At 68.4% G+C, this 56,352-nt stretch carries 53 protein-coding genes, 4 pseudogenes and 1 riboswitch (1 of these 58 only partly in view); of the genes and pseudogenes, 38 read left to right on the top strand and 19 right to left on the bottom strand.

The features are described 5' to 3' along the window. Window positions 1-309: 309 nt before the first annotated feature. From FPZ47_RS30385 to FPZ47_RS01910, 3 genes and pseudogenes are all read right to left on the bottom strand, one after another. A pseudogene (locus FPZ47_RS30385) lies at window positions 310-504 on the bottom strand (short chain dehydrogenase); the annotation flags it as partial. Next, window positions 456-1,608, bottom strand: a pseudogene (locus FPZ47_RS01905) (cytochrome P450); the annotation flags it as partial. The pseudogenes FPZ47_RS01905 and FPZ47_RS30385, both read right to left, overlap by 49 nt. Before the next feature lie 39 nt (window positions 1,609-1,647). Further along, a complete protein-coding gene (locus FPZ47_RS01910; RefSeq protein WP_144947252.1) occupies window positions 1,648-2,325 on the bottom strand; it encodes a TetR/AcrR family transcriptional regulator in 678 nt (225 codons plus the stop codon). Between the two features lie 157 nt (window positions 2,326-2,482). Here FPZ47_RS01910 and FPZ47_RS01915 point away from each other — a divergent pair, with 157 nt between their 5' ends. Next, window positions 2,483-2,959 (top strand): nitroreductase family deazaflavin-dependent oxidoreductase, encoded by a 477-nt coding sequence (locus FPZ47_RS01915; protein WP_144947255.1) that lies wholly within the window; start codon window positions 2,483-2,485, stop codon window positions 2,957-2,959. Window positions 2,960-2,978: 19 nt separating this feature from the next. Here FPZ47_RS01915 and FPZ47_RS01920 read toward each other — a convergent pair whose 3' ends face one another. The 4 genes and pseudogenes from FPZ47_RS01920 to FPZ47_RS01935 form a co-directional block, all read right to left on the bottom strand. Next, window positions 2,979-3,836 carry a DUF4344 domain-containing metallopeptidase gene (locus tag FPZ47_RS01920; protein WP_144947258.1) on the bottom strand — a complete coding sequence of 286 codons (858 nt, stop codon included), beginning with the start codon at window positions 3,834-3,836 and terminating at the stop codon, window positions 2,979-2,981. Further along, window positions 3,833-4,354 (bottom strand): annotated as a pseudogene (locus tag FPZ47_RS30545) (hypothetical protein). The gene FPZ47_RS01920 and the pseudogene FPZ47_RS30545 overlap by 4 nt, the downstream one beginning before the upstream one ends. A 132-nt stretch (window positions 4,355-4,486) precedes the next feature. Continuing rightward, on the bottom strand, window positions 4,487-5,107 hold the full coding sequence (locus FPZ47_RS01930) for a hypothetical protein (RefSeq protein ID WP_144947261.1): 621 nt from the start codon (window positions 5,105-5,107) through the stop codon (window positions 4,487-4,489). Window positions 5,108-5,229: 122 nt separating this feature from the next. Further along, window positions 5,230-6,039: a SigB/SigF/SigG family RNA polymerase sigma factor gene (locus tag FPZ47_RS01935; RefSeq protein ID WP_144947264.1), complete on the bottom strand. Its 810-nt coding sequence runs from the start codon at window positions 6,037-6,039 to the stop codon at window positions 5,230-5,232. A gap of 675 nt (window positions 6,040-6,714) precedes the next feature. Here FPZ47_RS01935 and FPZ47_RS01940 point away from each other — a divergent pair. Beyond that, window positions 6,715-7,596 carry an SDR family NAD(P)-dependent oxidoreductase gene (locus tag FPZ47_RS01940; protein WP_246133240.1) on the top strand — a complete coding sequence of 294 codons (882 nt, stop codon included), beginning with the start codon at window positions 6,715-6,717 and terminating at the stop codon, window positions 7,594-7,596. Window positions 7,597-7,736: 140 nt separating this feature from the next. On the opposite strand, the gene FPZ47_RS01945 is transcribed toward FPZ47_RS01940, so the two are convergent. Continuing rightward, a complete protein-coding gene (locus FPZ47_RS01945) occupies window positions 7,737-8,408 on the bottom strand; it encodes a TetR/AcrR family transcriptional regulator (protein ID WP_144947267.1) in 672 nt (223 codons plus the stop codon). A gap of 198 nt (window positions 8,409-8,606) precedes the next feature. On the opposite strand from FPZ47_RS01945, the gene FPZ47_RS01950 reads away from it, so the two are divergent. After that, window positions 8,607-10,370 (top strand): N-acyl-D-amino-acid deacylase family protein, encoded by a 1,764-nt coding sequence (locus tag FPZ47_RS01950; protein WP_144947269.1) that lies wholly within the window; start codon window positions 8,607-8,609, stop codon window positions 10,368-10,370. A 4-nt stretch (window positions 10,371-10,374) separates the two neighbouring features. Here FPZ47_RS01950 and FPZ47_RS01955 read toward each other — a convergent pair whose 3' ends face one another. Further along, entirely contained in the window at window positions 10,375-10,962 is a 588-nt protein-coding gene (locus FPZ47_RS01955) for a TetR/AcrR family transcriptional regulator (protein ID WP_144947272.1), read from the bottom strand. 73 nt (window positions 10,963-11,035) lie between these two features. On the opposite strand from FPZ47_RS01955, the gene FPZ47_RS01960 reads away from it, so the two are divergent. Then, a complete protein-coding gene (locus FPZ47_RS01960; RefSeq protein WP_144947274.1) occupies window positions 11,036-11,581 on the top strand; it encodes a class I SAM-dependent methyltransferase in 546 nt (181 codons plus the stop codon). Window positions 11,582-11,620: 39 nt separating this feature from the next. Here FPZ47_RS01960 and FPZ47_RS01965 read toward each other — a convergent pair whose 3' ends face one another. Next, entirely contained in the window at window positions 11,621-12,007 is a 387-nt protein-coding gene (locus tag FPZ47_RS01965) for a thioredoxin family protein (RefSeq protein WP_144947277.1), read from the bottom strand. 143 nt (window positions 12,008-12,150) lie between these two features. Between FPZ47_RS01965 and FPZ47_RS01970 the strand changes: the two genes are divergently transcribed. The 5 genes from FPZ47_RS01970 (at window position 12,151) to FPZ47_RS01990 (ending at window position 15,291) form a co-directional block, all read left to right on the top strand. Beyond that, entirely contained in the window at window positions 12,151-12,420 is a 270-nt protein-coding gene (locus tag FPZ47_RS01970) for a metal-sensitive transcriptional regulator (RefSeq protein WP_144947479.1), read from the top strand. 41 nt (window positions 12,421-12,461) lie between these two features. Then, window positions 12,462-12,884, top strand: a complete 423-nt coding sequence (locus FPZ47_RS01975; protein ID WP_144947279.1) for a DUF302 domain-containing protein — start codon at window positions 12,462-12,464, stop codon at window positions 12,882-12,884. Window positions 12,885-12,918: 34 nt separating this feature from the next. Then, complete coding sequence (locus FPZ47_RS01980; RefSeq protein ID WP_144947282.1) at window positions 12,919-13,278, top strand: carboxymuconolactone decarboxylase family protein; 360 nt, start codon at window positions 12,919-12,921, stop codon at window positions 13,276-13,278. Between the two features lie 134 nt (window positions 13,279-13,412). Next, on the top strand, window positions 13,413-14,777 hold the full coding sequence (locus FPZ47_RS01985) for a wax ester/triacylglycerol synthase domain-containing protein (RefSeq protein ID WP_144947283.1): 1,365 nt from the start codon (window positions 13,413-13,415) through the stop codon (window positions 14,775-14,777). Between the two features lie 226 nt (window positions 14,778-15,003). Next, the gene (locus FPZ47_RS01990; RefSeq protein ID WP_144947286.1) at window positions 15,004-15,291 is read left to right on the top strand and encodes an ANTAR domain-containing protein; all 288 of its coding nucleotides are present in this window, start codon (window positions 15,004-15,006) and stop codon (window positions 15,289-15,291) included. Between the two features lie 171 nt (window positions 15,292-15,462). Here FPZ47_RS01990 and FPZ47_RS01995 read toward each other — a convergent pair whose 3' ends face one another. After that, window positions 15,463-15,918, bottom strand: coding sequence for a DUF6941 family protein (locus FPZ47_RS01995; RefSeq protein ID WP_144947289.1), 456 nt, complete (start codon window positions 15,916-15,918; stop codon window positions 15,463-15,465). 305 nt (window positions 15,919-16,223) lie between these two features. On the opposite strand from FPZ47_RS01995, the gene FPZ47_RS02000 reads away from it, so the two are divergent. Both FPZ47_RS02000 and FPZ47_RS02005 read left to right on the top strand, forming a co-directional pair. Beyond that, window positions 16,224-16,781 (top strand): hypothetical protein, encoded by a 558-nt coding sequence (locus FPZ47_RS02000; RefSeq protein ID WP_144947292.1) that lies wholly within the window; start codon window positions 16,224-16,226, stop codon window positions 16,779-16,781. Between the two features lie 91 nt (window positions 16,782-16,872). Next, a pseudogene (locus FPZ47_RS02005) lies at window positions 16,873-17,165 on the top strand (hypothetical protein). Window positions 17,166-17,181: 16 nt separating this feature from the next. On the opposite strand, the gene FPZ47_RS02010 reads toward FPZ47_RS02005, so the two are convergent. From FPZ47_RS02010 to malQ, 4 genes are all read right to left on the bottom strand, one after another. Then, complete coding sequence (locus FPZ47_RS02010; protein WP_246133241.1) at window positions 17,182-17,466, bottom strand: LapA family protein; 285 nt, start codon at window positions 17,464-17,466, stop codon at window positions 17,182-17,184. 105 nt (window positions 17,467-17,571) lie between these two features. Next, window positions 17,572-18,042: a nuclear transport factor 2 family protein gene (locus FPZ47_RS02015; protein WP_144947294.1), complete on the bottom strand. Its 471-nt coding sequence runs from the start codon at window positions 18,040-18,042 to the stop codon at window positions 17,572-17,574. Window positions 18,043-18,058: 16 nt separating this feature from the next. Beyond that, a complete protein-coding gene (locus tag FPZ47_RS02020) occupies window positions 18,059-18,940 on the bottom strand; it encodes an LLM class F420-dependent oxidoreductase (RefSeq protein WP_144947297.1) in 882 nt (293 codons plus the stop codon). Window positions 18,941-18,974: 34 nt separating this feature from the next. Beyond that, entirely contained in the window at window positions 18,975-21,131 is a 2,157-nt protein-coding gene (gene malQ, locus FPZ47_RS02025) for a 4-alpha-glucanotransferase (protein WP_144947300.1), read from the bottom strand. 443 nt (window positions 21,132-21,574) lie between these two features. Between malQ and eccB the strand changes: the two genes are divergently transcribed. Both eccB and eccCa read left to right on the top strand, forming a co-directional pair. Then, window positions 21,575-23,104: a type VII secretion protein EccB gene (gene eccB / locus FPZ47_RS02030; protein WP_144947303.1), complete on the top strand. Its 1,530-nt coding sequence runs from the start codon at window positions 21,575-21,577 to the stop codon at window positions 23,102-23,104. Then, window positions 23,101-27,261, top strand: a complete 4,161-nt coding sequence (gene eccCa, locus FPZ47_RS02035; protein ID WP_144947307.1) for a type VII secretion protein EccCa — start codon at window positions 23,101-23,103, stop codon at window positions 27,259-27,261. Before eccB ends, eccCa begins: the two co-directional genes overlap by 4 nt. Window positions 27,262-27,300: 39 nt before the next feature. On the opposite strand, the gene FPZ47_RS02040 is transcribed toward eccCa, so the two are convergent. The 3 genes from FPZ47_RS02040 to FPZ47_RS02050 form a co-directional block, all read right to left on the bottom strand. Then, complete coding sequence (locus tag FPZ47_RS02040) at window positions 27,301-28,476, bottom strand: cytochrome P450 (protein ID WP_144947310.1); 1,176 nt, start codon at window positions 28,474-28,476, stop codon at window positions 27,301-27,303. Window positions 28,477-28,577: 101 nt separating this feature from the next. Then, entirely contained in the window at window positions 28,578-29,738 is a 1,161-nt protein-coding gene (locus FPZ47_RS02045; RefSeq protein ID WP_144947312.1) for a cytochrome P450, read from the bottom strand. Between the two features lie 2 nt (window positions 29,739-29,740). Beyond that, complete coding sequence (locus FPZ47_RS02050) at window positions 29,741-30,892, bottom strand: cytochrome P450 (protein WP_144947315.1); 1,152 nt, start codon at window positions 30,890-30,892, stop codon at window positions 29,741-29,743. A 138-nt stretch (window positions 30,893-31,030) separates the two neighbouring features. On the opposite strand from FPZ47_RS02050, the gene FPZ47_RS02055 reads away from it, so the two are divergent. The 25 genes from FPZ47_RS02055 to FPZ47_RS02180 all read left to right on the top strand — a co-directional run bounded on the left by FPZ47_RS02055 (window position 31,031) and on the right by FPZ47_RS02180 (window position 56,242). Then, complete coding sequence (locus FPZ47_RS02055) at window positions 31,031-31,225, top strand: ferredoxin (RefSeq protein WP_144947317.1); 195 nt, start codon at window positions 31,031-31,033, stop codon at window positions 31,223-31,225. Between the two features lie 457 nt (window positions 31,226-31,682). After that, window positions 31,683-32,921: a PPE family protein gene (locus tag FPZ47_RS02060; protein WP_144947320.1), complete on the top strand. Its 1,239-nt coding sequence runs from the start codon at window positions 31,683-31,685 to the stop codon at window positions 32,919-32,921. A gap of 76 nt (window positions 32,922-32,997) precedes the next feature. Beyond that, on the top strand, window positions 32,998-33,297 hold the full coding sequence (locus FPZ47_RS02065; RefSeq protein WP_144947324.1) for a PE family protein: 300 nt from the start codon (window positions 32,998-33,000) through the stop codon (window positions 33,295-33,297). A gap of 12 nt (window positions 33,298-33,309) precedes the next feature. Further along, window positions 33,310-34,563 carry a PPE family protein gene (locus FPZ47_RS02070; RefSeq protein WP_281291729.1) on the top strand — a complete coding sequence of 418 codons (1,254 nt, stop codon included), beginning with the start codon at window positions 33,310-33,312 and terminating at the stop codon, window positions 34,561-34,563. A gap of 336 nt (window positions 34,564-34,899) precedes the next feature. Further along, complete coding sequence (locus tag FPZ47_RS02075) at window positions 34,900-35,199, top strand: PE family protein (protein ID WP_144947327.1); 300 nt, start codon at window positions 34,900-34,902, stop codon at window positions 35,197-35,199. Window positions 35,200-35,550: 351 nt separating this feature from the next. After that, the gene (locus tag FPZ47_RS02080; protein WP_144947330.1) at window positions 35,551-35,847 is read left to right on the top strand and encodes a WXG100 family type VII secretion target; all 297 of its coding nucleotides are present in this window, start codon (window positions 35,551-35,553) and stop codon (window positions 35,845-35,847) included. A gap of 48 nt (window positions 35,848-35,895) precedes the next feature. Further along, window positions 35,896-36,180, top strand: coding sequence for a WXG100 family type VII secretion target (locus FPZ47_RS02085; protein WP_144947333.1), 285 nt, complete (start codon window positions 35,896-35,898; stop codon window positions 36,178-36,180). An 87-nt stretch (window positions 36,181-36,267) separates the two neighbouring features. Beyond that, complete coding sequence (locus FPZ47_RS02090) at window positions 36,268-37,170, top strand: ESX secretion-associated protein EspG (protein WP_144947337.1); 903 nt, start codon at window positions 36,268-36,270, stop codon at window positions 37,168-37,170. A 266-nt stretch (window positions 37,171-37,436) separates the two neighbouring features. Continuing rightward, window positions 37,437-38,948 carry a type VII secretion integral membrane protein EccD gene (eccD, locus tag FPZ47_RS02095; RefSeq protein WP_144947340.1) on the top strand — a complete coding sequence of 504 codons (1,512 nt, stop codon included), beginning with the start codon at window positions 37,437-37,439 and terminating at the stop codon, window positions 38,946-38,948. Beyond that, the gene (gene mycP / locus FPZ47_RS02100; RefSeq protein ID WP_145039319.1) at window positions 38,926-40,374 is read left to right on the top strand and encodes a type VII secretion-associated serine protease mycosin; all 1,449 of its coding nucleotides are present in this window, start codon (window positions 38,926-38,928) and stop codon (window positions 40,372-40,374) included. The genes eccD and mycP overlap by 23 nt, the downstream gene beginning before the upstream one ends. A 13-nt stretch (window positions 40,375-40,387) precedes the next feature. Continuing rightward, window positions 40,388-41,593: a type VII secretion protein EccE gene (gene eccE / locus FPZ47_RS02105; RefSeq protein WP_144947344.1), complete on the top strand. Its 1,206-nt coding sequence runs from the start codon at window positions 40,388-40,390 to the stop codon at window positions 41,591-41,593. Further along, window positions 41,590-43,422 carry a type VII secretion AAA-ATPase EccA gene (gene eccA / locus FPZ47_RS02110; RefSeq protein WP_144947347.1) on the top strand — a complete coding sequence of 611 codons (1,833 nt, stop codon included), beginning with the start codon at window positions 41,590-41,592 and terminating at the stop codon, window positions 43,420-43,422. Before eccE ends, eccA begins: the two co-directional genes overlap by 4 nt. Window positions 43,423-43,637: 215 nt before the next feature. Then, window positions 43,638-43,859 carry an AbrB/MazE/SpoVT family DNA-binding domain-containing protein gene (locus FPZ47_RS02115; protein ID WP_144947349.1) on the top strand — a complete coding sequence of 74 codons (222 nt, stop codon included), beginning with the start codon at window positions 43,638-43,640 and terminating at the stop codon, window positions 43,857-43,859. A 3-nt stretch (window positions 43,860-43,862) separates the two neighbouring features. Continuing rightward, a complete protein-coding gene (locus FPZ47_RS02120; RefSeq protein ID WP_144947351.1) occupies window positions 43,863-44,270 on the top strand; it encodes a type II toxin-antitoxin system VapC family toxin in 408 nt (135 codons plus the stop codon). 551 nt (window positions 44,271-44,821) lie between these two features. Next, a riboswitch (M-box (ykoK) riboswitch) is annotated at window positions 44,822-44,993 on the top strand. A 412-nt stretch (window positions 44,994-45,405) separates the two neighbouring features. Then, entirely contained in the window at window positions 45,406-45,705 is a 300-nt protein-coding gene (locus tag FPZ47_RS02130; protein WP_144947354.1) for a PE family protein, read from the top strand. 61 nt (window positions 45,706-45,766) lie between these two features. Then, entirely contained in the window at window positions 45,767-46,897 is a 1,131-nt protein-coding gene (locus FPZ47_RS02135; RefSeq protein WP_428321240.1) for a PPE family protein, read from the top strand. A 35-nt stretch (window positions 46,898-46,932) separates the two neighbouring features. Beyond that, window positions 46,933-48,144 (top strand): PPE family protein, encoded by a 1,212-nt coding sequence (locus FPZ47_RS02140; protein ID WP_144947357.1) that lies wholly within the window; start codon window positions 46,933-46,935, stop codon window positions 48,142-48,144. A gap of 135 nt (window positions 48,145-48,279) precedes the next feature. Then, window positions 48,280-48,621 (top strand): DUF732 domain-containing protein, encoded by a 342-nt coding sequence (locus tag FPZ47_RS02145; protein WP_144947360.1) that lies wholly within the window; start codon window positions 48,280-48,282, stop codon window positions 48,619-48,621. Between the two features lie 1,219 nt (window positions 48,622-49,840). After that, window positions 49,841-51,106: a PPE family protein gene (locus FPZ47_RS02150; RefSeq protein ID WP_144947362.1), complete on the top strand. Its 1,266-nt coding sequence runs from the start codon at window positions 49,841-49,843 to the stop codon at window positions 51,104-51,106. 58 nt (window positions 51,107-51,164) lie between these two features. Continuing rightward, on the top strand, window positions 51,165-52,568 hold the full coding sequence (locus tag FPZ47_RS02155) for a PPE family protein (protein ID WP_144947365.1): 1,404 nt from the start codon (window positions 51,165-51,167) through the stop codon (window positions 52,566-52,568). A gap of 251 nt (window positions 52,569-52,819) precedes the next feature. Then, on the top strand, window positions 52,820-53,140 hold the full coding sequence (locus FPZ47_RS02160; RefSeq protein WP_144947366.1) for a DUF732 domain-containing protein: 321 nt from the start codon (window positions 52,820-52,822) through the stop codon (window positions 53,138-53,140). A gap of 20 nt (window positions 53,141-53,160) precedes the next feature. After that, entirely contained in the window at window positions 53,161-53,481 is a 321-nt protein-coding gene (locus FPZ47_RS02165) for a DUF732 domain-containing protein (protein WP_144947369.1), read from the top strand. Between the two features lie 211 nt (window positions 53,482-53,692). Continuing rightward, window positions 53,693-54,394 carry an MgtC/SapB family protein gene (locus tag FPZ47_RS02170; RefSeq protein WP_144947371.1) on the top strand — a complete coding sequence of 234 codons (702 nt, stop codon included), beginning with the start codon at window positions 53,693-53,695 and terminating at the stop codon, window positions 54,392-54,394. A 176-nt stretch (window positions 54,395-54,570) separates the two neighbouring features. Further along, on the top strand, window positions 54,571-55,470 hold the full coding sequence (locus FPZ47_RS02175; RefSeq protein WP_144947489.1) for a sterol desaturase family protein: 900 nt from the start codon (window positions 54,571-54,573) through the stop codon (window positions 55,468-55,470). Window positions 55,471-55,606: 136 nt separating this feature from the next. After that, window positions 55,607-56,242, top strand: a complete 636-nt coding sequence (locus tag FPZ47_RS02180; protein ID WP_144947492.1) for an Rv1815 family serine proteinase — start codon at window positions 55,607-55,609, stop codon at window positions 56,240-56,242. Here the strand turns inward: FPZ47_RS02180 and FPZ47_RS02185 are convergent, their stop codons facing one another. Continuing rightward, window positions 56,243-56,352 carry the end of a nitroreductase family deazaflavin-dependent oxidoreductase gene (locus tag FPZ47_RS02185; RefSeq protein ID WP_144947374.1) on the bottom strand. 352 nt of this gene lie beyond the right edge of the window, so 110 of the gene's 462 nt are visible here — the last part of the coding sequence; its start codon lies off the right edge, out of view; its stop codon occupies window positions 56,243-56,245.

A 56,352-nucleotide genomic window follows, 5' to 3' on the forward strand; every position in this document is an offset into this window, starting at 1 on the left:
GCATTCACCTCGCGGGTGCCCTTCTGCTCGGGACATCATGACTTCTACCATCACGATTTTCCCTTGCACGAAGGGCATTTCCGTGTCACGACACAGCCATCACCCACATCAGGCTGAAAAATCAGGGTCAGATACCCGGGAACTTTCTGATGTTGTCGCCGTCGTCGTTGTCGCTGTCGTCGTTGTCGCCGTCGTCGTTGCCGGGGTGCATCGGCAGCAGGACCGCCTTGAGCCCCAACGCCTTCAGCTGGTCCGGGGTCCGCCGGACACCCCGGGGGTTGCACCGTGCATGTGCACCACTTCCTGCCGTCAGTCCGGATACGTGACGCCGGTGCCTTCCTCGGAGATCCGCCACAACCTCGACGTTTCCGGCTCGTCGCGCGCCAAGCGCGGGACTGCGGCGAATGTGACTCCGCGGCACGCGGTTTCGTAGAATCCCCGCGGACCGTAGTACTTGCCAGCCGCAGCGTGGGGATGCGGCGCAGCAGGGTGGGCGGCACGATCTGCAGTTCCATCCGGGCCAGCTGCTGACCGACGCACTGGTGGCGCCCGTAACCGAAGCCGACGTGCGGGCCGTCGTCTCGGGCGAGGTCCAGCCGGTCGGGGTCGGGGAACTGGCGCGCATCCCAGTTCGCCGGTGCCACATCGAGAATGATGCCCTCGCCGGCCCGGATCGTCTCGCCGCCGATCTCGATGTCCTCGACGGCGATGCGGCGCTGGCCGGTCTGGATGATGCTGAGGTAGCGCATCAGCTCTTCGACGGTGCCGGCGATCACCTTGGGGTCGTCGGTGTCACGCATCAGCGCCAGCTGGTCGGGATGATCGCGCAGGGCCGCGATGCTCAGGCTGAGCATGTTCGCGGTCGTCTCATGGCCGGCGATCAGCACCCCGGTGGCCAGTTGCGCGGCCTCGCGCACGCTGAGCTCTTCGGCGTTGACCCGCTCGGCGAGGTCGGACACCAGGTCCTCGGACAGATCGTGCATCTTGGTCCGCACCAGATTGGCGATGTACTTCGCCAACGAGGCCGCGCCTTCGGTGGTGTCCTGCGCGGTGGCGTAGCGGCCCATGCCCCGCGCAGCCTGCGCCTGGAAGAATTCCGCGTCCCCGTACGGCACGCCCAGCAGCCGGCTGATGACCAGCGACGGGACGGGCAGCGCCACCGTGCCGACGATGTCGCCCGGCTTCGAGCCGCCCAGCAGGGCGTCGATGTGCTCGTCGGTGATCTTCTGCACCGCGGGGCGCAGCGCCTCGACCCGCTTGAACGTGAACGGTTTCGAGAGCATCCGCCGGAAGCGGGTGTGCTCCTCGGCGTCGGAGGTGAAGACCGACCGCGGCCGGGTGTGCACCGTGGCCAGCATGCCCGCGTTCCAGTGCGGGTAGCCGGGCAGCCGGTCGTCGACGCTGGCGCGGGAGTCGGTGAAAGGCGCGGATCGCGTCGTAGCCGTGGATCAGCCAGGGCGTGCTGCCGTCCCAGATCCGGACCCGGCTGAGTTGTCCGGTCGCATTGAGCGCCAACGACTCCCGAGGCGGGGCGAAGGGGCAACCGGGCTCGCCTGTCATCGGGAACCCGGGAATGTCGGTGGCGGTGCCGGTCGAGATGTCTGTCATGGTGCCTTTCGGTTGTGGCCGCGTTCGTTCCGGCGACTCCTAGCCGCCCGCCGCGCTCACGTGCACCGGCGCACGCCACAGGCCCACGATGGCGTCGATCAGGCCTTCGCCGGCGACCGGCCACGCCGAACGCGATCCGGGCCCGTGTTCGGCCAGCGCCGCCTCATGCTCGGCGCAGGTGTGCATCAGCAGGTTGCGCACCATCACGGTTCGTTCCGAACGCACCCGTCCGGGCAGGTCCGGAAGGCAGCGGTTGATGCCGTCGACGGTCCGCACCAGCCCCGGCGAGGTGAGTGCGTCTTTGGTCACGACGTGGCGGTACGCCGGGTCGGCCATCGCCTGAGCCGCGAAACGCGCGTACCAGCTCGGCACGCCCAGCGTCGCCAGGTGATCGGTGAGCGGGCGCACCAGTGCGCCGACCCAGTCCCGCAGCTCGGCCGAATCGCCGACATCGGCCAGCATCCGGGTGCGCAGCTGCTCGATCGGCTCGTGGTGCTTGCGCTCGATCGCACGCAGCAGGTCGGTTCGGGTGCCGAAGTGGTAGCACGCGGCGGCGTTGTTGCCCTGACCCGCGGCCTCGCTGATCTGCCGGTTGGACACGGCGTACATCCCACGCTCGGCGAACAAGACCTCGGCGGCCGACAAGATCGCCTCCCGGGTGCCCGTCGACCTCTCGGCACGAACCATCCGCACGGCGGTCATCGCCTCAGTGAACACCTGCCGAGGTATTAAATCAAACAATTTATTCAGCGCTGGACCGGTCCTTCCGCGCCCGCGCCCGCCACGCGGCGCCGGCACGGTGAAACCCCTCCCGGCCAGGGGATTTCACCCGCCGGACACCTGCCTCACATCGCCGGGCGAATACAGTGGCGGTATGAACCCGCTGCAGCGGCTGGCGCGGAACCCGACGGCCTACCGACTGCTGATGCCGGCGGGGGGACCCCTCATCGAGGGTGCCGAGGCGCTGCTTCGCTTCCTCAGCGTCGGGCGCGTCGGCGTGCTCGACGCCGCAGGGCTGCCCGGCGTGCGCATCACGGCCTCGGGCCGCAAGACCGGACTGGCCCGGACGGCCACGGTCCTGTGTACCCCGGTGGACGACGGACTGGTGGTGATCGGCTCCAACTGGGGCCGCCGGCGCCACCCGGCATGGTCGGCCAATCTCAAATCCGCACAACAGGTCAGCGTGCGCAGGCGCGGCCGGGTGTGCACCGCCAGGGTGCGGTTGCTCACTGGCGACGAGCGCGAGCGGGCATGGGTCGCCGCGCTGGAACGTTGGCCCAACTATCGGATCGCCGAAGACCGCTCCGGCGGAAGGGAATTCCGCGTTTTCCTGCTCACGCCGGCCGCGTAGGTTTCGGCGAGTCGCGACACTAGCCTGGCTTGCGAAGATGGGCGCCCAGCAGCTGCTGCCAGCCCCTGGACATGTTCTGAAACTCTTCCTCGCAGTTGCCCGCCCGGTCTTCGGGGAGGTCGCCCGACGTGACGATGCCGGCGTTGGCCACCGGATCGGAGCCGTAGATCCAGCATTCCCAGTTGTACATCCGCGTGATGTCCATCGAGTGGCCGTCCCAGAACGGAAGGTCGTTCGCGTCGCCGGACTCTTTTGCGCTCAACTTCCACTCCTGGGCGGTGTTGGTCGCGATGCGGACACCGTTGGGATAGGGCTGTCCGTCGGCGCCCGGCGTGAGCAACATGAACGCCGACAGCTGGTCGGCCACGTCCTCCTCGCGCCCTGTGAAAGCCAGTTCGTAGATGGCGACCGTGGCGTGACCCAGCTCGTGGTAGGCCGCGGAAACCGTCTCGTCGACGGCGGGGGTCACCGGGTTCGGGCTTCCGTTGCCGGCGAAGAGCTGTTCGGCGTGGTCCCGGGCCTCGTAGCAGAGCTGAATCTCGTTGGTGGGGGGATCGTAGAAGTCGTTGTCCGTGTTGCACTGCTTGCCCACCAGCCCGAGATCGGACGGCAGCACCAGGCTGTCCTCGATGTGCTGAGCGAGGTCTTCGAGCACCTTCGCGTCCTGCATGATCTGGCGACCGTGCCGCGCCTCGAGCGTTTCCGCATCTTCGTAGCGGACCTTTACTTTTCCGGACGGGGGCGCCGGCTTGGCCGCCCGCGCTGCCTGGGCCGACGGACTTCCGGCCGGTCCGGACCCGGCCTGGTGGCCGGCGCCCCCACAGCCGGCTCCCGTGAGCACCGCGGCACACACCGCGGCGGCGACCGCTGCCCTCATCGTGCCAACTCCTGTCCCGGTTGTCCCTGGTGCCGCCGCGCGCGGGGAGCCTGCGGGGCCCGGCGAAATCGGCCGTCGGCGCCCACCCGGTAGCTCTGGACCATCGACGAGATGCCCACGGCGAGCACCACTATTCCCGTGCTGACGTGCAGAACCATCGACGGCTTCGGCGACCTGCGTTCGGTCACGCGCAGCACGGCAAGCCCGACGGCGACCGCCAGCAAAGCGGCGGCGAAGTAGGTCGGCGAAATAGGTCATCGTGCTGCCGCGCTCGGCGTGTTCGCGCAGGACGGGGGTCGGGCCGGCGGCCGGCTGTAGAGCCACCGGCCGGCGTTCGTGGTGATCGGCGGCAACACCATCGTGACCGCCGCCGAGATCAGCGTCACCCACAGCAGTTGGCCGCGCCGGGTGGCCGGCCACAGTCCGCACACGATCTCCAGCAGGGCGGTCAGCGGCACCAGCACCACGACGAAATGCAGCAGCAGGACATGAGCCGGCAGGCCGTTCACGACGTCCATCGAACTCCTCGGCTGGTCGGAGCTGCCCGCCGCCGGTTCGGGTCGCCGGCCGCGCCCGAAACAATAGCGCCGGCGCGCGCAAAGGTGCGGGCGGACATGGCTTGCGGGAGCGATCGGACACCCGCCGGGGGATCAGCCGCCGAGCCCCTTCTTGACGGCCGCGTCTTGCTTCTGGCCGACGTCGGTCATGAAGTCCTGGGGCACCAGCGAACCCGGCGGGCCGTCGAATTGCAGCGTGACGAGGGCCCTGCCCTCGGTGAACAGCAGCACCGTCACACCCCTGAGCCCATCGGGGGAGTCTCCGGACAGCGTCGTGCCGCCGGTGCCGATGTTGGCCGGGCGTGACGTCGGCTTCTTGACGACGTCGCCCTGGGCGCCTTTTGCCGCGTTGAGCGCATCCGTTGCCGCGGCGGGGTCGGCGAACACCTGGATGGTGTCCTTGATCAGATGACTGCCGTCTTCGTCGCGGAATGTCATCGCGACGCCCGGCCGGCCGTTCGGGTTGTCCGTCGGCGGACCTGCGGTGAACGTCACCGGGGCATTGAGGTCGGTCGCCGTGATCAGCAACCCCGCATATTCGCCCGGCCGTGCGGGCGCGCCCGACGTCGGTGCCGGGCCGCGGCTGCCCGGGGCCGAGGTGGCGGAACCGGGTTTCGGGGTCGATGACGTCGAATGGCTGCCGCAACCGCTCGTGGCGACCGCCAGCGCCGTCGCCACGGCCGCACCCGCCGCCACCGCCGCAGAGATCCTCACCGCACGCGCTCCTTCCCGGGCTGCCTCGGGCGAAGCAATCCGTCTCGAATGCCGAATCGGACAGTACATCGCCGGGAAACCGGGCGGGCCGGAAAGGGCGCGCCGCCCCGCCCAGAGCGGCGCTACTCCAACTGGTCGCGCAGGCAGCACAGGGTGTTGGCGAGGATGCGCGAGACCTGCATCTGCGAGACGCCGATCCGCTCGGCGATCTGGCTTTGCGTCATCGATTCGAAGAACCGCATGTGCAGAACCTCACGTTCGCGCCGGGGCAGCGCGCTCACGAGGGCGCGGACCGCTTCCCGGTTGGTGATGTGGTCGATCCGGGGATCGATGCCACCGACAGCGTCGGCCACCAGGCGGGGCTTGCCCGAACTGTCGGTGCCGATGGGCGCGTCCAGGGATTCCAGCCGATAGGCGTCACCCGCGACCAGGCATTCGACGATCTCCTCGTGGGGGACCTCTAATGCCCGAGAGAGTTCGGCGGCCGTCGGTGCCCGCCCCAGCTTCTGCGCCAAATCGGCTGTGGTCCTGCCGATTTGGACGTGCAGCTCGCGCAACCGGCGCGGCACCCGCATGCCCCAGCTGTAGTCACGAAAGTAGCGGCGGACCTCACCCATCATGGTGGGTACCGCAAATCCGATGAAACTGGGGCCTTTTGCGGGGTCGAATCGGTTGATGGCGTTCATCAGGCCCAGGCGTGCGACCTGGGTCAAGTCGTCGAGTCCTTCGCCGCGGCGCCCGAAATGGCTGGCCACGTGGTCGGCCAGCGGCAGGCAGCGGGCCACGATGCGTTCGCGTTGTCGTTTGTACTCGTGCGACTCGGCCGGCAGCTGCCGCAGCGCGACGAACATCTCGACGACGTCGTCATAGGAGTCGTCCCCTCGTTGGGTGGTGCCGCGGGCCGGGCGGGGCGGCGCCAATACGTCGGTCATCGGATGGAGGACCCCCGCCTCCGGATTTTGCTCGTGCACCAAAAAGTTGGCATGGACTGGCTCTTCCTCTGCGCCGTATGCAGCGGGACGGCTCGGCAGGTGAATGCGCAGGCGCTCCCACGGCACCCGTATCCGTGTGGATGTGGCCGAAGCGCGCACGGTACTAACGGGACGTGGCAGAAGACCTGGAGTCGTTTGCCACGGAAACCCAGCAGCCGAGCGGATGACTGGCCGCTTTGGGCTAAACGACCCGTCCAGAACGGATTCAGAAACCAGTATACGCGACATCGCACCGACGCGCGATGGGTCGACGGAAGCTGGTCTGCGGGAACGCTTCTAACCCGGTTCCCGGACGAGCTAAATCGTAGCCAGGCACATCCGCACGCCCGACGAGGGGCATCTCGGAATCCAGGAAAGCCTTTGTCAGGCGGCCGAATCGCGCCGCGGAGAGCCCGAAGACTCCGGCCTTGACCGCTTTGCCCGCTGCCGACCGTCGGTTGGCGTGCAGTTCAGCCCGCACGACCGGCCCGGTTGGCGCAGCCGGACGCGGCGGCCGGGTACTGTTCGACCGATGCCTAACACTCGTGCCGCGTCACCGGCTCACCATCGCGCTCGGAAATTCTTTTCGCGCAACGGCTTCCGGTACGCGTCGCGTCGCCCGGAAAGCCCGCTGCGATGAGTGGCACGAGTCTGCTGGCCGGGCGCGGCGCGGTGGTGTCCGGCGGCAGCCGGGGGATCGGACGCGCGGTTGCCGGACTGCTGTGCGACCTCGGGGCCGGCGTGGTGGTCAACGGGCGGGACGAAGCCGCGGTGGACGCGACCCTCGGGGCGTTGACGGCCTCGGGCGGGCGGGCGACCGCGGTCGTCGGTGCCGCCGACGACGAGCGCATTGCCGGCGCGCTCGTCGAGGAATGCATCGGTGCGTTCGGCACCCTTGACGTCCTGGTCAATTGCGCCGGGGTCGCCGAGCCGCCGGGATCGTCGATCCTGAACATCTCGGCGGCCGAGTTCGACCAGCTGATCGGTGCGCACCTGGGCACGGCGTTCCACACCTGCCGGGTCGCCGCCCGCGTCATGGCCGCGCAGGGACACGGGTCGATCGTCAACACCAGTTCGGTGGCGTTTCTCGGCGACTACGGCGGCACCGGGTACCCCGCGGGCAAGGGCGCCGTCAACGCACTGACGATGGCCATCGCCGCCGAGCTGAAGGTCTACGGGGTGCGGGCCAACGGGGTGTGTCCCGGAAGCGCGCACGCGGCTGTCCACCGGGGCCGAGTACGAGGAACACATCGCGGACCTGCATCGTCGCGGGCTGCTCGACGAGGTGACCGTGCGGGCGTCGCTGGACAGCGCCCCGCCGAGTTCGTGGCCCCGCTCTACGCGTACCTCGCGAGCGACCTGGCGCGCGGCGTGACGGGTCAGATCTTCATGGCTGCAGGGGGATTCGTCGGCAGGTTCGACCGTCCGGCGCCGCGGGTGCTGGGCTACCGCGATCACCGCGACGCCGGTCCGTGGTCGACAGCGGACCTGCACGAGATGCTCGGTACCGGGTCATGAACCCGTTTGGCGCCGCTCGATCAGCAGGATGAACGTCGGGAGCCAGGACTCCTGTCGGAGTTGTCGATCAGGCCCTCGATGCGTGCGCCGATCGCGCGCTGCAGCTCGGCTCGCCTGGCGACCGCGGTGTCGACGGTGTGTCAGGATGCCGCCGCGGGGCGCCGGCGCGCGCGTGGCGGCTCCGGCGAACGAAGCGTCTCCATCGTGCGCACCAGTTGCGGGTAGGCGATCGCGGGCCCTATCCAGCGGGTGAGGTAGCGCCGCAACTCGGGGCCGCTGCGCGGTGGCCGTCCCGGATCCGCGAGAAACGAATGCAGCACCCGAAGGCAGAACTCGTTCAGCTCGTCCAACGCCACTTCGTCGAAACCGCAGCGCTCCCAATCGATGTCGAAGCGATGCAGCATAGAACGGCCGAAGGCCAGGGCGGTGTCCGACATGATCGACACCTTCTGCCCGCCGCGGTGGCGCTGGTTCAGCACGAATGCGACCTGCTTGTCGGAGGCCAGCTGTTCGACCGCGAAGGCGACCCCCTCCGTCACGGCCACGACCGGGTCGGTGATCCCCTCGAGGTGGGCCGCCGAACGGTCGAGGAACCCGTCGGCCGACCGCATCGCGGATGCCACCAGCAACGCCTGCGTACCGGGGAAGTACCGATAGACGGTCTGCCGGGTCACCCCGAGGACCCGGGCCACGTCGGCGATGCGCATCGCCGAGCCGCGCTCGTCGATGATCGCGTCGGCGGCGTTCAGGATGCGCTCGATCGCCTCCTCGTCGGAGGCGGGCGCGTTACCCGCCCAACCGTGGCTGCGCATGCTCAGCGAACGGCGGTCTGGCGTCCGGTCGTCCCCACAGGCGGATCATAGCGTTTGCGGGACCGGGCTCGGCCCCGCACGGCGCGGCGCGTGTGCGTCCCGTCGCACCACGAGCCATCGCGGTAGACACCGTCGTCGGTATGTATGATCACCGAAACCTGGAGGCGCAAGCGCGGGGCCCGGCAGGGAGGCCGAACTATGCGGTACGACACGGTGATCCTCAACGGCCGCTGGTTCGACGGAACGGGCGCACCGTCGGCTTTGCGGAACATCGGTGTGCGCGACGGCCGCGTCGCGACGGTCACGGCCGGACCGCTGGAGGCGGCGGGCGCCGACATCGTCGACGCGACGGGTCAGTGGGTGATTCCCGGCATCATCGACATCCACACGCATTACGACATCGAAACACTCTGCGAGCCGGCACTTTCCGAGTCGCTGAGGCACGGTGTGACGACCGTGCTGCTGGGCTCGTGCTCGCTGTCCACGGTCTACCTGAACAACGTCGACGCCGGCGACATCTTCGGCCGCGTGGAGGCGATACCCCGGCGCTACGTCATCGAGTGGCTGGACCGGGCGCGCTCCTGGAGTGATCCCGGCGAATACGTCGCCGCACTCGAGCGGCTGAACCTGGGCCCCAACGTCGCCGCCTTCATCGGCCACTCCGACATGCGGGCCGCGACGATGGGCCTGGACCGGGCGACCCGTAAAGACGTGCGGCCCTCCCCGGCGGAACTGGCGCGGATGGAATCGATGCTCAACGATGCGCTGGACGAGGGATTCGTCGGGATGTCCTCGCAGCAAATGCTGTTCGACAAACTCGACGGCGAGGTCTGCCGGTCGCGCACGCTGCCGTCCACCTACGCCGGCCCGCGCGAGCTGCGCCGCCTGAACGCCATTCTCCGGCGGCGCGACAAGATCTTGCAGTCCGGGCCCGACATCAATAATCCCCTGTCGGTGCTCTCGCAGCTGGTGACCGCGCTGGGGATCGGTCGCCCGCGGCTGAAGACCAGCCTGCTGTCGGCCGCGGACATCAAGGCCATCCCGCCCGTCATCCACGTCATGGACCGGCTCGGGCGGCTCGTCAACGCCCTGGGCGGCGACTTCCGCTGGCAGCATCTGCCCGTGCCGTTCGAGGTCTACGCCGACGGAATCTCGTTGGTGATCTTCGAGGAGTTCGGCTCCGGTGCCGCAGCGCTGCACCTACAGGACGAGGTCGAGCGCAACCAGCTGATGCGCGACGAGGAGTACCGCCGCCGGTTCCGCAGCGACTACGGCCAGAAATTCGGCCCCAGGGTGTGGCATCGCGACTTCTTCGACGCCGAGATCGTGGCCTGCCCCGATCGGTCGGTGGTCGGCAGGTCGTTCGGGCAGGTGGGCCTCGATCGCGGGGGGCTGCACCCGGTCGACGCCTTCCTCGACCTGGTCGTCGAGCACGGCGAGAAGCTGCGCTGGCGCACCACCATCTCCAACCACCGCCCCGAACTGCTCCGCAAGCTGGCGCAGAGCCCGGCCGTCCAGATGGGTTTCTCCGACGCCGGCGCGCACCTGCGCAACATGGCCTTCTACAACTCCGGGCTGCGCCTGCTGCGTCACGCTTACGACGCCGACAGGCGGGGCACGCCGTTCCTGTCGATGGAACGCGCGGTGCACCGGCTCACCGGCGAACTCGGGCTGTGGTACGGCATCGACGCGGGCACGCTGCGCGAAGGCGACCGGGCCGACGTCGTCGTGCTCGACCCCGCCAAGCTCGACGATTCCCTCGACCGCTACGCCGAGCACCCGGTGCAGTCCTACGGCGGGCTGTCGCGGATGGTCAACCGCAACGACGACACGGTCCGCGCGGTGTTGGTGTCGGGGCAGCTCGCGTTCGGCGCGGGCAAAGCCTCTCCCGCGCTGGGCAATCGCAAGCTCGGGCGCTTCCTGCGGGCGGGCCGTCCGTCGCGCAGGCTGGCCGCGGCATAGCCGCCTATCCGGCCGCGGACGCTCCCAGGATGAGCTCCACGGCCCGGTCGAGCTGTCCGGCGATCTCCCGATACGTGACGAAACGGGCCGTCATCAGCGCGCCGGCGAACGTCATCTGCAGCGTGGTTTTCACCGCGCGGGGCCAGCCGGGGCCCAACGCCGCCCCGATCCGCCGGGACACCTCCTCGCCGATCTGCTCCCGCAGGGGCGCGACCGCCGGGTCGTCGGCCATCAGCGCCGCGCCGCAGGCGGTGGTCAGCTCGGGTTCGTCGGCGACCGCCACGGCCATGTCCCTCAGGGTGGCGCTGACCCGGGTCTGGGTCGTGTCGTTGACGTCGGTGTGCAGCGGCAGGTCGCGCAGGAAGCGCAGGTAGACCGCGGCCACCAGCGCGCTTTTCGACGGAAAGTAGGTGTAGGCGCTCGCCGGCGAGACCCCGGCCCGGGTCGCGACCGCGCGCATCGTCAGGTTCGCGTACGACGATTCGCGCAGCTCCGCCAATCCGGCGTCGAGCACCTTGCGGATGGTCTGCCCGGGACGGCGGTCGGACCGGCGTGCCGCGCCGGCGCCCGGAGAAGCCACAGCTCTGGACACCGATCCAGTGTAGGAACGCCGCGCCGGCAACCGTCGGCATCCGCTCGGTCGGGCCCCGAGTAGGGTGACGCGCGTGGTCGAGGGTGACCGGCTCCGCTGGGACGAGCGGTACGCCAGCCTCGGGCCGCCCGGGGTGCGCGCGGTTGCGGTTCCCGATGTCTTCGCCGCTCATGCCGACGTTTTCCCCACCACCGGACGCGCCCTCGATCTGGCCTGTGGGCAGGGCCTCGGCAGCGTCTGGCTGGCCCGGCGGGGGCTGGAAGTGCTGGGTTGGGACGTTTCGCCGGTGGCCGTCGGCCACGCCCGGGATCTGGCCCGCCGCAGCGGGGTCGGCGGTCGCTGCCGCTTCGAGGTCGTCGACTTCGACGACGGTCTGCCGGCCGGCCCGCCGGTCGAGGTCGTCCTGTGCCACAGATTCCGGGATCCCCGGCTCGACCGGGCGGTCATCGCGCGAGTGGCGCCGGGCGGGTTACTGGCCGTCGCCGTGCTCAGCGAAGTCGGGCGGGGCCCCGGCCCGTACCGTGCGGCCGCCGGCGAGCTCCCGCGCGCGTTCGCCGACCTTGACGTGCTGGCCACCGGCGAAGGGGAGGGCCATGCCTGGCTGCTGGCACGCGCGTGACGGCCGGGGCACGTCGGGCAACTGATGTCGGATCGGTTTTCAGGCGGGTTGCCGTCGCTGCGCTGCGGCCTTGCGGCCGGCGATCTTGGCGCGGACCGCACTCATGTCCAACGCCTGCACCTGCGCGATCAGGTTCTCCAGCACGGCGGGGGGCATCGCGCCGGCCTGGCTGTAGACCAGCACGCCGTCGCGAAACGCCATGATGGTCGGTACCGAACGGATTCCCAGCGTGGCCGCCAACTCGGGCTCGGCCTGGGTGTCGACTTTGGCGTGCACGATCTCGGGATGGGCCCGTGCCGACCGTTCGTAGACGGGCGCGAAGGCGTGGCAGGGTCGGCAGTATGCGGCCCAAAAGTCAACGAGCACTATCGAATTGCCGGCGATCGTCGACGCGAACGTGTCATGGGTGAGGTTGGCGGTGGTCATCTTCTCTCCTGAGGTTGGTTCCGCAGGTGCGAACGAAATACCCGGTGGGGTATATTCCGGGGCGTGGGACCGATTCGTCGAACCAGGGCACATATACCCCCCTGGGTACTATGATGGGGTAGGCAACCACGATGGAGGAACCAGTGATCGGCGAACAAGACAGCATGACCGCGGTGCTGAACAGGCTGCGGCGTGCGCAGGGCCAACTTGCCGGGGTGATCTCGATGATCGAGCAGGGACGCGACTGCACGGACGTCGTCACGCAGCTGGCCGCGGTGTCGCGCGCTCTCGATCGTGCGGGATTCAAGATCGTGGCGACCGGATTGAAGGAATGCGTCACGGGTACCACGGCCAGCGGCGCGGCTCCCATGAGCGAAGCCGAACTCGAGAAGTTGTTCCTCGCCCTCGCGTGATGCGGGGGATCACAGCCCAGGCAAGAAAGGACGGAGTCGTCATGGATATCTCAATCGCGACACCGCTGCACACCTCCTTCGACGACGCGGTCGCGCGGACGCGCGCCGCGCTGGCGGAGCAGGGGTTCGGGGTGCTGACCGAAATCGACGTGAAGGCAACGCTGAAGGCAAAACTGGGCGAGGAAATGGAGGACTACCTGATCCTGGGTGCCTGCAACCCGCCCCTGGCGCATCGCGCCGTGTCGGCGCACCGCCAGATAGGGTTGTTGCTACCGTGCAACGTCGTCGTGCGCACCGACCCCGACCACGCCGGCACCGTGCTCGTCGAGGCGATGAACCCCGGCCTCATGGTGGAGTTCACCGGTGAGCCGGAGCTGCGCCCGGTCGCCGAGGAAGTCACCGGCAAACTGCAAGCGATGATCGACTCCCTGAAGAACAGTTCACCGGTGCCCGCGGGCGAATAGGGACGTATACCCGCGGGGGTATAAGATGGTAGCCATGTCAGACCAGCAGAATCACCACAAGGTCCTCGAGGACCTCCTGCCCCAGCACCGCGCACTTCGCCAGCAGATCCCCGAGGTCTATAAGGGTTTCGCGGCCCTCAGCGGGGCCGCATTCAACGAGGGTGCCCTGAGCCGCAAGGTCAAAGAACTGCTCGCGATGGCGATCGGCGTCGTCGAGGGGTGCGACGGGTGCATCGCGTCGCACGCCCAGGCGGCCGCACGCGCCGGTGCCACACCGGAGGAAGCCGCCGAGGCGATCGGCGTCACTTTCCTCATGCACGGCGGGCCGGCCACCATCTACGGCGCCCGGGCCTACAGCGCATTCTGTGAATTCGCCGACGCCAAGACGTCATAGACGCCCGGGCCGGCCGGCCCGGGCGTCTAGGGTCCGATGACGAATGGCACGACCTTGAAGGACCAAAGTCACGGCGTGCCGGTCGACTGCTGACCTTTGCATCGGCCAGCCTTAGCTTGGTGCGTGGAGCCCTTATGACCGCCTTCATGCGAAACAGCGACGCCTTCACGTGGGCAATGGAAAGTGACCCGCGGCTGAGGTCGACCGTGGTCACCGTCATGCTGCTGGACCGATCCCCGGACTGGCAGGCGGTGCGCGAGCGCTTCGACCTGATGAGCCGCAAGCTGCCCATATTCCGCCAGCGGGTGGTGGCGTCACCGCGGCCGGCTCCGCCGCGGTGGGAATACGACCCGAACTTCGACCTCGCCTACCACCTGCGGAGGGTCGCGGTGCCGGCCGGCGGCACGCTGCACGACGTGCTCGAAATGGCCCGGCTGGCAGGGATGCAGGATTTCGACCGGGCCCGGGCGCTCTGGGAGACCACGCTGGTCGAGGGCCTCGACGACGGCGGCGCGGCGGTGATCTGCAAGTTCCACCACGCGCTCACCGACGGGATCGGTGGTGTTCAGATCTCGATGAACCTGTTCAACCTCTCCGAAGACGTGTATGCGCGTGAGCCCATGCCCCCCGAGCCACGAGCGGCCGGGCCGTCGCTGCTCGAGCGCTACCGCGACGCGTTGAGGTACGACACCGGCGTCCTCGGCAGCGCCGTGGCGGGCGCGGTGACGTGGGTGCCGCGACTGATGGTCGACAGTGTGCGACGGCCCGCCGCGACCATTCGTTCGGCCGCCTCCACCACGGCGTCCGTGTACCGGACGGTCCGGCCGATCACCCGGGCCGGGTCGCCGCTGGTGACCGACCGCGGGCTGAACCGTCGTCTGTGGGTTCACGACGTCTCGAGGCCACTGCTGCGGGAGGCGGCCCACCGGTGCGGCGGGGCGCTCAACGACGCGTTCGTCGCCGGGGTGGCCGGGGCGTTGCGGCGATATCACGACGAGCACGGCGTCACGGTGGGCGACCTGCACCTGACGATGCCGGTCAGCCTCCGGACACCGGTCGACGACATCGGGGGGAACCGCATCACGCTCATGCGGTTCGACGTGCCCGCCGGGGAGACCGACCCGGCAGCGCGGATCAGGGCGATCCATCAGCGCAGCAGCGCGGTGCGCGACGAACGGTCCCTGCCCTACACGCAGGCGATCGCCGGAGCCCTCAACCTCATGCCACGGTGGTACATCGGTTCCGTCCTGCGTCATGTCGATTTTTTGGCCAGCGACGTGCCCGGGGTGCCGGTCCCGGTCTTTCTCGGCGGCGCGGCGGTGCGCGCCCAATACGCGTTCGGCCCGACGATCGGCTCGTCGGTCAACGTCACGTTGCTCACCTACGTCGACACCTGCGCCCTGGGCATCAACGTCGACACCGCCGCGATACCCGACCACGACGTCTTCCATGACGCGATGGTCGCCTCGTTCGACGAATTGCTGGCGCTGGCAGAGTAATCCGATTTCGCTCCGAAACGGCCGATCCCGAAACGGTCACGGGTGCATACCGATCGGGACGGATATCTGGCGTACTCGCGCGCGATGAACAAATCATGGCTACGTGCGTCAAAGGGAATCAGCGCGTCAAAGGGGATCACTGTTACGGATTTCGCGCGTGCACGGCGACGCGCCCCGCTGTGCGAACGGCGGATCGGGGTGGGGGACAACGGGAGGTATCCACGACATGATGGCGAACTGGGTTCCCGCCCAGACATCGTACGGCCCGCATTCCGGGCGCATCCTCGACACGGCGCGGGGCATTATCATCGGGCTGCGCCGGTGCCGTTCCGACCTCGCTTTCGACGAACTGCACAGTGCCGCAAAGCGTCACCGGGTGCCGGTGTTCGCACTGGCCTGGGCGCTGGTCCACCTGGCCGGCGGCGGCGAGAAGACCTCCAGCTTCCTGGATGCGCAGACCGCGGCCCGCCAGGAGTGGGGACAGTTGTTCGGGGCCGCCGCCGCGACCTGCTGAGTGAGGGTGAAAGAGGTTGGCACGGCCGAGCTTTCGCGGGGTACCGCGGCCGTCGCCAACCCCCTCCAGCCGGGCACTGACCGAAAGGCCTTGGCGCAGGGCTGACGTCAGTGTGCGCGCGGGACAGGCCGGGTCGGCACGACGACCAGCGGTCAGCGCGCCGCGGGGTTCTCACGGCTGCGCCGGCGGCTTGGCCGTGGGGGACGGGCCCACCACGACGAACGCCTCGACCGCCGTGTCCTGCTCGAAACCCGCGATCTCGACGCGCCACTCGTAGATCCCCGGCTCCAACGGGATTCCCGCCGGGATGTTCAGGGTGAGCGGCATGCGCACCGAGGTGCCGTGGATGGCCCCCGGCGGGCGACCTGCCTCGGCCGATGCCTCGAAGCAGATGCGCTGAGGCCCGTTCGGGCCCGGCACCGACACCGGGCCGCCGTCGGTGGTCAGCAGTTGACAGGTCAGCTTGTGCGGCTTGTTGGTCTCATTCCAGTCGATGTCCAAAAACAGCACCAAAGCGATGGCGGGAGTAGGTGTTTGGCACTGCCGCCAGCCCAATCCGAGGGCATTGACCTTGCCCGATTGCGCGTCGGCCTGTGCCGCGTCCGCGAGGAACAGGCTGATCTTCATGCGACCGCCGGAGCCGCGGTCATTCGTCCGGTTGACACCATGTGCTGCCCTGCCATTGCTGCCCTGCCATTGCTGCCGACCCCCACCGAATCCATGTTCTGCTGTTAAAAGCTGGATGTTACGCCGTTACCCGGGACCGGGCGCGGCCCCGCATGGCCACGACGCCACCGGGCCGGCGTGCCGGGTCGCGGCGCGCGCCTGTGGCGCTGTTCACAGACCCGTCGGCAGGGCGGACGGGGATCGCTTCCGGCGACGCGACCAGATCAGCGACCGTTCCGGCGGGCGACGTGAGACGGTATAAGCCTATGCAGAACCACGATTACCTCACCTACGAAGAATTCGGTCGCAGATTCTTCGAATACGCCGTCACCCCCGAGCGCGTCGCGGCCGCATTCGCCGACATCGCGGGCAGCGAGTTCGCCATGGAACCGATCGCCCAGGGGCCCGGCGGGATCGCCAAGGTCAGCGCCAACGTCAAGATCCACGACCCGCGGGTGACGCGCCGTCTCGGTGACAGCATCACCTTCGTCATCCATATCCCGCTGTCGATCGACCTGCTCCTCGACCTGCGGCTCGACAAGCAGCGGTTCGTCGTCTCCGGTGACATCGCCCTGCGCGCGACGGCCCGCGCGGCCGAGCCGCTGCTGCTGATCGTCGACGTCTCCAAACCGCGCCCCTCCGACATCACCGTCAACGTGTCGTCCAAGTCCCTCCGCGGCGAGGTGCTGCGCATCCTGGCCGGCGTCGACGGTGAGATCCGTCGATTCGTCGCCCAGTACGTCGCCGAGGAGATCGACGCGCCCCATTCCCAGTCCGCACAGGTCATCGACGTGGCCCAGCACCTGAACGAGGCCTGGCCGTAGACGGTCCCGCGCAGGTGTGAGCCCGCGCGCATCCGGGTATGCATTCCCGCGATCGCCCATGCCCCCATGTCGACGTGGAGGAGCGAAGAACTTGGCACGAGTGGACGTTTCGATGGCCTCGGACGTGGAGCCCGCGACCGCCTGGAAGCTCGCTTCCGACCTGCGCCGATTCGACGAGTGGATGACGATATTCGGCGGGTGGCGCGGCTCGGTGCCATCGACGATAGAAAGGGGCACCGAGGTGTCGTCGTGCGTCAAGGTCACCTTCATCTCACCGCCGACCTGGGCGGCGGTCTGCTGAGCAGCCCGATCGGCAGCCTGGTCGCGCGGGTGATCCGGTCCGACGTCCGCAAGTCCGTGGACAACCTCGCGTCGTTGCAGTGACCCCGGGGTCGGCGGGCTACCGGCCACCGACCAGCCAGTCGCGCTCGGCTTGGCGGATTCGCCTGCGGTCCATGGCAAGCCACGCCAGCCCGGCGCCGAAGGCCAGCAGGCCGATACTCGCGGCGTACACCCCCGCGCGGGCGTGGCCCAGGGCGAAGTTCGCGATACCCACCAGCAGCACCAGCGCGGCCACCGCGACCACGACGTGGCCGGGCGTTCGTTGCCCCTCCTGCATCGGCGGATTCATGTCCCGGCGGGTGGCCCGATCGTCATCGACAAGACCGCGCGCACTGTGCGCCATGAGCGCCCCCTCTGCTTACCCTGCGGCCGCATCCGCCGGTGTGGCCGACGCGGATCTCTCGTAGGAGCTACCCGAAAAGGCTTTCGAACAAACGAGATCGAACCGTCAGCCCGGATCGCGGGGCAGCAACCGCCGCACGGCCCGCGTCTCGATGGCGTTGATCGTCAGGGCCCGCCGGTCCATCCGCCAGCCCGCATCCGTCAACGTGTATTCGTCATCGTAACGAAGGTGCCACGCCACGTCGGTCACCTCGTCGCCGCGCCGATTCCAGTGATGCGCGACGCACGCGATGCGTCCCCGCGCGTACCCGGGGCCCGGCGACTCGTCGTACACCTCGCCGACGATCGCGTGTTCGGTCCGCACCACCGCTGCCACCGCCGACACCGCCGCGGCGATGGCCTGCCGCCCCCGGTGCACGTGGACCGGGGACAGCACATCCGGCGGATCGGGCACCGCCAGTTCGGCCGTGGGGGTGAAAAGCTTTGCGGCGGAGTCGAATCGACGGTCGTCAACCCTGGCCGCATAGCGATGCACCAGGTCGCTCAGGGCCACCCGGTCCTCCGCCGAAAGTGTCATCGCCGACGCGTCGCGCTCACGAAGCCAGCGACAGGCGCTGCGCGCAGGCCGAGAGCAGGTCCCTGGCCTGCTCGATGTCGGCGGTGGGTGGCATCGCCAGGACCAGGCGGTCGGCGCCCTGGTCGGCCAGTGCGCCCGCGCGCTCGGCGTCGATCTTGGTCACCAGATGGCCCAGCGAGACTTCCAGGCCTGCCGGGTCCCGTCCCGCCGACGAGGCCTCCTCGCGCATCACCGCAAGCAGGGAGGCGAGTTCGCGGCCGCTCACGCCGAGTGGCTGGAAGCCGTCGCCGAGTCGGCCGGCGCGGCGCGCCGCCGCTCGGCTGTGCCCGCCGACGTGCACCGGGAGCCGTTGGGCAGCAACGGGTTTGGGATAGCACATGACGTCGTCGAAGTCGAAGAATTCGCCGTGGAACGACGCACCTCGGGGCTCGTCGGCCCACAGCGCCCGCAACACCGCCAACTGCTCGTCGGCGCGCCGGCCCCGGCCGTCGAAGTCCGTACCGCAGGCTTCCAGCTCTTCCTTGAGCCAGCCGACCCCCACACAGAGCCGCAGTCTGCCACCCGACAGCGCATCCACGGTCGCGGCCCTTTTGGCCAGCACCACCGGATGATGGTTGGGCAGCACCAGCACTCCCGTGGCCAGCCCCAGCCGGCTGGTGTGGCCGGCCAGGAAGGCCAGCAGATCGAGCGGGTCGGGAATCGGGCAGTCGGCCGCCAGGCCGACGCGCCCGGAACTGTCGTAGGGATAGACGCTCTCGTAGCGGGTGAGAAGAACAGTGTGCTCGACGACCACGATGGATTCGAATCCGCACGACTCGAGGTGCTCGGCGAAACTCGCCATCCAGCCGGGGTCGGCGGTCACACCGTCGGCGACCGGGGCCACCACCGATACCTTCATGGCCGTCAAAGCTACAGGGGCTGCACCGGGCGGCTCAGCGGTCACCCGACCTGCCGGTGGCGGGCGCGATCGCGGCGCGGACCGCCTCGGCCAGGGCCCCCGCCCGGCGGTCGGTGAACACGTCCTCGAGCATCATCTGCCGGCCGTCCGGCCCGGTCAGCGGAACCCGCCAGTTGGGGTATTCGTCGGTGGTTCCCGGCTGGTTCTGGGTGCGGCGGTCGCCGACCGCGTCGGTCAGCGCCACCCCCACCAGCCGCGAGGGCGTGCGGCCCAGATACCGGTAGAGGGCGACGACGACCTGCTCGGGGTCGTCGTCGCCGTCCCCGAGCAGGCCCACCCGGCGCAGCTCGGCCAGCCAGGCCGCCAGCTCCGTGCGGTCCGACGCAAGTTCCTCCGCCACGGGCCGGGTCAGCAGGCCGAGGGATTCGCGCAGCCGGACGTGGTCGCCGGCCAGGTAGCCGGCGGTGGGCGGCAGATCGTGGGTGGTGACCGATGCCAGGCAGTACTCCCGCCAGCGCTCGGCCGGCAGCGGGCCGCCGCAGCCGTCGCGGTCGAGTTCGAACCACAGGATCGAGGTGCCCAACAGGCCGCGTAACAAGAGGTAGTCGCGCACCCACGGTTCGACCGTGCCGAGGTCTTCGCCGACCACCAGCGCCCCGGCCCGGTGCGCCTCCAGGGCCACGATGCCGATCATCGCCTCGTGGTCGTAGCGCACGTAGGTGCCCTCGGTGGGCGGGGCGCCGGCGGGGATCCACCACAGCCGGAACAACCCGATGATGTGATCGATGCGCACGCCGCCCGCATGCCGCAACACGGCCCGGATCAGCGCGCGGAACGGCCGGTATTCCTGCTGTTCCAGCCGGTCCGGTCGCCACGGCGGCTGGGACCAGTCCTGACCGAGCTGGTTGAACTCGTCCGGCGGCGCGCCGGCGCTCACGCCCGGTGCCAGGGCGTCCTGCAGGGCCCATGCGTCTGCGCCGTCGGGATGCACGCCGACGGCCAGGTCGTGCACGACGCCCAGGGCCATCCCGGCCCGCACCGCCTGCGACTGCACCGCGGCGAGCTGGTCGTCGAGCTGCCACTGCATCCAACGGTGGAAGTCGACGGCGTGCGGATGCTTCTCGGCGAACCTGGCGACGCCCTCGGCGCCGGGATGCTGCAGCGAGTCCGGCCAGCGATGCCAGTCGGCGCCGAACCGTTCGGCCAGCGCACACCACGTGGCGAAGTCGTCGAGCGGGCGGCCCTCGCGCTCCCGGAAGGCCGCGTAGGCCAGCTCGCGGCCCGCGGATCGGGGGACCCGGTGCACCAGCTCGAGCGCGGCGCGCTTGGCGGCCCATGCCCTGTCGCGGTCGATCGAGTCGACCCGGGCCGCCCGGCGTTGCACGTCCGACCGCAGCTGGCGCACGCGGCCGCGCTTGCCCAGCTCGGCGAACTCGGGGATCGCCTCGACGCGAAGGTAGAGCGGGTTGACGAAACGCCGCGACGTCGGCAGGTACGGCGACGGCTCCATGGGGAGCGTGGGGGCCGCTGCGTGCAGGGGGTTGACGAGTAGGTAGTCGGCGCCGTGGCGGCACGCCGACCACACCGCCAGGTCCGTCAGGTCGGTGAGGTCCCCGACGCCCCACGACTGGCGCGACCGCACGCTGTAGAGCTGGGTGGACAGGCCCCATGCGCGCCGGGCGCCGAGCCGTTCGGGGACGCCGAGCCAGTCCGGCGTCACGACGAGCGCGGTGCTGTCCTCGGTGCCCGCGGACCGCAGGTGCACCCGGTGGTAGCCCAGCGGCAGGTCGCCGGGCACCACGAAACTGGCCTCGCCGACCCAACGGCCGTCCAGGTCGAACGGCTCGGTGAAGTTGTCGACCTGGCGGATCCCGCCGCACACCGTCCCGTCCTCAAGCTGCAACCACACCTCGGCCGGGTCCCCGTGGGTCACGTGGACCCAGAACCGGATCTGATCGCCGCTGCGCCCGACGAGGGTGGCCGGCAAACGGCGCCCCCAGTACGACCGCAGGTGCGCGGTCAGGGCGACGTTGCGCTCCTGCTCGTTGCCGGCGGCGACGCCGAATGCGGCCAGCACCGCCACGAGCGTGCTCGCGGGCACCGACACCTGCCGCCCGGTCCAGTCCTGGTACTCGGTGGCGATGCCGAAGCGCCTGGCCAGCTCGACCAGCGACGGCGCATGCTCAGTCATGCCGCCCATCCTTCCCTGGGGGCGCGCCCATCGCCTCCGCAGCCGCGGCGAGCTCCGGGCGACCACAACATTGCCCAGCTCAGCGCCGTGTTCGCCGAAAGTCGTCGCTCGACAGGACGGGGCGGCGATCCGCAGCTACCATGCCCTGTGGAGACATGTCCTCTAAGACATGTCCCGTGGAGATAGGCCCCGTGGAGATAGGCCCCGTGCAGACACGAATATTCCGGCCGAGGATCGGGTGGGGGAGCGGAAAGTGCCAGCTCAATGACGCACGTCGCCGCGGGCACCGTGCGCGAACCCGTTCCGGGCACAGCGGCCGGATTCCTCCCTTGGGCAAGCGCAGCGTGGCGAGGTCCGTGCGGGTGGCTTACGGTTAACGATGGTATTCGCGCCCGGGTGTCGCGGATCCCCGAAGTGTTTCAACAGACCGGATGGTGACTTAGGTGGCGGAAGAGAGTCGCGGGCAGCGGGGGTCGGGCTACGGCCTCGGGCTGTCGACGCGGACGCAGGTGACGGGCTATCAGTTCCTTGCTCGTCGAACCGCGATGGCGCTGACCCGGTGGCGGGTCCGCATGGAGATCGAGCCCGGCCGGCGGCAGAACCTGGCCGTGGTGGCGTCGGTCTCCGCGGCGCTGGTGATCTGCCTGGGCTCGCTGCTGTACTCCTTCCTCAGCCCGTCCGGTCAGGTCAACGAGTCGCCCATCATCGCCGACCGCGATTCCGGTGCGCTCTACGTGCGGGTGGCCGACCGGTTGTATCCGGCGCTGAACCTGGCATCGGCCCGGCTCATCACCGGCCGGCCGGACAACCCGCACCTGGTTCGCTCCAGCCAGATCGCCAGCTTCCCGCGCGGTCCGCTGGTCGGGATCCCCGGGGCGCCGTCGAACTTCGCACCGAGCACCCCGACCAAGTCGTCGTGGCTGGTCTGCGACACCGTGGGTTCCGCGGGCGCGATGGGGTCCGGACCCGGCTCGCCCTCGGGGGTGACGGTGACCGTCATCGACGGCAACCCGGACCTCAGCGGTCACCGGCGGGTGCTGACGGGATCGGACGCCGCGGTCCTGAGCTACGGCGGCGACGCCTGGGTGATCCGCGAGGGACGGCGCTCGCGCATCGACGCGACGAACCGGTCGGTGCTGCTGCCCCTGGGTCTGACGCCCGAGCAGGTCAGCGCGGCGAAGCCGATGAGCCGCGCCCTGTTCGACGCGTTGCCGGTGGGACCCGAGCTGACGGTCCCGGACGTGACGGACGCGGGCAGCCCGGCGTCCTTCCCGGGCGCGCCCGGCCCGGTGGGCACGGTGATCGTCACCCCCCAGATCAGTGGTCCGCAGCAGTACTCGCTGGTGTTGTCCGACGGAGTGCAGACGCTGCCGCCGCTGGTGGCCCAGATCCTGCAGAACTCCGGACCGGTCAGCACCAGACCGGTGACCGTGGAACCGTCGGCGCTGGCGAAGATGCCGGTGGTCAAGAAGCTGGATCTGTCGTCGTACCCGGACAGCCCGTTGAACGTGATGGACATGCGGGAGAATCCGGCCACCTGCTGGTGGTGGGAGAAGACCTCCGGGGAGAACCGCGCCCGCGTCCAGGTCATCTCCGGGTCGACGATCCCGGTCGCGTCCCACGACACGAACAAGGTCGTGTCGCTGGTGAAGGCCGACACGACGGGCCGGCAGGCCGACCAGGTCTACTTCGGTCCCGACCATGCCAACTTCGTCGCCGTCACCGGCAACGATCCCGGTGCGAAGACCACGGAGTCGCTGTGGTGGCTGACTGACGCGGGCGCCCGGTTCGGGGTGGACGACACCCGCGACGTGCGCGAGGCGCTGGGGTTGAAGACCACACCGAGCCTGGCGCCCTGGGTGGCGCTGCGGCTGCTGCCACAAGGTCCGACCCTGTCGCGGGCGGACGCGCTGGTGGAGCACGACACCCTACCGATGGACATGTCCCCTGCAGAGTTGGTGGTACCGAAGTGAAACGCGGATTTGCACGCCCCACACCGGAGAAGCCTCCGGTCATCAAGCCGGAGAACATCGTCCTCCCCACTCCGCTGAGCATTCCGCCGCCGGAGGGCAAGCCCTGGTACATGATCGTGATCGGCGTCGTCGTGATCGGCCTCCTCGGCGGCATGGTGGCCATGACCTTCGCCAGCGGGTCACACGTGTTCGGCGGCGTCGGCTCGATCTTCCCGATCTTCATGGTCGGCGGGATGATGATGATGATGTTCGGCGGCCGGATGGGTGGCCAGCAGCAGATGAGCCGGCCGAAGCTGGACGCGATGCGCGCCCAGTTCATGTTGATGCTGGACATGCTGCGCGAGACCGCCCACGAGTCGGCCGACAGCATGGACGCCAACTACCGGTGGTTCCACCCCGCACCCAGCACGCTGGCGGCCGCCGTCGGCTCGTCGCGGATGTGGGAGCGCAAGCCCGACGGCAAGGACCTCAACTTCGGTGTCGTGCGGGTCGGCGTGGGCATGACGCGTCCCGAGGTGACCTGGGGTGAGCCCCAGAACATGCCGACCGACATCGAGCTGGAGCCGGTGACCGGTAAGGCGTTGCAGGAGTTCGGGCGCTACCAAAGCGTCGTCTACAACCTGCCCAAGATGATCTCGCTGCTCGTCGAGCCCTGGTACGCGCTGAGGGGGGATCGCGAGCAGGTGCTGGGGCTGATGCGGGCGATCGTCTGCCAGCTGGCCTTCTCGCACGGACCCGACCACGTCCAGATGATCGTGGTGAGTTCCGATCTCGACGAATGGGACTGGGTGAAGTGGCTGCCCCACTTCGGCGACCCCCGGCGTCAGGACGCCGCGGGCAACGCGCGGATGGTGTACGCCTCGGTGCGCGAGTTCGCCGCCGAGCAGGCCGAGTTGTTCGCCGGCCGCGGCTCGTTCACGCCCCGACATGCCAGTTCCTCGGCGCAGACGCCGACGCCGCACACCGTGATCATCACCGACGCCGCGGATCCCCAGTGGGAGTTCGTGATCAGCGCCGAGGGCATCGACGGGGTGACCTTCTTCGACCTGACCGGGTCGTCGATGTGGACCTCGGTCCCGGAGCGGATGCTCACCTTCGACGAGACGGGCATCATCGAGGCGCTGCCCCGCGACCGCGACACCTGGATGGTGATCGACGAGAAGCCGTGGTTCTTCGCGCTCACCGACCACTTCAGCCTCGCGGAGGCCGAGGACTTCGCGCAGAAGCTGGCGCGTTGGCGGCTCGCCGAGGCCTACGAGGAGATCGGCCAGCGGGTCGCCCACATCGGCGCCCGCGACATCCTGGCCTACTACGGGATCGACGACCCGGCCGACATCGACTTCCACGCGCTGTGGGGCAGCCGCTCCGACCACATGGGCCGGTCGCGGTTGCGCGCGCCGTTCGGCAACCGCTCCGACAACGGCGAACTGCTGTTCCTGGACATGAAATCGCTGGACGAAGGCGGCGACGGCCCGCACGGCGTCATGTCCGGTACGACGGGTTCGGGTAAGTCGACCCTGGTGCGGACCGTGATCGAGTCGCTGATGCTCAGCCACCCGCCGGAGGAACTGCAGTTCGTGCTGGCCGACCTCAAGGGTGGGTCGGCGGTCAAGCCGTTCGCCGGGGTACCGCACGTGTCGCGGATCATCACCGACCTGGAAGAAGACCAGGCGCTGATGGAGCGCTTCCTGGACGCGCTGTGGGGCGAGATCGCCCGCCGCAAGGCGATCTGCGACAGCGCCGGGGTGGACGACGCCAAGGAGTACAACTCGGTACGCCTCCGGATGCGGGCCCGCGGCCAGGACATGCCGCCGCTGCCGATGCTCGTGGTCGTCATCGACGAGTTCTACGAGTGGTTCCGCATCATGCCGACCGCGGTCGACGTGCTCGACTCGATCGGCCGGCAGGGCCGGGCCTACTGGATCCACCTGATGATGGCGTCGCAGACGATCGAGAGCCGCGCCGAGAAGCTCATGGAGAACATGGGCTACCGCCTGGTGCTGAAAGCCCGCACCGCGGGTGCCGCGCAGGCGGCCGGCGTGCCCAACGCGGTGAACCTGCCGGCCCAGGCCGGTCTGGGCTACTTCCGCCGGAGCCTCGAGGACACCGTCCGGTTCCAGGCGGAGTTCCTGTGGCGCGACTACATCTCGCGTGGAATCACGATCGACGGCGACGAGACGCCCAGGCTGGTGCACAGCATCGACTACGTGCGCCCGCAACTGTTCACCAATTCCTTCACCCCGCTCGAGGTCAGCGTCGAGGGGCCGGACCAGGCCGCGATCCCGACGAACGGCCAGTCGGCCGACGTGGCGCTGCCCATCGAGGCCGAGGAGGAAGACAACGAGGGGATCCGGGTACCCAAGATCGGTACCGTGATCATCGACCAGCTGCGCAAGATCCCGTTCGAGCCCTACCGGCTGTGGCAGCCGCCGCTGAACCAGCCCGTCGCCATCGACGAGCTGGTCAACCGGTACCTCGGGCACCCGTGGCAGCAGGACTACGGGACGGCCCGCGATCTCGTGTTCCCGATCGGGATCATCGACCGCCCGTTCAAGCACGACCAGCCGCCATGGACGGTCGACACCTCGGGTCCCGGCGCCAACGTCCTGATCCTGGGTGCCGGCGGTTCGGGCAAGACGACGGCGCTGCAGACGCTGATCTGCGCGGCCGCGATGACCCACACCCCCGAGCAGGTCCAGTTCTACTGCCTGGCCTACAGCAGCACCGCGTTGACCACCATCGCGCAGCTGCCCCACGTGGGTGAGGTGGTCGGCCCGACGGACCCGTACGGCGTGCGCCGCACCGTGGCCGAGCTGCTGGCGCTGGTGCGCGACCGCAAGCGCACATTCCTCGAATACGGGATCCCCTCGATGGAGGTGTTGCGGCGCCGCAAGTTCGGTGGCGCCCCGGGCCCGGTGCCCGACGTGTTCGGCGATGTCTATCTGGTGATCGACAACTACCGGGCGCTGGCCGAGGAGAACGAGGTCCTGATCGAGCAGGTCAACCTGATCATCAACCAGGGCCCCTCGTTCGGTGTGCACGTGATCGTCACCGCCGACCGCGAGTCCGAGCTGCGCCCGCCGGTGCGCAGCGGGTTCGGCTCGCGCGTCGAGCTGCGTCTGGCCGCCGTGGAGGACGCCAAGCTGGTGCGTTCCCGGTTCGCCAAGGACGTACCGGTCAAGCCGGGCCGCGGCATGGTCGCGGTCAACTACGTCCGCCTCGACGCCGACCCCCAGTCGGGTCTGCACACGCTGGTGGGCCGGCCCGCACTGAACAGCACGCCCAGCAACGTGTTCGAGTCCGACAGCATCGTCGAAGCGGTCAGCAGGCTCACGAGCGGGCAGGCCCCGCCGGTGCGGCGGCTGCCGGCCACCTTCGGTGTCCAGCAGGTGCGGGAGCTGGCTGCCCGCGACACCCGCCAGGGCGTCGGCGCCGGCGGGATCGCCTGGGCGATCTCGGAGTTGGATCTCAACCCGGTCTACCTCAATTTCGCCGAGAACTCGCACCTGATGGTGACGGGGCGGCGCGAATGCGGGAAGACCACCAGCCTGGCCACCATCATGGCCGAGATCGGGCGGCTGTATGCCCCGGGCGCCACCAGCGCGCCCGCCACGTCGCAACGCTCGGCCCAGGTGTGGCTGGTCGACCCGCGCCGACAACTGCTGACCGCGCTGGGTTCGGACTACGTGGAGAAGTTCGCCTACAACCTCGACGGCGTCCAGGCGATGATGGGCGAGCTGGCGGCGGTTCTGGCCGGCCGCGAGCCACCGCCCGGTCTGTCCGCCGAGGAGCTGTTGTCGCGGTCGTGGTGGAGCGGCCCGGAGATCTTCCTGATCGTCGACGACATCCAGCAGCTGCCGACGGGATTCGATTCGCCGCTGCACAAGGCCGTTCCGTGGGTGACCAGGGCCGCCGACGTGGGCCTGCACGTGATCGTCACCCGGTCGTTCGGTGGCTGGTCCTCGGCGGGCAGCGACCCGATGTTGCGGGCGCTGCACCAGGCGAATGCCCCGCTGCTGGTGATGGACGCGGACCCCGACGAGGGCTTCATCCGCGGCAAGATGAAGGGCGGTCCGCTGCCCCGTGGCCGTGGCCTGCTGATGGCCGAGGACACCGGTGTGTTCGTGCAGGTGGCAGCGACCGAGGTCCGCAAGTAGTTCGGCGCGCTGCGCCGGGGCGGCCCGGGGCCGAGCGGGTCAGCCCCAGCGCAGCGGTAACGCCTTGAGCGCGAACGTCTTCGACGGGAACGTGATCTGGGGAGTGTAGTCCGCGGGCAGTTCGAAGTCGGGGATCTGGTCGAGCCATTCCCCGACGACCACCGTCAGTTCCATCCGGCCCAGGTGGGAACCCAGGCAGCGGTGCGGGCCACCGCCAAAACCCCAGTGCCGGTGCACTTTTCCGTCCATCACCAGCTCGTCGGTGGATGTCTCGTCGCTGCCGTCGCGGTTGATCGCGGCCATGCACAACCGCACCGGCGTGCCCGCGGGCAACGTCATACCGCCGACGGTGACGACCTCCGTGGTCACCCTGGGCGCCACCGGCGCCGAGGGCTCCAGGCGGACGATCTCCTCGATGAAAACCCTGATCTGCTTGGGGTTGCCGCGGAGTTGGGCGCGTAGCTGGGGCCGGCGCGCCAGTTCGTACAGGGAGAACCCGATCGCCGCGGTGACCGTGTCCAGGCCCGCCAGCACCAGCAGGTGGGTCATGCCCAACAGTTCGAGGTCGGTGAATTCCCCCGGGCCGGTCATCACCTGCGACAACATGTCAGAACCGGGATTCTCCCGCCGCCGCCGGATCGCCTCGGCGAGATAGGTCAACAACTTGTTGCCTTCGGCCAGGTCCTCCTGCGTGAGGTACGGCTTGTCGGCGGCGATCGCGTCCTTCCAGGTGATGACCTGGTCCCGGTCCTCCAGGGGCAGGCCGTAGAGGTCGAGGAAGACCTGAAACGGGTACAGGCGGGCGAGTTGCGCCATCGCCTCGCACTCGCCTACCCGCGCGAACGCCCCGATCATCTCGGCGGCATGGCGCTCCAGCACCGCCCGGGACCTGCTGAGCGCGTGCGGGCTGAAATACGGCTGCAGCACCTTGCGGTAGCGGGTGTGTTCCGGCGGGTCGAATGCCAGCGGCACCACCGGCAGGGGGCTGCCCGGGGGTTGCAGTGCCAAGCGTGAGGAGAACACCTTCGGGTTGCGCAGCGCCGCGAGCACGTCCTCGCGGCGGGTCAGGTAGTAGTGGCCGTTCATGAACACCACGGGACCGGCATCGCGCAACGTCTTCCACCCGAGGCCACGGTCTTCGGCCATCGGCAGCTTCGTGTATTCGAGTCGCGGCAGGTAGAACGAGCCGGGCTGGCCTTCGTCGGGAGCGCTCATGCTCTCTGGTCTCCGCATGCTGGGGGTCAGATCCAAGGGGGTCTCGGGTCGTGATGGCACACCAATCTTGCATCTTTGGCCCGGACCCGCCGGTGACCGGGTCAGCCCCACCGCAGTGGCAGCGATTTCAGCGCCAACGCCTTCGACAGGAATTCGACGTCCGGGGTGTAGCCCGGCGGCAGGTCGAAGTGCGGGATCTGCCGAAGCCACTCGCCGACGATAACGGCGAGCTCGAGCCGGGCCAGATGGGCGCCCAGGCAGCGGTGCGGACCTCCACCAAATCCCCAGTGCCGGTGCACCTTTCCATCCATCACCAGCTCGTCGGTGGACATCTCGTCGCTGCCGTCTCGGTTGATGGCGGCGATGCACAACCGCACCGGGGTGCCCGGGGGCAGCGTCATCCCGCCCACCTTGACGAAGTCGGTGGTGACCCGGGCCACCACCGGCGCCGACGGCTCCAGCCGGACGATCTCCTCGATGAACACCCTGACCTGCCTGGCGTCCTCGCGCAGCTCACCACGCAGCGCGGGGCGCCGCGCCAGCTCGAACAGCGCGAACCCGATCGTCGCGACCACGACATCCAGGTCGGCCAGGATCTGCAGAAAAACCGTGCCGAGCACCTCGAGGTCGCTGAGTTCGCCGGGCCCGTGCATCACCTGCGACAGCATGTCGGAGCCGGGGCGGCCACGACGCCGGTCGACGGCGTCCGCGAAATACGCCAGCAGCTCGTCGCCCTGGCCCATCCCGGACCTGCCGGCGACCACGGCGTCCTTCCACCCGATCACGCGGTCCCGGTCCTCCAGCGGCAATCCGTAGAGGTCCATGAACACCTGGAACGGGTAGAGGCGCGCGAAATCGGCCATCGCCTCGCACTCGCCCCGGCCCGCGAGGCCCGCGATCATGTCGGCGGCGTGGTGCTGCAGCACGGGGCGGGATCTGCCCACCGCCTGCGGGCTGAAGTGGGGGTCCAGGATCGTGCGGTAGAACGTGTGCTCGGGCGGGTCGAACGCCAGCGGCACCACCGGCACCGGGCTGCCGGGGGGCTGCAGCGCCAGTCGGGCCGAGAAGAGCGTGGGGTCGCGCAGCGCCGCCAGCACGTCCTCGCGGCGGGTCAGGTAGTAGTGGCCGTTCATGAAGACCACCGGCCCGGCATCCCGCAACGCCTTCCAGCCGGCGCCGCGGTCTTGGCCGAGCGGCAAGGCCGCGTACTCCAGCCGCGGCAGCTCGAACGCACCCGGCCGGGGTTCGCCGTGAGTGCTCATGCTCAGTTCCAGCGCAGCGGCAACGACTTGAGCGCGAAGGTTTTCGACGGAAACGGGATCTCCGGGACGTAGCCGTCCGGGAGGTTGAAGTCGGGGATCTGTCGCAGCCACTCGCCGACGATGATGGTCAGTTCTATCCGGGCCAGGTGCGAGCCCAGGCAGCGGTGCGGTCCGCCCCCGAAGCCCCAGTGCCGGTGCATCTTTCCGTCCACGACCAGCTCGTCGGTGGACGTCTCGTCGCTGCCGTCGCGGTTGATGGCGGCCGTGCACAGCCGCACCGGGGTGCCCGGGGGCAGTGTCATGCCGCCCACCTTGACGAAGTCGGTGGTGACCCGGGCAGCAGCCGGCGCCGATGGCTCCAGCCGGACGATCTCCTCGATGAAAACCCTTATTTGCCTTGGATTTTCACGAAGCTTGCCGCGCAGCTGCGGCCTGCGCGCCAATTCCAGCAGCGAGAAGCCGATCGCCGCGGCCACCGTGTCCAGACCGGACAGGATCAGCAGGTGCGTCATGCCGAGCAGCTCGAGATCGGTGAGCTCGCCCGGGCCGGTCATGATCTGCGTCAACAGGTCCGACCCCGGGTTCTGCCGGCGTCGGCGGATGACGTCGGCGAAATAGTCGTACAGCTCGTCCCCCTCGGACCTGCCGGCGACCACGGCGTCCTTCCACCCGATCACGCGGTCGCGGTCTTCCAGCGGCAGCCCGTAGAGGTCCATGAACACCTGATAGGGGTAGAGGCGGCCGAACTCGGCCATCACCTCGCATTCGCCCCGGCCCGCGAGGGCCGCGATCATGTCGGCGGCGTGGCGTTCCAGCACGGGCCGCGACGTGCTCAGACCCTCCGGGCTGAAGTACGGGTGCAGGATCTTGCGGTAGCGGGTGTGCTCGGGCGGGTCGAAGGCCGACGGCAGTACCGGCACCGGGCTGCCGGGGGGCTGCAGCGCCAGTTGCGCCGAGAAGAGGTTCGCCTCGCGCAGTGCCGTCAGCACGTCCTCGCGACGGGTCAGGTAGTAGGCGCCGTTCATGTACACGACCGGCCCGGCGTCCCGTAGTGTCTTCCATCCGACACCCCGGTCTTCGGCCATCGGCAGCGTCGAATACTCCAGCCGCGGCATGGGGGAGGCGCCCGGCTGCCAGTCGTCGAGAATGCTCATGTGCGCTGGTGTCCGCCCATCTGTCTTCGTGATCGCCCGATGCGGCGAGGCTGTCGACCCTACCGACCGACTAATCTACCTAGTGAGTTGTCAATCCGACCTGGCGTGCTTGTCGGAGCCGCCGAAGAAGGAACCCAGGTGAAGGTTCGTCTCGAGAAGTCGAAATGCGTAGGGCACGCCCAGTGTTACGCCGTCAGTCCCGAGCTGTTCCCCATCGACGACTCGGGCTACTCGATCCTCGAAGAGCACGAGGTGCGGCCCGAGGACGAGGAGCTCACGCGCGAGGGCGTGGCCTCCTGCCCGGAAATGGCGCTCGTCCTCGAGCAGGATTGACAGCACTGTCCGCTGAGTCGACAGCCGAGCAAACTGCGGATGAACGGCGGTTGACTTCGAGTGAACAGTGGTCGGCGGGCAATGAACAGTTGGCGTCTCCGGTCGGTGTCCCGCTTATAACGGGTTAATGTCTTGGCGAGCGACAGGTCAGCGCAGAAGCGAGCTGTCGCTCGGTTGCTGACTATGGGGGTGTCCAAACAGGATGTGCGCGTCGCTCGTGACCGGAGTCAGGGGAATCCCGTTGAGGGATCACTAGTCCGCCACTGTGATATGACGCGCCAACTTGTTCGGCTTGCCCCTCGAATGGATTTGCTGACTGTGAACGCACAGGTCAAGGCTCCGCCGGCTCAGCGGCCCGGAAGTAGCGAATGTGACGAGGCCGTGACCGCGGCCTCCGCTAGGTCTTGTCCGAACGTCGGGGTCGCCTGGCGACCACGGCCCGATAAGGGAGGGCACGGTGTTTGACTTCGGGGCGCTACCGCCCGAAATCAATTCCGGTCGCATGTACACGGGTCCAGGATCGGCGCCAATGATGGCCGCCGCGTCGGCATGGGATGGATTGGCGACCGAACTCGGTACGGCCGCCACCGGTTACGGTTCGGCGATCACGGAATTGACCAGTGGACCCTGGGTGGGGCCGGCGTCGGCCTCGATGATGTCGGCCGTTGCGCCGTATGTGAGTTGGCTCAGCGCGGCGGCAGGTCAGGCCGAGGAGACCGCCAACCAGGCCCGGGCGGCCGCGGGCGCCTACGAGACGGCGTTCGCGATGACGGTGCCGCCGCCGGTGGTTGCGGCGAACCGGGCATTGCTGCTGACGCTGATCGCGACCAACTTCTTCGGGCAGAACACCCCGGCGATCGCCGTCACCGAGGCGCAGTACGTGGAGATGTGGGCGCAGGACGCGGCCGCGATGTACGGCTACCTCGGATCGTCGTTGAGTGCCTCGCAGCTGGTCCCGTTCAACTCGCCGCCCAAGACGACCACCCCGAACGCTGGTGCCGACCAGGCCATGGCGGTGGCCCAGGCCGTCGCCACCCCGGCCGGCAACTCGGCGCAGACCACCGCGACCACCACCCCGCAGCTGGTCCCGGCGGTGGTGACGCCGCACGCGATCTCGGCGGCCACCGCGCTGCCCCAGCCGCTGCAACAGCTGCAGAACCTGTTGACGACGGCCACCACGAACCCGGCGGCGCTGCCGTGGCCGCTGAACCAGATCCCCACCCCGTGGAACACCTCCGGCATCACCCAGGCGAGCTACTACACGTTGTTCCACAACCTCTTCCAGGCGTACAACGGCTACGGTGCGGGCTACCACGGGTTCCAGTGGGGACAGCAAACCGTGACCGGCCTCGGCACCACGGCCGGTGAGGGCGGTTACTGGTACCCGACGCCGCAATTCGCCCAAATCGGCCTGGGCGCCCACACCGCCTCGGCGGTGTCGGCCGGCACGGGCGGGGCCGGCCGGATCGGGGGCCTGTCGGTGCCGTCGGGGTGGACCACGCCGGCAACGGAGGTCGGCTCCGTCGTCAAGGGAATAGGGGGGACCCCCGTCCACGCCGCGGCGAACAACGCACCCGGCAACGCGCTGTTGCGCGGAATTCCACTCGGGTCCGGAAGCCGGCGCGCGGCTTCCGGTTACGTCAACAAGTACGGGTTCCGCTACAGCGTGGTGGTGCGCCCGCCTTCCGCCGGATAAGCCCGGACAAGAACATGACCATGCCCACTGAATCTCGAAAGCGGTTTCGCTCGAGGGTTTTTGGAAAGGAGACCGCATGTCGTTCGTGACTACGCAGCCTGAGGCCCTGGCGTCGGCGGCGGGGACGTTGCAGGGGATCGGCTCGACGTTGAGCGCCCAGAACGCCGCAGCGGCGGCCCCGACGACGGGGGTGGTGCCTGCGGCCGCCGACGAGGTGTCGGCGTTGACCGCGGCGCAGTTTGCCGCGCACGCGCAGATGTACCAGGCCGTGAGCGCTCAGGCGCAGGCGATTCATGAGATGTTCGTCAACACCTTGGGCATGAGCTCGGGGTCGTATGCGGCGACCGAGGCGGCCAACGCGGCCGCGACCGGCTAAAGGAGGTCAAAGGTGATTGATTTTGGTGCCATTCCGCCGGAGATCAACTCCGCGCGGATGTATTCGGGTCCGGGCTCGTCGTCGCTGATGGCGGCGGCCTCGGCGTGGAACGGGCTGGCCGCGGAGTTGAACTCCACGGCGCTGGGCTATGACAAGGTGGTCACCGCCCTCAGCAGTGAGGAGTGGTTGGGGCCGGCCTCGGCGTCCATGGCTCAGGCCGTCGCGCCGTACGTGGCGTGGATGAGCACCACCGCGGCCCAGGCCGAGCAGGCCGCCGCCCAGGCGCGCGCGGCCGCGGCGGCCTACGAGAGTGCGCTGTCCGCCACGGTGCCCCCGCCGCTGGTGGCGGCCAACCGCACCGAGACGGCCCGGGCGATCGCGACCAACGTGCTGGGGCAGAACACCGGGATCATCGCCCAGTTGGAGGCCCAGTACGCCCAGATGTGGGCCCAGGACGCCACCGCGATGTACACCTATGCGGCCCAGTCCTCGACAGCCACCAAGGTGACGCCCTACAAGAACGCACCGGCCATCGCCAACCCCGCCGCCCAAAGCCTGCAAACCGCCGCCACCACAACCGCGGCGGGCGGATCGGCCACCAACAACCTGCAGAACATCATCTCGTCGCTGCCGAGCACGTTGCAGGGCCTCGCCAATCCCACCGGGACCTCGAACCTGGTGGCGCAGTTCCAGAACGCCAACCCCATGCTCCAAGAGCTGTGGTTCGTGATCAGTGGCCAAAGCGTGCTGCCCAGCAACATCGGGACGTTCATCACCGGCTACAACAGCTACTCGGCCCTCTGGTACAACACGGAAGGTCTGCCCTACTTCTCCGTTGGTATGGGTAACTTCGCCGTGCAGATCGCCAAGACCACGGGTGCACTGGGCGGCGCCGCGCCCGCGGCCGCCGGTGCGGCCAAGGCCCTGCCCGGCCTGGGCGGGCTGGGCGGCCTGCTCGGTGGCGGTGGCGGCGGCATCGCCGCCCACGCCGCGTCGGCGACCATGGGCGGTGCCGGCTCCCTCGGCGGCAAGCTCGCGGTGCCGGTCGCCTGGTCGGGTGCCACCGCGCCCCTGACACACGCCCCGGCCCAGCTGGTCAGCACCGTCAGCGCCGCCCCCGAGGCAGCGGCCGGTGCCGGTGGCGGACCCGGGAACCTGCTCGGCGGCATGCCGCTGTCCGGCGCTGGCGCCGGTAGCGGAGTCGGGTCCGGGCCCCGCTACGGATTCCGCCCCACCGTCATGGCGCGGCCGCCGTTTGCCGGTTAGGCCGTCCCGACCGGTTCGCACGCGCGCAATGACCGCAAACGAACGGCCCGGGACCCGAGGCATCGCCGGTCGGAGCCGCGTGCCGATGGCGTTCCGCGTGACCTGGCCCGGTGGCCGGACTAGCAGACGCACGATTGCTGTGACTGTGTTGTCAGAAGCATCGTCAGAGCCCCCGCGCGGGGTGGTGCGCTGTTATCCTTGCGTAACCGAAGGTGAATTCGGCGTGCCGTTTCGTGAACAGTTGCGAACAGGGGACGCCGAAGGCAGCCTGGGGCTACGTAGTCATCTACTCTCATCCGAGAGCGATTGCTGGAAAACTATCGAGGAGGGAACAGTATGTCGTTCGTGACCACACAACCGGAGGCGCTGGCTGCGGCGGCCGGGAACCTGCAGGGCATCGGCGCCACCATGAGCGCTCAGAACGCGGCTGCCGCGGCCCCCACGACCGGGGTTGTGCCCGCCGCCGCCGACGAGGTTTCGGCGCTGACCGCGGCCCAGTTCGCCGCACACGCCCAGATGTACCAGGCAGTGAGCGCCCAGGCGCAGGCCATCCACGAGATGTTCGTGAACACGCTGTCGATGAGCTCCGGCTCGTACGCGGCCACCGAGGCCGCCAACGCTGTCGCTGCCGGCTGACCGGGCCGGCGGTTGGGGGGCTCTGGGTTCACCGTCACCTGCACGGTTTCCCGGGTAACCGCCCGGCAGCATCGGCAGCACGCCTGACTCGAACGTCCCGGTTCGGGTCAGGCGCCTTTCACAGTGGTACAGCGCCCGGACGGCCCTCGGCTGACGGGAAGGGGGGGAACATTCTTCAGGTATTCGGTTCGACGGTCTGCATGCGTGTAACCGTCCGGCCGGCGTCGACCATGTCGACGCATCGCCGGGTCAGACCGAGAGCGGTCCGACCCGTCCGACTCGAATAAACAGAGCAGTTCACCAGACGACATCGCCAGACGACATCACCAGAGGACAAAGGAGACAGGCAACATGCCAACACGTTTTATGACCGACCCGCACGAGATGCGCGCGATGGCCGGCCGCTTCGAGGTGCACGCCCAGACCGTCGAGGACGAGGCCCGCAAGATGTGGGCGTCGTCGATGAACATCGCCGGAGCCGGCTGGAGCGGTCAGGCCCAGGCCACCTCGTACGACACCATGGGCCAGATGAACCAGGCCTTCCGCAACATCGTCAACATGCTCCACGGGGTGCGTGACGGGCTGATCCGCGACGCCAACAACTACGAGCAGCAAGAGCAGGCCTCGCAGCAGATCCTGGGCAGCTAGCGCCGAAACGCGCCGCTGCGTAACATTCCAGACGTTAGGAGAACTGTCATGTCAATCAATTACCAGTTCGGCGATGTGGACGCCCACGGCGCCACCATTCGCGCCCAGGCCGCCTCGTTGGAGGCCGAACACCAGGCCATCGTTCGTGATGTGCTGGCCGCCGGTGACTTCTGGGGTGGTTCGGGTTCGGTGGCCTGCCAGGAGTTCATCACCCAGTTGGGTCGCAACTTCCAGGTGATCTACGAGCAGGCCAACGCCCACGGCCAGAAGGTGCAGAGCGCCGGTTCCAACATGGCCAGCACCGACAGTGCCGTCGGGTCCAGCTGGGCCTAAACCCCAACTTCAGGCGCGGCAGCACACCACACACCGGTGTGCTGCTGCGTCCTGCGGTTACCGATTAAACCGACCTTCGAGGGATTGATGGACCAACAGAGCACCCGCACCGACATCACCGTCAACGTCGATGGTTTCTGGATGCTCCAGGCTCTCCTGGACATCCGGCACGTTGCGCCGGAGTTGCGGTGCCGGCCATTCGTGTCTACCGACTCCAACGACTGGCTCAACGAGCATCCCGGCATGGCGGTGATGCGCGAGCAGGGCATCGTCGAAAACGACGAGGTGAACGAGCAGGTGGCCGCCCGCATGCGGGTGCTCGCCGCGCCGGACCTCGAGGTGGTCGCCCTGCTGTCGCGGGGCAAGCTCCTCTACGGCGTGGTCGAGGACGAGAATCAGCCGCCCGGTTCGCGCGACATCCCCGACAACGAGTTCCGGGTGGTGCTGGCCCGGCGCGGCCAGCACTGGGTGTCGGCGGTCCGGGTGGGCAGCGACATCACGGTCGACGACGTCGCCGTCGCCGACAGCGCCTCGATCGCGGCCCTGGTGATGGACGGCCTGGAATCGATCCACCACGCGGAGCCCGCGGCGATCAACGCGGTCAACGTGCCTCTCGAGGAGATGCTCGAGGCGACGAAGTCGTGGCAGGAGTCGGGCTTCAACGTGTTCTCCGGCGGCGATCTGCGGCGCATGGGCATCAGCGCCGCCACGGTGGCCGCGCTGGGACAGGCACTGTCCGACCCGGCCGCCGAGGTCGCGGTGTACGCCCGTCAGTACCGGGACGACGCGAAGGGACCCAGCACCTCCGTGCTGTCGCTCAAGGATGGATCCGGCGGCCGGATCGCCATGTACCAGCAGGCGCGGACGGCGGGTTCGGGGGAGGCCTGGCTGGCCATCTGCCCGGCGACGCCCCAGCTCGTGCAGGTGGGCGTCAAGACCGTACTGGACACCCTGCCTTACGGCGAATGGAAAACGCACAGCAGGGTTTGACCCGCAGACGAAACACAGAGTTTACCGATGCTTTTACGCACAACATGCGGTGAGGATACGGACACGGCATACTTCTGGAGAAGCATCAGCAAATTCCACACGAGTGTCACCACAACTCTTAATCGCGAGGCCAGGCAGATGAGATCCGAATTAGTCGAACTGCACGTACCGGGGGGCGACGACGCCTCGGGTAGTGCATGGGCCGATGCCCGCGCGTGGCTGGAGACACGGAGTTACACACCAACCATTGCAGGGGGTGCAGGGCGATGACCGCGGTAGTTGAAGCGCCACAGACTGATGTAGAGGGAGTCGCACAACCTCGGTCAGTCGTGGTCGGCATCATGGCCGGCACGGGGGTACAGATCGGCGTGTTGTTGGACGCCAACGCCCCCGTCTCGGTGATGACCGATCCGCTGTTGAAGGTGGTCAACAGCCGGCTGCGGGAGCTCGGCGAGGCCACGCTCGAGGCCACCGGCCGAGGCCGCTGGGCGCTGTGCCTGGTCGACGGCACTCCGCTGCGGGCCACCCAGTCGCTGACCGAGCAGGACGTCTACGACGGCGACCGGCTGTGGATCCGGTTCATTGCGGACACCGAACGCCGCTCGCAGGTCATCGAACACATCTCGACGGCCGTTTCGGCGAACCTCAGCAAACGATTCGCCGCGATCGACCCGGGCACCGCGGTGCAGGTCGGGGCCTCCATGGTCGCGATCGGCGTAACCGCCGCGGCAGCGCTGATGGGCTGGTGGCGTTGGGACCACAACTCGTGGTTGCCCACCGTCTATGGCACGCTGATCGGCGCCGCCGTCATGGCAGTCGCCGTCATGCTGCTGATGAGGGCCAAGACGCCGGCCGAACGACTCGTCGGCGACATCCTGCTGCTGAGCAGCCTCGCGCCACTCGCGGTCGCCGCGGCGGGGGCGCCTCCCGGCGGCGCGGGATCCCCGCAGGCGGTGCTGGGCTTCGGTGTTCTGAGCGTCGCCGCCGCGCTGGTCCTGCGCTTCACCGGCCGGCGGCTGGGGATCTACACCGCGATCGTCACGATCAGCGCGGTGGCGACGGTCGCCAGCCTGGCGCGGATGGTCGCGATGACCAGCACGGTGACCATGTTCACCTCCATCGTGCTGGTGTGCGTGCTGGCCTACCACGCGGCGCCGGCCCTGTCCCGGCGGCTGGCCGGGATCCGGCTGCCCGTGTTCCCGTCGGCCACCAGCCGTTGGGTCTTCGAGGCCCGTCCCGACCTGCCCACCACGGTGGTGCGCTCCGAAGGCGGCCCGCCGGTGCTGGAGGGACCGGCGTCGGTCCGCGACGTGGTGTTGCAGGCCGAGCGTGCCCGCTCGTTCCTGACGGGTCTGCTGACCGGGCTGGGCGTGCTGACCGTGTTCTCCCTGACCGTGCTCTCCGACCCGCGCGGCGGGCAGCGCTGGCTGCCACTGCTGCTGACCGGCTTCACCGCGGGCTTTTTGATGCTGCGCGGCCGCTCCTACGTCGACCGCTGGCAGTCGATCACCCTGGCCGGCACGTCCGTGATCATCGTCGCGGCGGTGGTGGCAAGGTACGCGATCGTGCTGCAGTCCCCGCTGGCGATCTCGATCAGCGTGGCGATCCTGGTGCTGCTTCCGGCGGCGGGCCTGACCGCGGCCGCGGTCGTCCCCAACACCATCTACAGCCCCCTGTTCCGCAAGTTCGTGGAGTGGATTGAATACCTCTGCCTGATGCCGATCTTCCCGCTGGCATTGTGGTTGATGAATGTCTATGCAGCGATCCGCTACCGCTGACCGGAAGGTGTGGCGCGGTCGTGCGACCCGTGCGACCGTCGCCGCGCTCCTACTCACCTCGGGCGCATTGGCGGGCCTGCCACCCGCCTCTGCCATCTCCCCACCGACGATCGACCCGGCCGCAGTGCCACCCGACGGTCCCCCCGGGCCGCCGGCGCCGATGAAGCAGACCGCCTACTGCACCGAGGTCGGCGTGTTGCCCGGCACCGATTTCAAGGTGCCGCCGCAGTACATGGACATGCTCAACCTGCCCGAGGCGTGGCAGTTCGGCCGGGGCGCGGGTGTGAAGGTCGCCGTGATCGACACCGGCGTCACTCCGCACCCCCGGCTTCCCCGCCTGATCCCCGGGGGGGACTACATCATGGGCGGGGACGGCTTGTCCGACTGCGACGCGCACGGCACCATCGTGGCGTCGATGATCGGCGCGGCGCCGACGCAGGCCTCCGACGCGTACAGCGGGATCGCCCCGGACGTCGACATCATCTCGATCCGGCAGTCCAGCCAGGCATTCGGCCTCAAGGACGCCTACACCGGTGACGAGGATCCCCAGACCCGGGCGAAGGTCGACAGCGTCGAGACGATGGCGCGGGCCATCGTGCACGCCGCCGACATGGGCGCCCAGGTGATCAACATCTCCGACGTAACCTGCATGAGCGCCCGCAACGTGGTCGACCAGCGCTCGCTGGGCGCCGCGGTGCGCTACGCGGCGGTCGACAAGAACGTCGTCATCGTGGCCGCCGCCGGTGACAGCAGCAAGAAGGACTGCAAGCAGAACCCGCTTTTCGACCCGTTGCAGCCCAACGATCCGCGCGACTGGAACGCGGTCACCACCGTCGTGACGCCGTCCTGGTTCAGCGACTACGTCCTGACGGTCGGGGCGGTCAACAACGACGGCCGTCCCCTCAGCCAGGGCGGTCAGGGACAGGGCTCGTCGAGCATCGCCGGACCCTGGGTCGGGATCGCCGCGCCGGGCACCGACGTGGTCGGACTGTCGCCGCGTGACGACGGCCTGATCAACGCGATCGACGGGCCCGACAACACGCTGCTGGTTCCGAGCGGCACCAGCTTCTCGACCGCGATCGTGTCCGGGGTGGCCGCCCTGGTGCGCGCGAAATACCCGGAGCTGTCGTCCCACCAAATCATCAATCGGTTGACCCGCACGGCCCGGGCGCCCGCGCGCGGCGTGGACAATCAGGTCGGGTACGGTGTCGTTGACCCGGTGGCCGCGCTGACGTGGGACGTTCCCGAAGGTCCGGTGAAGCCGCCACAACAGCTTTCGGCACCGCTGAACACGCCCAAGCCGGCCCCGCCTCGCGACGAGGTTCCGGTCTGGGTGGCCGCAGGGGGGCTGACCGGGGCGCTACTGATAGGCGGCGCAGTGTTTGGTGTCACGATGTTGATGAAGCGATCGCGTAAGCAGCGATGAGGGCGGGACGGTAATGAAGGCTCAGCGCAGGTTTGGTTTGTCGTTGTCCTGGTCACGGGTCACGGCGGTTTTCGTGGCCGACATCGCGATCCTGATCGTGGCGAGCCACTGCCCGGACTCGTGGCAGGGCGACCACCATGTGGCGTGGTGGGTCGGTGTGGGGCTGGCGGTGCTGGTCACTCTGTTGTCGTTGATCACCTACCACGGGATCACGGTGATCTCGGGACTTGCCACCTGGGTGTGGGACTGGTCCGCCGACCCGGGCACCGCGTTGGCCACGGGCTGCACGCCGGCCGTCGACTACCAGCGCCGTTTCGGGCGCGACAAGGTCGGGGTCCGCGAATACGACGGCCACCTGGTCGCGGTGATCGGGATCGACGACGGCGACGACGACTCGGCGGCACGCCACCGCCACCGTGCGGGCTCGGCCACGCTGCCGGTGCAGGCGGTCGCCGCGCAGCTGCAGCAGTTCGACATCCACCTCGACGACGTCGACATCGTCACCGTGAAGGTGCGCCGCGGAGGGAACGCGGCAGAACTGTCGGCTCTCGAGGACTGGGGTCCCGAGGAATGGGGGCTCGTGGGCGACCCCCCGACGTCGTATGTACGCAAGACGTGGCTGGTGCTGCGGATGGACCCGCAGCGCAATGTCGCCGCGGTAGCGGCACGCGATTCGCTGGCGTCGACGCTGGTGGCGGCCACCGAAAGGATCGCCCAGGATCTCGACGGGCAGACCTGTGTGGCCAAGCCGTTGACCGCCGACGAACTCGCCGAGGTCGACAAAGCCGTGCTGGCCGACCTCGAGGCGACGTGGAGCCGTCCCGGCTGGCGCCATCTCAAGCATTTCAACGGCTTCGCGACCAGCTTCTGGTTGACGCCGTCGGACATCACCACCGGGTCGCTGGAAGAGCTGCTGCTCACCGACGACGAGGCCGTCGGCGCGACCGTGATCACGATCCGGCTCAACACCCGCAGCGGACAGCCCCGGCTGTCGGCCTGGGTGCGGTACCACAGCGAGGGCCGGCTGCCCAAAGAGCTGTCCGCGGGCCTCAACCGGCTCACCGGCCGCCAGCTGGCCGCGATGCGCGCCAGCCTGCCCGCCCCGACGACCCGGCCCCTGCTGGTCGTACCGAGCCGTGAGTTCCTCCACGACGACGACCTGGTGCTGCCGGTGGGCCAGGTGCGGGACGACGCTGAAAGCGTGCCCACGGGGCGATGACACGCCCGCAGACCACCGCCGAGGACGCCCGTAACGCCATGGTCGCCGGTTTGTTGGCGTCGGGAATTTCCGTCAACGGGCTCCAGCCCAGCAACAACCCGCAGGTGGCGGCGCAGATGTTCACCACCGCGACCAGCCTTGACCCGGCGATGTGCGACGGCTGGCTGGCGCGGATCCTGGCCGGTGAGCAGAGCATCGAGGTGCTGTCCGGCGCGTGGGCGGCGGTCAGGACCTTCGGGTGGGAAACCCGTCGCCTGGGGGTCACGGACCTGCAGTTTCGGCCCGAGGTGTCCGACGGGCTGTTCCTGAAGCTCGCCGTCACCAGCGTGGAGTCGCTGGCGTGCGCCTACGCCGCGGTGCTGGCCGAGGCCAAACGCTACCAGGAAGCGGCCAAGCTGCTCGACAGCATCGAGCCGCGCCACGCCTTCGACGAGGAACTGTTCAACTACGTGCGCGGGGTGCTGTTCTTCCGCACCGGACGCTGGCCCGAGGTGCTCGCCCAGTTTCCCGAGGGGAAGACCTGGCGTCACCCCGAGTTGAAGGCGGCGGGGGCGGCGATGGCAACCACCGCGCTGGCGTCGCTCGGCGTCTTCGAGGAGGCATTCCGGCGCGGACAGGACGCCGTCGAGGGCGACCGCGTGCCGGGAGCCGCCAACATCGCCCTCTACACCCAGGGCATGTGCCTGCGCCACGTCGGGCGCGAGGAGGAGGCCGTCGAACTGCTGCGCCGGGTCTACTCGCGCGACCCGAAGTTCACCCCGGCCCGCGAAGCGTTGGACAACCCCAACTTCCGGCTGATTCTGACCGATCCGGAGACCATCGAGGCCCGCACCGACCCGTGGGACCCCGACAGCGCGCCGACCCGCGCCCAGACGGAGGCCGCTCGCCACGCGGAGGCGGCGTCAAAATACCTCGCCGAAGGGGATGCCGAGCTCAATGCGATGCTCGGCATGGAGCGCGCCAAGCGCGAGATCAAGCTCATCAAGTCGACGACCAAGGTGAACCTGGCCCGCGCCAAGATGGGTCTCCCGGTGCCGGTGACCTCGCGGCACACCTTGCTGCTTGGCCCTCCCGGAACCGGAAAAACTTCGGTGGCAAGAGCTTTCAGCAAGCAACTGTGCGGGTTGACGGTGCTGCGCAAGCCGTTGGTGGTGGAAACCAGCCGCACCAAGCTGCTGGGCCGGTACATGGCCGACGCGGAGAAGAACACCGAGGAAATGCTCGAGGGCGCCCTGGGCGGCGCGGTCTTCTTCGACGAGATGCACACCCTGCACGAAAAGGGCTACTCCCAGGGCGACCCGTACGGCAACGCGATCATCAACACGCTGCTGCTGTACATGGAGAATCACCGCGACGAGTTGGTGGTCTTCGGTGCGGGCTACGCCAAGGCGATGGAAAAGATGCTCGACGTGAACCAGGGTCTGCGGCGGCGCTTTTCGACGGTGATCGAATTCTTCAGTTACACCCCCAACGAACTGGTCGCGCTGACCAAACTGATGGGGGCGGAGAACGAGGACGTCATCACCGACGAAGCGGCCGAGGCGCTGCTGCCCTCCTACACGAAGTTCTACCTCGACGAGAGCTACTCCGAAGACGGAGACCTGATTCGCGGCATCGACATCCTGGGCAATGCGGGATTCGTGCGCAATGTCGTGGAGAAGGCCCGCGACCACCGCAGCTTCCGCTTGGACGACGATGATCTCGACGCGGTGCTGTCCAGCGATCTCACCGAGTTCAGCGAGGCGCAACTGCGCCGCTTCAAGGAACTGACCCGCGAGGACCTCGCCGAGGGCCTCGGCGCGGCGGTGGCCGAGAAGAAGCCGGACTAGGTTGAGGTTTGTCGCAGGTTGGAAATCTACCCCCTGCGTGCCGCACCCACCACCGAGCGGGAAGAGCGCCGTGCGGCAGACGACCCTTCGCCTTGGCGACCCGCATGGCTTGTTTTCGTGCCGGACTCGTTAGCCCCGCGGTCAGCCCGAGGCACTTCTTGGAGCTAGACCACAACGGTAATACTGCTTGGTCTTACTGCTGCTACCCTTACCTCATGCGCGTCACAAGCAAGGGACAGGTCACCATCCCACAGGATGTTCGCCGGCGTTTGGGCATCGTGGCTGGCAGCGAGGTTGACTTCGAGGTCGACGCCGACGGCGTCCGGCTCGTGCGGCGCACTGAGGGACGCGGCGCGGCTCTAGTCGAGCAGATGCGCGGGCGTCACCTGCCAATGACCACCGACGAGATCATGGCGTTGACTCGCGGCGAATCCTGAGCTATGCCGCTTGGGACGCTGGTGGACTCCAACGTGCTGCTCGACGTATTCACCGATGACCCCCGTTGGGGCGAGTGGTCTGCCGAGCACCTGGCGAAAGCATTCGACGCCGGCCCGGTCACCATCAACCCGCTGATTTTTGCTGAACTCTCCGTCGGATTCGATCGGATCGAGGACCTCGAGGAGGCACTGCCCGATCGCATCGAACGCGAGGACCTGCCCTGGGAGGCCGCTTTCCTGGCGGGGCGTTGTTTTCTGCAGTACCGCCGCCGCGGTGGTGCGCGCCGTTCGCCGTTACCCGACTTCTACATCGCCGCCCATGCCGCGACGACCGGACGAGCACTGCTCACCCGTGATCGCCCTCAGTACCTGGACCTTCTGCCGACGCTGGAGGTCATCTCACCTGACTGATGGGCCGGCCGTGCGAATGCGCCGTCCCCTGCCGGGTCAGCGATTTGGTACCGAGACGGTGCAGCGGGTCGGAGGGAGCGTCAGGCGAACCCGATGGCATTTCTGGCAAGAAAAGCGCGGCAACAAAATCCAAGGATCTATGGCGAAGCACCGGATTGGCGACGCTGGCGTGCCCTGACCGTGGCCGCGGAGTTGGGTGCGGGAGCCACAACCGTGAAACTGGTGGCGCAGAAACAGTTCGATCTTCGCGGCCCGGATGAGCGTTGCGGTGTAACCCTCGCGGCTGACCTCAGATTCCTCAAACGACACCCCATGTCTTCGCCGGTGCTTCCACCAGCCATTTTCCTGATGGATCATGATCCAAACGACAGAGACATCTCACCTTGCCGGTCCACCGTCGCCGCACTCATCGCCTTCGGATCGGCCTGCTCGATGACCACCGGGTACTTGCCGCCACATGGGGCAAGCCGTACCGCCTCCGCGATCAAAGCCGGTGAGGCACGTCGCGCCGCGTTGACTCCCGGCGCCTTGGAGTGTAACAATCGTGCACGTAGGCACCTCGCTAGGTGAGGCGTCCACACGGATACAGGCCACTGACCTCGAACGTCGAAAGACGCCCAGGGTCAGGACAGCTCCTCCCGGCTTAAGGGTTGAGCCCAAGTGGCTTTCGGCTCCGGCCGAATACGCCGTGTGGTGCCAAAGCTCTGACGAGAGGGGTGCGGCTCCCGGGATTTCCCGCTCGGGCTCACACCTTCCGAAGTGCCCTGACGGCATCAGCGTATGCCCCGGCCGCGAGGAGGTGAGGACCGAAATGAGCCCTGGCGATAGTCCGCATCCCGAGTTCGACGACCATTTCGATCCGATCGTGGCCGCTCCCAACCTCTGAGCGAGTCCTGAAACAGGGCACTTTCAACCTCTGGTGACTGCGGTTGTACGGGGTGAATTCTCTTGCAATTCACTTGCATGAAGCACCTAAGGTTTGGGTAAGCTAAGTGCCGAGCCGTCATGGCCGGGACTCCCGGGACCGTCAGCAGCTGCCCGGTCGGAACGACAGTTTACCCGTGCGATAGAAACGATTGTCATTTTCATCTAGGCTGCCTTCATCGGCGCCTACGGGCCTGTGAGGAGACTTGGAATGCTGTTCGTTACCGCGCAGCCGGAATCGTTGGCCGCTGCTGCCGCTCGCCTTGCGCAGATCGGTTCGACGCTGGCCGGCGAGCACGCCGCCACCGCCCCGCCGATGACCGGGGTGGTACCAGCCGCCTCCGACATCGTGTCGATGCTGACGGCCGCTCAGTTCGCCCGGCATGCTCAGACCTTCCAGGCATTGAGCGCCCAGGCCGCCGAAATCCACGAGAAGTTCGTGGCCACATTGGCGGCCAGCGCCGGATCGTATGCCGCCACCGAGGCAGCCAACGCGGCCGCGGCCCGTTAACCCGGCAGGAGCACCAATGTTGGACTTCGCCGCGCTACCTCCCGAAATCAATTCGGCCACAATGTATTCCGGTCCCGGATCCGGTTCGATGTTGGCCGCCGCCGGCGCATGGAACACGATCGCCGCCGAGATGCGTTCGGCGTCGGCGTCATACAGATCGGTGATCGTGGAGCTGACGAGCACCGGCTGGCTGGGCCCGTCGTCGATCTCGATGGTGGCCGCGGCCACGCCGTACCTGACCTGGTTGGACACCGCCGCCACCCGGGCCGAGCAGACCGCGGGCCAAGCTTTCGCGGCCGCGACCGCCTTCGAGTCGGCGTTCGCGGCGACGGTCCCCCCACCCGTTGTCACCGCCAACCGCGCACAGCTGGCGATGTTGGTGGCCACCAACGTCTTCGGCCAGAACACTCCGGCGATCGCGGCCAACGAAGCCCAGTACGCCGCCATGTGGGCCCAGGACGCCTCCGCGATGAACGGCTACGCCAGCGACTCGACGGCGGCCACTCAATTGACGCCGCTCGCCGCTCCGCCGAAGAGCACCCAGACCGACGGGGTTGCCAATCAATCGGCGGCGGTCACCAAGGCGGCCCGGACACCAGCCGGAACCGTGCAGGCGAACCTCTCCGCGGTAGCGTCGACAGCCGCGAACGCGGCCTCCGCGGAAGACTTTAAGTCATTGCTGTCGGGGATCTTTAGTGGCGCGAACAACTCGGCTGTGGGCACGTTCATGCAAGGCAATTACTTCAGCACTCTCGTCGTGAACGGGGCTTTGGCGGGTGGACCGTTCAACCCGCAGTTCCTCCTTGGGACCATCGCCGGTTTCAACTTCCTGTCGAATGCGACGAAAGGGGGCGGCCTGCTGCCGGGCCTCGGCGACATCGCCTCGGCGAGCGCCGACGTCTCCCCGGCGGCAGCGCTCAGCGGCTTCAGCGCCCCGATCTCAGCAATGGTTGGTCATGCCAACCTGGTCGGTGCAGTGTCGGTGCCTCCCGGTTGGGCTTCGGCGGCGGCGATCCGTCCGGCCGACGCGGCGATGCCGGTGACCGGTCTAAGTGACATCGGATCCCCCGTTGGCACGGGCGGTCCGGGTGGGTTCGCCGCACCGGTCGGAGGTGCTGCGGGCCGTCGACGCGCTATCCCTAAGTACGGGTTCCGACCCGTCGTGATACCCCGCCCTCCGGCGGCCGGATAAGAGCCTTCCAACGAAGTTCAGAAGAGGGGATAGCCATGCTGGATTTCGCAGTGCTACCGCCAGAGATCAATTCGGCCCGCATGTACTCGGGGCCGGGCTCGGAATCGATGAGCGCCGCTGCCGCGGCGTGGAATCGTATCGCCACCGAGATGCGTTCGACAGCAACCGCTTACCGCGCGATCATCACCGAGCTGACCGACGAAACCTGGCTCGGCCCTTCGTCGGCGTCGATGTCGACAGCGGCCGCACCCTACCTCGAATGGTTGGCTGTCACCGCTTCCCAAGCCGAGCAGGCCAGCGCCCAGGTCTTTGCGGCGGCGACCGCTTTCGAAGCCGCTTTCGAAGCGACGGTACCCCCGCCGGCGGTCGCGGCGAACCGCGCCCAACTGGCAAACCTGTCGGCCACCAATATCCTCGGCCAGAACACCGCTGCAATCGCCGCGAATGAAGCTCAGTACGCGGCGATGTGGGCGCAGGACGCCGCCGCCATGAACGGCTACGCTACCGCGTCGGCGGCGGCGACCCGCTTGGCGCCGTTGACGTCGCCGTCGTCCACCACCAACACCGACGGGCAAGCCGGCCAAGCAAATGCGAAACCAGCCGATTCCACGACTCCCGCCGGATCGATGTCCGGACTCCTCCAGTGGCTCGGTATCGCGCCCAACACGAACAACTCCACCGCAGGCGTGGCAGGACTGCTCAACTATCTGGACGGAACCAACGGGTCACTTGTCGGAAGCTTCCTCAACGATGCAACTGTCGCAAACTTCTCTAACGCCCTCACCACCAGCGGGCTGACGAATCCGACGTCCGTGATCGATTCGGTGACCGCATACAGCTTCCTGTTCGCCACCCAAGGCGCCGCCTCGTTCGACATGTCCGACCTGGCCGCCGGGCTGGCGTTGACCGGGCCGATCGGGGTGGCCCCGGGCCTGCCGAGCCTTTCGGCCGCGGCGGTGTCGGCTCAACTCGGGCACGCCAGCCTCGTCGGGGCCGTATCGGTGCCCCCGGCCTGGGGTGCGAGCGGGGCGACGGTCAACCCGGTCGCAGCTGCCACGAGCCGTATCGGCGCCGGGGCCTACCACAGCCTGAGCAACGCCACCCCCATGGTGATGGAAGAGACCGGGCCCGTGGGCATGCCCGGGCTGCCCCTGGCGGGCATGACCGGGCCGCACGAGGACGAGTTCAGCGCCCCGATCTACGGATTCCGCCCCCGCATCATCACCCGGCCACCTGCAGCGGGTTGACCCACGACCGGTCGAGACCGCCGCCGGGCGGCAAGGGCCGGCCACAACCAAGGACTCACCAAAATCCAAGACTCACCAAAATCCAAGACTCACCAAAATCAAGACCCGGTTGACATCACGGACAAAGGACACGCCATGACGCTCAAACTTCTCACCGCATCGGCCGGCCTCGCCACCGTTCTCGCCGTCAGCCCGCTGGCCCACGCCGATTCCGATGACGGCGACGCGGCGGCCTTCCTGATGACCATCCGCAAGGCGGGCATCGCGTTCCACGATCCGGGCCGCGCCGTCAAAGCCGGCCAAGCGGTCTGCGGCATGGCCAGTGCGGGCACCAGCGAGCCTGAGATCCTCAAGGACATCCGCCAGCTCAACCCCGGATTCACCCTGGACGGTGCCGCCAAATTCGCCGAAGCCGCCGCCCGGTCTTTCTGCCCCGAGCAACTCGGGGACGGAAGCAGCAGCGACAAGAGCAGGTGAGCTGCATGGGGCACGGCCTCGGGAAAACTCGTGAGGCGAGTGTTTGACCTGCATGTGTGCCTGTGACCGCGGAAGCGGTGTCGGTGACCAGCTGCTGTTGATTGCTGCCGGTGGCACGCCGGCCAACACGCCCCGCCCAAGCAGCGTGCCCCGCGATCCACGGCCCCGGCGCGGCCGCGTTCGCCATGCGCTCAGCGGCCTCCGGTGGATAACTCGCCGGACTCTGCGGTAGTCCCCACCCGACGGCCACGGGATGCGTCGGGCAACGACGCAGGCCGGATCGGGCGATCCGGCGGGGCGCTCTGTTGGCTGGCTCAGCATGGGGAATGAGGCAAAGCGACTTGGCAGGAAACACACAGCAGCTAATCAGCGCTGGCGCAGGTATGCCCCGCTAGCCTACGTGAAGTCCATCACGGGGAGCGCTGATGAAATTTGCTGTTCACTCGCCCGCACCGCAGGCCGAAAGCCATAGAGGCACCCATCGTGCTGCCCTGCAGGCCGGGCACCGGGGATGTGTCAGCCCGGTGGACTGCGGCCGTCCGGTGGCTCGAGCCGGCAGGCACCCGCCGGCGGACCGCGCATCCCGTTGACGTCCGGGGCACCGCCGGCGGCGACGCGTTTCGGTTCATTGCGGGAAGTTTCAATGCGGGAAAATGACCGTGGCCGAAAGCCTGGACTCCCTCAATCGCGCAAACCCGGCTCCAAAAGCCAGTGACGATTGTTCTTACTTGGCCGTGTGGGCAAATTGTATTGGATTGCCAAAACGTGCGGCGGAAGAGAATCCTTTTTGTCCCCAAAAGAACCGGACAGCGCACGCGGTCTGTCGTCGTTGAAGCTGGGTTTCGTCGCTCATTCGTATGGCGCGGGGCATCACCGCTGCGAGCTGCGGTCGGTGGCGCGTGCGACGCGGAACACACTGCAAGATAGGTCATCTCGCCTTGAGCATGGTCACTGCCCGAAAGCGCTCTCGCCACCGCCCACCTCGCCGCGACACGTGTTCGTAACATTGTGATTACTTTGCCGGAACACAATGCCACTACTGTCGCATCACGATGGCCCAAGGTTGCGCAGATCCGCCACAAGCAGCGTCTACAGCAAACCTTTTGAGACGCAGAATTTAACGTTTTTTGGATTCCATAAGAGCTGGGACAGTTTTGGGGGCGGGCGACGCGCGTCGTCGTTACGATGACGGCCACCTGAAAGGACCGGAGGTAGATAGGTGATAGATTTCGGCGCGCTTCCGCCGGAGGTCAACTCTGGGCGGATGTATGTCGGTCCCGGGTCGGGGCCGATGCTGGCGGCGGCGGCGGCCTGGGACGACCTGGCCGCCGAACTGCAGTCGATGGCCGCGTCGTACGGATCCACGGTCGAGGGTCTGACCGTCGGGCCGTGGACGGGTCCCTCCTCGATCGCGATGGCCGCCGCGGCCACGCCGTACGTCTCGTGGATCAGTGCCACCGGCACTCAGGCCGAGCAGGCCGCGGCCCAGGCCAAGGTTGCCGCCGCCGCTTACGAGACGGCCTTCGCCGCGACGGTCCCGCCGCCGGTGATCGTGGCCAATCGCGCGTTGCTCACGGCCTTGATCGCCACCAACATCCTGGGGCAGAACACCCCGGCGATCGCCGCCACCGAAGCGCAGTACGCCGAGATGTGGGCCCAGGACGCCGCCGCCATGTACGCCTACGCCGGCTCCTCGGCGGCCGCCTCGCAGCTGGTCCCGTTCGTCGAACCGCCGCGCACGACCACCGACTCGGGCGGCCCGATGCAGGCCGCCGCGGTCAGTCAGTCCGGGACCTCGAGTGGCCTGAACGTCGGCACCCAACTGTCCCAGCTGACCAGCGCCGTGCCGAACGCCCTGCAGAGCCTGGCATCGGGCATCGCGGGCAACGCGGCGGTGCCGACCTCGGGACTCACGCTGCCGTCGACCCTGCCCAGCGCGCTGACCAACTGGAACACCATCTGGGCCGTCTTCACCGGGGTGTCCTCACCCCAGTCGTGGACCCTTGTCCCCGGCGGCCCGTTCCTGTCGTTCGGGCAGGCATACGCCTGGGGTCAGAACGGGCAGGGCGCCGCCGCCTATCTGGCCGGCCCCAAAGCGATCTCCGGGGCGTTGGCGCCGCTGACCAGCGGCGCCCTCAAGCCGATGCTGAGCTCCGCCGTCGGCGGCGCGCCGGTGTCGGCGTCGATGGGCAGGGCCGCGCTGGTCGGAAGCATGTCGGTGCCGCAGGGCTGGACCGAGGCCGCGCCGGCGATCAGGACACTCGCCTCGGTGTTCCCCAATGTGGCGGCCGCGCCCACCGCCTCGCTGACCCCCGAGGGCGGCGTCTTCGGCCAGATGGCCCTGTCGAGCCTGGCAGGACGCGCCATGGCGGCCGGAGCGACGTATTCCGGAGCTGGTTCCGCGGCGACCGGCTCGCTGGGCGGCGTCATCGCGGCCGAGGCGGCGACGGCCACCATCATCGTGATTCCGGCCTTGGAGGACTGAGCGCCATGACCGACACATCAACAACCGACAGCAGCGCGACCGGGCAAGGGGTATAGAGATGTTCTACGGAGCGTTTCCACCGGAGTTCAACTCCGGCCGCATGTATGCCGGGCCGGGAGCCGAATCGATGGTGGCCGCGGCCGCTGCCTGGGACACGTTGGCCGCCGAATTGCAGTCCACCGTCTCCGCCTACTCGTCGGTGATCGACACGCTGAGCGGCGGACCCTGGGTGGGGCCGTCGTCGATGAGCATGGTGGCCGCGGTCACGCCGTACCTGTCCTGGATGCAGGCCACCGCCGCACAGGCCGCGCACACCTCCAACCAGGCCACCGCGGCGGCGGCCGCCTACGAGTCGGCCTTCGCGGCGACGGTCCCGCCGGAGGAGGTCGCGGCCAACCGGACCCAGCTGGCGTCGCTGGTGGCGACCAACATCTTCGGGCAGAACACCGCCGCGATCGCGGCCACCGAGGCCCAGTACGCCGAGATGTGGGCCCAGGACGCCCTGGCGATGGACACCTACGTCGGCTCGGCGGAGGCCGCAACCAGCCAGCTGACCGCGTTCACCGATCCACCGCCGACCACCAACGCCGCGGCGTCGACGGCGCAGGCCGCCGCGGTCGGCACGGCGACTGCCACCCCGGCCGCCAATGCGGCGGCGACCCTTGGTTCGATCATCCCCCCGTTCACCCCGGCGAACGGGCTACTCGGATACCTCGCCGGATTCGCGACCTGGTACCAAACCCTCGCGGAAAATCTCCTGAACGTTGTTCCGAACGGGGCCAGCTGGTATGCCAACCTGTACAACGCCTTCAAGATTCCGATTGGCCTGACCACGCAGTTCAACGACATCGGGCTGCTGATCAACTTCCCGGTGTCACAGTGGCTGAAGTTCGCCCCGCCGGTCGCCTACGGCGCGCTTCCGAAGGACGCGCTGGGGGCCGGACTCGGCGGGCTGGGCTTCGGGCGCGGCACCCTGTACAACGCGGTCAGCCCGGTGGCGGCCGGCCTGGGGCGCGGCACCCTGGTCGGAGCGCTGACGGTGCCGCCCAGTTGGGCCTCGGCCACCCCGGCCATCCGGACGGTCGCCGCCGCGTTGACGGCCGCCGGGCCGGAAGCGGTGCCGGCGGCCGCCCTCGGGGAGGGTGGGCTGCTCAGCTCGATGTCGGTGGCGGGCATGCTCGGCAGCGCCTTCGGGGCGGGCGCCCCCACCGTGGCGGGCCGTGCCACCGTCCGCGGGCGCCTCACCCCACTCAAGGAGCTGAAGGACGGCACCTCACCGGAAAAACTGAAGAAGGTGGTCGCACAGATATCGGAGAAACCCGAGAGCGTGCAGCACCACAACGTCGATCAAGAAGGGCTCGACGCGCTGCTCGAGCAGCTGGCCAAGAAACCCGGCATTCACGCGGTGCACCTGTCGAAAGGCAAGCCCAAAGTAGTGCCGTCGGAAGCGCAGATGAGTTAAGTGGCAACGTGTATTCAGAGCATCCCGCCGGCCGCGCAACGACCGGATCCGGCGCCGAGAGCAGCGGCGTGCGAGGCGGTTCGAGCAGCTCAGGCGAGGTTCGCCGAAAGCGTAAAAGCGTAGAACCAACTGGGAGAATGGTAGGGACAGCGGTCGACCGGGCAAAGTCGACGGTAAAGTTTTTCGAAGCCGCCGCTTTGGTCGAATACCGAATCGGCACAATTTCCTCGATGCGAGGGAAGGGGTAACTCATGAGGATGTTTGTCGCGCTGCTCGGCGCAGCGGCGGTGATCGGTTTTGCCGCGCCCGCCTATGCCGACCCGCCGGAACCGGACGGGGACGACGCGGGGTTCGTCGCCGCGCTGAACCAGGCCGGCATCTCCTTCGCGACCCGGGAGGGTGCCGTCGCCGCCGGCAGGGCGGTGTGTTCCTTCCTGGACAACGGCGAGAGCGGCCTGCAAGTGGTGCACGACGTGAAGATCCACAACCCCGGGATGGACATGGAGAACGCGTCCAACTTCGCGTTGATCTCGGCGAAGTACTACTGCCCCCATCAGCTGTCCAAGGCCTGACGGACACGGGCCGCGCCGGCATGGGACGGCTACTGGCGTTGCTCGGCACCGCCGCCGTGATCGGCTGCGCCGCACCCGCATCCGCCGGCCCCGACGACGCGTTCGACGACACGGGTTTCCTGGCGACGGTGCGCGACGCGGGTCTGCGCTACGCCAGCCCGGACCAGGCCATCGCCTTCGGCAAGGCGGTGTGCGGCTGGATCGGGAGCGGCAAGTCCGGCCCCGAGCTCGTCCACAACCTGCAGGACGAAAACCCGGGACTGACCACCGACCACGCCACCCTGTTCGTGGCGATCTCGGCGAAGTACTACTGTCCACAACGACTCGCCACGACGCACTAGCCCCGACACCGGCGCGTTCCGGAGAGGACGAATAGTCAACGCGCGCAGGTGGATTGCGGCTTGACCAGACGGCTGCGCACCGGCGACTGGGCGCGGCGCAATCGGTTGTGACCGGGGTCCACCTCCCGTTCACCTGCGCGTGGTTAGCTGCCGCGGTCCAGCACCGCCCGGGCGGTGCCGGTGTCGTTGCCGAGGGGAGGGATGTTCCGTCATGCAGACACTGAGCGTCGCCGATTTCGCGCTCCGGCTGGCCGTCGGGGTCGGGTGCGGCGCCCTCATCGGTATGGAGCGGCAGTGGCGGGCGCGCCGGGCCGGGCTGCGCACCAACGCCCTCGTCGCCGCCGGCGCGACCCTGTTCGTGCTCTACGGGGCCGCCACCGAGGACACCAGCGCCACCCGGGTCGCGTCCTACGTCGTGTCCGGGATCGGGTTCCTGGGCGGTGGGGTGATCCTGCGCGAGGGAGTCAACGTCCGCGGTCTCAACACGGCGGCCACCCTGTGGTGTTCGGCGGCGATAGGCGTGCTGGCCGCGTCGGGACACCTGGCCTTCACGGTGATCGCCACCGGCGCCGTCATCGCGATCCACCTCTTCGGGCGCCCGCTCGGGCGGCTGATCGACCGCGACGACAACGTCGAAGACGACGAGGGCCTCCAGCCGTACCTGGTCCAGGTGACCTGCCGACCCAAATCGGAGACGTACGTCCGCGCCCAGGTCGTGCAGCACGCCAGCAGCAACGACATGACGCTGCGCGGCATCCACGCCCGGCAGACCGGCGACGACGAGATCACGCTGAGCGCGCATCTGCTGATGGACGGCCACACCCCGGCGAAGCTCGAGCGGTTGGTCGCCGAACTGTCCCTGCAACCGGGGGTCCGCACGGTGCAGTGGTATGCGGGGGAGACGGCCCAGTAGCGGCACCGAGGACCCGGCGCGCGACATGAACCGCCCATGCCCGGGGCAACCCGGATCTCGGCAGATCTGACGGCGACGCCGAATTGAACCGTTGTCCGAACTCGGCGGGCACAGCAGCGTAATAGTCTGTTCGGGTGCATTCCGTTTCGGACTTTCTGTCCGCACTCCCGCCCCAGATGCGGGATCCTGTTCTGTTTGCTGTTCCATTCTTTTTGCTGCTGTTGACGCTGGAGTGGACCGCGGCCCGCAAGCTGGAACGCCTCGCGTCGGACGTCGACGGGTCCCGGCCGGAGTCCGGGGCCTATCAGACCCGAGACTCCGTGGCGAGCATCTCGATGGGTCTGGTGTCGGTGGCCACCACCGCAGGCTGGAAGGCCCTGGCGCTGCTGGGCTATGCCGCGATCTACGCCTACCTGGCACCCTGGCACCTCTCGGCAACCCGCTGGTACACCTGGGTCGTCGCACTCCTCGGCGTCGACCTGCTGTACTACGGCTACCATCGCATCGCCCACCGGGTACGGCTGATCTGGGCCACGCACCAGGCGCACCACTCCAGCGAATACTTCAACTTCGCTACCGCGCTGCGCCAGAAGTGGAACAACAGCGGCGAAATCCTGATGTGGATTCCGTTGCCGTTGTTGGGGGTTCCGCCGTGGATGGTCTTCTTTTCCTTCTCGGTGAGCTTGATCTACCAGTTCTGGATCCACACCGAGCGGATCGACAAACTGCCGCGGCCGTTCGAGTTCGTCTTCAACACGCCGTCGCATCACCGCGTGCATCACGGCATGGACAAGCTCTACCTGGACAAGAACTACGGCGGCATCCTGATCATCTGGGACCGGCTGTTCGGCAGCTTCCAACCGGAGGTGTTCCGCCCCCATTACGGGCTCACCAAGCAGGTCGACACGTTCAACATCTGGAAGCTGCAGACGCGCGAATACGTCGCCATCGCCCGCGACTGGCGAACGGCCGGCCGCTTCCGCGACCGGCTCGGATACGTGTTCGGTCCGCCGGGCTGGGCGCCGCGCGAAGCGGCCCGGGCCGGGACCGCCGACCCGATGGTCACGACACTGTAACGCCCGCACCGGTCGCCGCGAAGACTCCTGCGTAACGGAAAGTAACGCCTTAGTCTCGATTGGGTCGAGATTTGGCACCGGCGGATCGGAGTTCAAGGTGCGTCGCCGAGCATTGCGTGTATTCGCCACCCCGGTCATGGTCGCGGCCTTCGTGCCCACATTGCCGTCCGCGGCGGCCCGCGCGCAGGCCACCGTGGTGTACCCGGGCATGGAGATCCTGCAGGACAACCGGCTGTGCACGCTGGGCTACGTCGACCCGACGATGCGCGTCGCGTACACGGCCGGGCATTGCCGGGGCGGGGGAGCCGTCTACGACAAGAGCGGCAACGCGATCGGCCGGATGGCCACTTTCCGGGACAACACGCCCAGTGGCACCACGGTCGCCACCGACCAGATCATCAACGACTACGAGGCGATCGTGCTGGACGACGGCGTCACGCCGAGCACCGTGCTGCCGGGCGGGCGCCTGTTGCAGTCGAATCCGGCCGTCACGGTGCAGGCGGGCCAACCGGTGTGCCACTTCGGGGTGGCCACCGGGGAGACCTGCGGGACCGTCGAGAGCGTCAACAACGGGTGGTTCACCATGTCGCACGGGGTGCAGAGCCAGAAGGGCGATTCGGGCGGGCCGGTGTACCTGGCGCCCGACGGCGGACCCGGGCAGATCGTCGGGATCTTCAACAGCATGTGGGGGGATTTCCCCGCCGCGGTGTCGTGGCGGGCCGCCTCGGACCAGGTGCGCCAGGACCTGGGCGCGACCACGAACCCCGGCTGATCAGCGCGGAGTGCCCGGTTCCGGGGCCAGCACGAAGACCGGGATCGACGGCGCGGCGGCGCGCAACTGCTCGTCACCGGAGTCCGGCGTCAGCCGCCCGGGGACGAACC

The sequence above is a fragment of the Mycobacterium helveticum genome (assembly GCF_007714205.1).
Taxonomy (GTDB): Bacteria; Actinomycetota; Actinomycetes; order Mycobacteriales; family Mycobacteriaceae; genus Mycobacterium; species Mycobacterium helveticum.

Coding starts and splice junctions, on each gene's coding strand:
- FPZ47_RS01915 (WP_144947255.1), top strand. CDS start 2,483: ATGAACCCGCTGCAGCGGCTGGCGCGGAACCCGACGGCCTACCGACTG.
- FPZ47_RS01920 (WP_144947258.1), bottom strand. CDS start 3,836: ATGAGGGCAGCGGTCGCCGCCGCGGTGTGTGCCGCGGTGCTCACGGGA.
- FPZ47_RS01935 (WP_144947264.1), bottom strand. CDS start 6,039: ATGACCGACGTATTGGCGCCGCCCCGCCCGGCCCGCGGCACCACCCAA.
- FPZ47_RS01940 (WP_246133240.1), top strand. CDS start 6,715: ATGAGTGGCACGAGTCTGCTGGCCGGGCGCGGCGCGGTGGTGTCCGGC.
- FPZ47_RS01945 (WP_144947267.1), bottom strand. CDS start 8,408: ATGCGCAGCCACGGTTGGGCGGGTAACGCGCCCGCCTCCGACGAGGAG.
- FPZ47_RS01950 (WP_144947269.1), top strand. CDS start 8,607: ATGCGGTACGACACGGTGATCCTCAACGGCCGCTGGTTCGACGGAACG.
- FPZ47_RS01965 (WP_144947277.1), bottom strand. CDS start 12,007: ATGACCACCGCCAACCTCACCCATGACACGTTCGCGTCGACGATCGCC.
- FPZ47_RS01975 (WP_144947279.1), top strand. CDS start 12,462: ATGGATATCTCAATCGCGACACCGCTGCACACCTCCTTCGACGACGCG.
- FPZ47_RS01980 (WP_144947282.1), top strand. CDS start 12,919: ATGTCAGACCAGCAGAATCACCACAAGGTCCTCGAGGACCTCCTGCCC.
- FPZ47_RS01985 (WP_144947283.1), top strand. CDS start 13,413: ATGACCGCCTTCATGCGAAACAGCGACGCCTTCACGTGGGCAATGGAA.
- FPZ47_RS01990 (WP_144947286.1), top strand. CDS start 15,004: ATGATGGCGAACTGGGTTCCCGCCCAGACATCGTACGGCCCGCATTCC.
- FPZ47_RS01995 (WP_144947289.1), bottom strand. CDS start 15,918: ATGAAGATCAGCCTGTTCCTCGCGGACGCGGCACAGGCCGACGCGCAA.
- FPZ47_RS02000 (WP_144947292.1), top strand. CDS start 16,224: ATGCAGAACCACGATTACCTCACCTACGAAGAATTCGGTCGCAGATTC.
- FPZ47_RS02010 (WP_246133241.1), bottom strand. CDS start 17,466: ATGGCGCACAGTGCGCGCGGTCTTGTCGATGACGATCGGGCCACCCGC.
- FPZ47_RS02015 (WP_144947294.1), bottom strand. CDS start 18,042: ATGACACTTTCGGCGGAGGACCGGGTGGCCCTGAGCGACCTGGTGCAT.
- FPZ47_RS02020 (WP_144947297.1), bottom strand. CDS start 18,940: ATGAAGGTATCGGTGGTGGCCCCGGTCGCCGACGGTGTGACCGCCGAC.
- malQ (WP_144947300.1), bottom strand. CDS start 21,131: ATGACTGAGCATGCGCCGTCGCTGGTCGAGCTGGCCAGGCGCTTCGGC.
- FPZ47_RS02040 (WP_144947310.1), bottom strand. CDS start 28,476: ATGAGCGCTCCCGACGAAGGCCAGCCCGGCTCGTTCTACCTGCCGCGA.
- FPZ47_RS02045 (WP_144947312.1), bottom strand. CDS start 29,738: ATGAGCACTCACGGCGAACCCCGGCCGGGTGCGTTCGAGCTGCCGCGG.
- FPZ47_RS02050 (WP_144947315.1), bottom strand. CDS start 30,892: ATGAGCATTCTCGACGACTGGCAGCCGGGCGCCTCCCCCATGCCGCGG.
- FPZ47_RS02065 (WP_144947324.1), top strand. CDS start 32,998: ATGTCGTTCGTGACTACGCAGCCTGAGGCCCTGGCGTCGGCGGCGGGG.
- FPZ47_RS02075 (WP_144947327.1), top strand. CDS start 34,900: ATGTCGTTCGTGACCACACAACCGGAGGCGCTGGCTGCGGCGGCCGGG.
- FPZ47_RS02080 (WP_144947330.1), top strand. CDS start 35,551: ATGCCAACACGTTTTATGACCGACCCGCACGAGATGCGCGCGATGGCC.
- FPZ47_RS02085 (WP_144947333.1), top strand. CDS start 35,896: ATGTCAATCAATTACCAGTTCGGCGATGTGGACGCCCACGGCGCCACC.
- FPZ47_RS02090 (WP_144947337.1), top strand. CDS start 36,268: ATGGACCAACAGAGCACCCGCACCGACATCACCGTCAACGTCGATGGT.
- eccD (WP_144947340.1), top strand. CDS start 37,437: ATGACCGCGGTAGTTGAAGCGCCACAGACTGATGTAGAGGGAGTCGCA.
- mycP (WP_145039319.1), top strand. CDS start 38,926: ATGCAGCGATCCGCTACCGCTGACCGGAAGGTGTGGCGCGGTCGTGCG.
- eccE (WP_144947344.1), top strand. CDS start 40,388: ATGAAGGCTCAGCGCAGGTTTGGTTTGTCGTTGTCCTGGTCACGGGTC.
- eccA (WP_144947347.1), top strand. CDS start 41,590: ATGACACGCCCGCAGACCACCGCCGAGGACGCCCGTAACGCCATGGTC.
- FPZ47_RS02115 (WP_144947349.1), top strand. CDS start 43,638: ATGCGCGTCACAAGCAAGGGACAGGTCACCATCCCACAGGATGTTCGC.
- FPZ47_RS02120 (WP_144947351.1), top strand. CDS start 43,863: ATGCCGCTTGGGACGCTGGTGGACTCCAACGTGCTGCTCGACGTATTC.
- FPZ47_RS02130 (WP_144947354.1), top strand. CDS start 45,406: ATGCTGTTCGTTACCGCGCAGCCGGAATCGTTGGCCGCTGCTGCCGCT.
- FPZ47_RS02135 (WP_428321240.1), top strand. CDS start 45,767: ATGTATTCCGGTCCCGGATCCGGTTCGATGTTGGCCGCCGCCGGCGCA.
- FPZ47_RS02140 (WP_144947357.1), top strand. CDS start 46,933: ATGCTGGATTTCGCAGTGCTACCGCCAGAGATCAATTCGGCCCGCATG.
- FPZ47_RS02145 (WP_144947360.1), top strand. CDS start 48,280: ATGACGCTCAAACTTCTCACCGCATCGGCCGGCCTCGCCACCGTTCTC.
- FPZ47_RS02155 (WP_144947365.1), top strand. CDS start 51,165: ATGTTCTACGGAGCGTTTCCACCGGAGTTCAACTCCGGCCGCATGTAT.
- FPZ47_RS02160 (WP_144947366.1), top strand. CDS start 52,820: ATGAGGATGTTTGTCGCGCTGCTCGGCGCAGCGGCGGTGATCGGTTTT.
- FPZ47_RS02165 (WP_144947369.1), top strand. CDS start 53,161: ATGGGACGGCTACTGGCGTTGCTCGGCACCGCCGCCGTGATCGGCTGC.
- FPZ47_RS02170 (WP_144947371.1), top strand. CDS start 53,693: ATGCAGACACTGAGCGTCGCCGATTTCGCGCTCCGGCTGGCCGTCGGG.
- FPZ47_RS02175 (WP_144947489.1), top strand. CDS start 54,571: ATGCGGGATCCTGTTCTGTTTGCTGTTCCATTCTTTTTGCTGCTGTTG.
- FPZ47_RS02180 (WP_144947492.1), top strand. CDS start 55,607: ATGGTCGCGGCCTTCGTGCCCACATTGCCGTCCGCGGCGGCCCGCGCG.